A 55943-nucleotide genomic window follows, 5' to 3' on the forward strand; every position below is an offset into this window, starting at 1 on the left:
ACAGCGGCCTCGACGTGACGCCGGTCATCAGCCACCGCTTCCCCCTCGACCAGTACGAGGCGGCCTTCGAGGCACTGGCGTCGGGCGAGGCCAGCAAGGTCATCCTCGACATCCGCCCGTGACGCGGCACTTGCCGGCTCGGCGCGCGGCGGGTGAGCGACGGACCGCAGCGGCGACCGCGAGCCGGGCCGCGCCCGATCAGAGCTCTGCGCGCGGGAGCCGGACTGCGAACTCGCATCCCTCGCCCGGTGCCGTGGTCAGCTCGATGGTGCCGCCGTGCGCCGCGGCGATCGACCGTGCGATCGCCAGTCCGAGGCCCGAGCCGCCGGTCGTCCGGGAGCGGGCCTTGTCGCCCCGGTAGAAGCGCTCGAAGACGTGGGCGGCCTGCTCGTCGGCGAGGCCCGGCCCGTCGTCGGCGACGACGACGACGATCTCGGTCGACGAGCCGGTGGCCCGCAGACGCACGGTCGCGTCCGGCGCGTGCGTGAGCGCGTTGTCGACCAGGCCAGCCAGGAGCTGCTGCGTGCGGTTGCGGTCGAGGGCGGCCACGAGCGCCGCGCCCGACCCCGGCGGTTCGACCTCGATCGCACGATCGGGGTGCGCAGCGTGCGCATCGGCGACGACGTCGGTGAGCAGCGCCGCGACGTCGACCGGCTCGCGAGCGAGCGGCTGCTGCTCGTCGAGCCGGGCCAGGTGCAACAGGCTGTCGACGAGGCCCGTCATCCGGTTCGACTCGGAGCTCATCCGCCGCACCACGTCGTCCAGCTGGTCCTGCTCACGGAACGCGCCCTGCTCGTACAGGTCGAGGTAGCCGCGGATCGACGTCAGCGGGGTACGCAGCTCGTGCGACGCGTCGGACACGAACTGCCGGAGACGATCCTCGGCCTCGTCGCGCTGGTCGAGCATGTCGTTGAAGGCCTCGGCGAGGCGGCCCGCCTCGGTCCGGCGGTCGAGCTCGGGTGCTCGCTGACCGCGATCGCCCGCCGCCAGCGCGCCTGCGATGTCGGTCATCGCCGAGATCGGACGGACGCCCAGCCGGTCGACCCACCACGCGAGCAAGCCCAGTACCGCGGCGATCACTGCTGCGCCCAGGACGAACGTCACGATCAGCCCCTGCACGGTGTCGTCGACGTCGGTGCTCGGGAGCGCGATCACGAGGAGGTCGCCGAGCGCGTTCGGTTCGACCAGGACCCGGAATCGCGTCGAACCGTTGGTCGAGTCGGCGAACTCGAACGTCCGCGCCGACACATCGCCGACCGATGCGAGGTCCGGCGGGCTGTCCAGCAGCTGGCCGACGACAATCGCGTCGACCTCGCCCTCGCCCGAGACGGCGGCGACGAAGAGATCCGAGATGGGTCGCTCGGGGTCGGCCGGTTCGGGCGGGAGGGGCCGCGGCTCGCCGTCGTTCGGGCGCGGCGCGGGGTTCAGCGGGATGATCGCCTCGAGCCGCCGGTCGAGCTGCTCGATCAGCTGATCACGCTGGACGACCACGACGACGGTCCCGGCGGCGATGAACGCGGCCAGCACGAGCGCGAAGCCCGCGACGACACGGGATCGCAGCGTCATCCGTCGGCCCGCAGGCAGAAGCCGACGCCGCGGATCGTGTGGATCAGCTTGGGTGGCGTGTGGTCGAGCTTGCGGCGGAGGTAGCTGATGTACGTGTCGACGACCGACGAGTCACCGTCGAAGTCGTACTCCCAGACGTGGTCGAGGATCTGGGCGCGGCTCAGCACGCGTCCGACGTTGCCGATCAGCAGGTGGAGCAGCTTGTACTCGGTCGGCGACAGATCGATCGTCTCGCCGTAGCGGGTCACACGGTGCGCGACGGGGTCGAGCTGCAGATCCGCGCATCGCAGCACGAGATCGCGGGCGCCACCCCGATCCTCGAGGCGGAGCCGCACGCGTGCGACGAGCTCGGCGATCGCGAACGGCTTGACGACGTAGTCGTCTGCGCCGCTCGTCAACCCGGCAACCCGGTCGTCGGTCGCGTCGCGAGCCGTCAGGAAGATCACCGGAGTCCGGTCGCCGGCGTCTCGCAAGCGACGCAGCACCTCGAAGCCGTCGAGCTCGGGCATCATCACGTCGAGCAGGATCAGATCGGGTCGATGCTCGGCGACCGCTGCGATGGCGGCTCGCCCGTCGGCGACGGCCACGGAGTCGAGTCCGGCCAGCTGCAGACCGGACTCGACGAGAAACCGGATGTTCTCCTCGTCGTCGACGACGAGCACGAGGGGCTGTTGCTCGGACATCACACCGTGGCGGGCATCAGACCGTGGGGAACGATTGCCGGACCGCCTCGGCGTCGGCGGCGATCGTCTCGTCATCGACGATGCTCTGTGTGGACAGGACGTCGACCCACTCGGCGAGGGCGGCCGTCGCCGTCCCGTCGGCGTACAGCGTCTCGGTGAGCTCGACCAGGGCCTCGTCGTACAACTGCTGGAACTCCTCCATGAACCGATCGACGAGCACATTGTTGCCGAACGCGGGTCCGCCGCCGGGGAAGCCGCCGGCGCCGGCCGGTCTCGCGCGGTCGGGCGGGCCACCGGCGACATCGCCGGGCAGCGGGCCGCCGTCGACGTTGGCGGTGCCGAACGCGAGGTTGAGGTCCCAGTTGACGACGGTGAACAGTCCGGTGTCGTAGTCGTACTGCAGGTAGGCGTTGTTGCCCGGGCCGTCGATGTCGTCGAAGTTGTCGACGAGATCCTGGAAGGCCAGGTAGGTCGCGAACGACTCGACGTCGAGCCGGTCGGCGAGCTCGGTGGCGAACGTCTCGTCCTCGGCGTTGTTGATGAAGTCGAGGAAGTCGATCAGCGGATCGAGATCGTCGTCGCCGGCCTCCTGGTCGAACACCTCGTCGTACGCGTCGGGGTCGTCGCCCCGGTAGCTGAAGTCACCGGTCGACTCGGCCTTGTACAGGGCGGACTCGTCGGAGTCGAAGTTCTCGTCCTCCCACACGCCGTCGGGGTGCTGCAGCGCGAGCCGCAGTTCGGTGTCCCCGCCGTTGACGGTGAACGTCGTGGCGATTGCCTGCTGCGTCGCCAGGCCGCTCGCCTCGAGCAGCTCGAGGGCGACCGCTTCGTTGAGCGACGTCTCGGTCGAGTTCGACCGTATGACGATGTCGACATAGCCCTGGTGGTCCTGGTCGTCGTCGTACTTGTCGAGCCGGATCAGCCACGGGAGGTCCCCCGGGTTCCCGGCGGACTCCGAGGTCAGCGAACGCAGCGACGAGTTGCCCTTCAAGCGCAGGCCGACCTCGTCGTAGGTGACCCCGTCGATCGTGACGGTGGCCTCGATCCAGTCCTTCTCGCCGGTCGACTCGTACGTGGCGATCATCTCGGCGTAGTCGTCGTCGTCGAACTCGATGGCGATGTCGTGCACGGTGCTGCTGTCCCAGAGCGCGAGCTCACCGGCCGCTGTGTCGGAGTCGGTGTCGTTCGACGCTGGTTCCGACGCGGCCGAGGCGTCGACGGGGGTCGCTGCGTCGGCGGCGTCGACGACCGCGGCGACGTCGGGGGCGCCCTCCTCGCTCGATGCGCTCTCGGACGTGGCGGTACACGCCGACACGACGAGCACCACCGCGAGTGCGACGGCACCGGCTCGGAGTGCTCGGACACGGAGATGGCGGACGGGACGGGGGATGCGGGTGGCGAACATGGTCGGGTTCCTTTCTGTCGCCATCCAGCCAACGACGCGACACCGTGACGACGCTGCGAGCGCCCTGTGAGTTGTCTGTGAATCGGACGGCATGTCGACGCCGCCCGGGAGGCGGTGCAGTCCCGAGCAGATCCGCAGGGTGCTCACAGGAGACTCCCAGGATCCGTCGGTTGGGTGGATGCCACACCCGAGAAGGAGCCACCCGTGTCGAACCACACCGTCATCGCCCTCAACGTCGTCGCCGTCGCCGCCCTCGCCTTCGGCCTCTACTTCCCCCGCTATCACCGCAAGGACATGGTGGTCGCCATCCTCGGCCTCAACGTCGGGGTGATGGGGGTCGCGACGGCGCTCGCGTCCTCGGAGGTCTCCGCCGGCCTGGGCCTGGGTCTGTTCGGCGTGCTGTCGATCATCCGCCTGCGCAGCAACGAGCTGGCGCAGGAGGAGGTCGCGTACTACTTCTCGGCCCTCGCCCTCGGCCTGCTCGCCGGCTTCGACGTCGACCCGGCGTGGCTGACGCCGACGCTGATGGGCGGGATCCTGATCGCGCTGTTCGTCGGCGATCACCCCCGCCTCTTTCCGCAACACCGCCACCAGAACGTGCAGCTCGACTCGGCGTACACCGACGAGGCCAGACTGGTCGCCCGCCTCGGCGAGCTGCTCGACGCTGACATCGTGAAGATCAAGATCAAGCGGGTCGACCTCGTCAACGACACGACCACCGTCGACGTGCGCTACCGCTTGCGAACCGGCCCGGTCGAGACCTCCATGCGTGACCTCGACCGGGCCGCGAGGACGCCGTGAGCGAAGGTCTCCCGACGGCATCGACACCGCCGATCGAGATGGTGCACGACCTGAGGCCGATCTCGCTGCGCGAGCTCGACGAGGCAGCGTCGCTGCAGGTTCGTGTGGATCGCAAGTACGTCGTCGACGGCGACCAACTCGAGCGGCTCGTCGAGGAGCTGGCGCACCGGCTCGCGGTGCTGGACATCGACGGCTCGCGGTCGTTCGGATACGAGTCGACGTACTTCGACACGCCGTCGCTCGACTCGTACCTCGGCGCCGCCCACCGCCGACGCCGGCGCTTCAAGGTCCGGACGCGTTCGTACGTCGACTCCTCGACCACGATGCTCGAGGTCAAGACGCGGGGTCCCCGCGGCGCCACCGTCAAGCGACGCCGCCGCCACCGCTACGACCTCCGGCACGAGCTCGGTCGCGAGGGCGAAGCGTTCGTCGCCGATGCGATCGGGCGGGCGCACGTCGCCGAGACGCTGCGGCCGACGCTCACCACGTCGTACCGACGGGTCACGCTGATCGACCTCGACGAGGTCGCCCGGGTCACCGTCGATGCCGACCTGTGGTGCGCCGATCGCTCCGGGAACGCGGTGGGCCTGGCGGACCGGTACGTGCTCGAGACCAAGTCGTCGAGCTCACCGAGCCCGACGGACCGGCTCCTGTGGGCGGGAGGCATCCGGCCGGAGCGCATCAGCAAGTACGGGACCGGGTTGGCCGCGCTCCACCCCGAGCTGCCGTCGAACAAGTGGCACCGCACGATCGGGCGACACTTCACCTGAGGGACGGGTCGCCGAGCGGCGAGAGGGGCCATGCGTTACAGAGGGTGTCTGACACCCTCTGTAACGCTGGCAGACTCCGTCCATGCCCGACCTGACCGACCTGTTGGCGGAGTACGACCGGGCGCTCGGACACACCGAGGCGCTCTGGTCGGATCTCACGCCCGAGGAGGTCCGCTGGCGCCCGCACCCCGAATCGAGCGCGATCGGGTGGCACCTCGGTCACCAGGCGGCCGTCGCCCACTTCATGGTTCGCAACCTCACGGCCGCCGAGCCGAGCCCCGACCCGCCGCTCGACGGACTGTTCGACAGCGCCACACCCGAGCCTGAGCGCGGCGAGCTGCCGGAGGTCGAGCGGCTGGGCCGGTATCGCAAGGCGGTCGCCGAGCGGGTCAGGTTCCGGATCGGCGCGATCGAGCGGGGCGACGTCGGCGCACCAGCGCAGCTGAGCGTCGTCGCGGCCTTGCTGGTCACGGCGCTCGTCAACCACGAGTACCAGCACAGCGTCTGGATCGGTGAGGTGCGGCGCGACCAGCTCGGCCACGACCTGCCGGCTCCCCCGGCCTCGCCGCTGCTGACGACGATCGACGGCTACACCGTGCTGCGACCACCCCTCGGGTGACGGCACCCCGGCTGAACGCGTGAGCAAGTTGCGCACATACTGCGCAACTTCATCACGCGTTGCGACGACGACGGGGGGCCGGACCGGCGTGCCGTGCGGGACTCGGTCAGACGAAGAAGGCCGAGGCGCCCGGCACCCGGTCGTCGACGACTGCGGCGACAGCGTCGAATGCGTCCCGTGCCACCCCGACCGGCGTGCCGACGGCAGCGAGCCGGTCCTCGAGCCAGGCGCGATGCTGGACGACGATCGTCGGATCGCCGCAGAGCATGGCGGCGGCGCCGACAGCGACGACGTCGCCGAGCTCGGCGGTGACGTACTCGAACCACGACGCCGAGCGCACGCGGTCTGCGAAGTCAGAGGTTCCCAACCACGACAGGGCATCGCGCACGACCTCCACCCGCTGGTACTCGAGGTGTGCCCAGTCCGCATCCATGTCGACGGCGAGCGGTTCTCCCCAGAGCATCTCGTCGAGCACGAACGGCTCGGTCAGATCACGGGCTTGTCCGTGAGCGCCGATCGCACGCGCCCGGCGACCCGCGGAGTCGAATGCCCGACCCCCACACATGACCGCGTGGCCGGCCTGGCTCGCCGCTCGGACCGTGCGGGCGGCGCCGGTGAGGTTGGACGCCAGCGTGACGCTCACTCCCACGACGTCGGCCTCGATGTCGGCGAGGTAGTCGCGGAGCTGTCCCGCCGGCATCGCTGGGCCGAGATGGATCACACGCCACCCGCCGGCGATCATCAGTTCGGTGGCCATCCTCGCCGGCAACGAGTGCCACTCTCCCTCGGCACACACCATCACCACCGTCCCAGCAGGCTCCCGCGCTTCGAGCCCCACCCCCAGCGACGACAAGACCGACTCGGTGACGAACGTGGCGGAGTGCTCGTCGGCAACCGTGCACTCGCCGCGCAGCCAGCGCTCGCCGACATCGCGCTGCGACGGCGCCAGCAGTTGGGTGACGACGTCGAGGCAGGACTCGTCACGACCGGCGAAGTTCGTGGCCAGCATCGCCGCGCCAGCGCGATCGCCGCGCAGCGCAGCATCGGTGTACTCGTCGAGCAACACGCTCATGGCCCCTCCTCGTCCAGCGACTACGTCTCGCCGTTGCGGCGAGGATGCCACACGTGCCCGCGCAGTCCCAACGCGCAGCTCCCTTGGCGGGCGCCACCGGCGCTGAGTGCTTCATCGTGGGCCTCCGCGGACCTTCGTTGCGCTTCCACCCTCACCGTACGCCCGACCACGAGCATCTCGCTAGAGCCATCCCTCACCGAACACCATCGACACCAGGTTCAGCGCGTCTCACCCACGTGGCGGATGGTCGGCGAGGGCGAGTCACGGCGCGTGGCGGCGACGAACGACGGCATGCTGTCGTGCGTGCCCGATCTGTCCGACATGAGGAAGCAGTACCACTTCTGGCCGAGCGCGGTCGGGGACGGATTCGACGCCTGGGACGTCGACCGTTTGATCGCGCTCGCTGCGGAACTCCCCGTCGAGCAGGTCGACGTCGAGTCGATCGACGAGGTCGACTCGGTCTACTGGTTCGACGACGTGCAGCGGCCGACGGTTCGCGCGGTGATCGAGCATGCGCGACTGATCGACGAGGTCGATGCGAGTCATCCGATCATCCTCGGACCTGACGGCCGCGTCATGGACGGTATGCACCGGATCGCCCGGGCACTTCGCGACGGGAGGTCACACGTCGACGCGAGACGACTACCAACGCTGCCACCACCGGATCACCGCAACGCGCGCGCGGATGAGCTGCCGTACGAGCGGGACTGAGCCGTTCGGGATCGGCGCGACGAACTGATCGACGACGTCCTTGCACCCAGACGAAGCACTGGAGACTGCGGGCGAACGCGGCGGCCACCACTCCGACGAGATCGGTACCTCGGCGCTCGCCGGAGCGCGCGGAAGGCGCGGTCACACGTGCTGCGCCGAGCCGGCGGGTGGAGGTCACGTCGCAGACCGTGCGACGTGAGCTGTCGGGCGATCAGCCGCCCATCATCGCTCGCCAGTCGGGCACGTCGGGTGCGTCGGGCTCCCACGACCGGATGAACGTGACGACCGCCTTGATCTGCTCGGACGTCAGCGGGCCGCCGTAGTCGAGCGAGTAGGCGCTCATCTGGCTGCCGGGGATGCCGACGGCGATCAGGGTGCGGGCCTGGTCGTCGGTCGACGACTGGAGGAACTGCTCGGAGTTGAGTGCAGGGCCGATGCCTCCTTCGCCGTTGAGGCCGTGGCACGACGAGCAGTTGAACTGCCAGACGCCCTCGCCCTTGACCGCCAGCGAGGCCAACTGCTCCTCGCGGGCGTCGCTGCGCGACCCCGGCTCGTACCACCGGTAGAACGGGAACACGGCGGCCATCAACGCCAGCAGCACCACGCCGGCGACCATCCACGTGTTGGTCGACCGCTCGAGCTCCTCGTCGGTCGTGTAGTCGTAGGTGTCGTCCCGGTCCCGAGTCTCGCTCATCCGTGCGACTCCTCCGCGCAGGACGGGCCGGTCGGCGGCTCGTCGATCGTCTCGACGCCGGGCGCCGGGCCTTCCTCGGTGGTGCCGGTGTCGATGTAGATCAAGCCGTCGACGCCGACCTCGACCGGGTGCTGGTCCATGCCCCGCGGTGCCGGCCCGGCCCGGAACTCGCCGGCGCGATTGAACACCGAGCCGTGGCACGGGCACTCGAACTGGCCTGACGACTCGCACCACGGCACACCGCAGCCGAGGTGGGTGCACTTGCGGGAGAGCGCTCGGACCTCACCGTCGATCCTGACGAGGTAGGAGCGCGCGGCCGGCACCTCGATCACGCCGGTGTCGGGAACGGACTCGGGCGGGATCGCCCGCACCTTGCCACCGAACCCGCGGGCCTCACCGGGCCGCAGCAGGTCCCACGAGGTCCACGCGCCGGCGGCGGCGACGAGGCCGAGGCCGGTCTGCCACATACGGGTCAAGAAGTGTCGTCGAGGCAGACTCACAGCTCACCGTGCCATTCTTCCCAGGGCCAGACCCAGCCCCAGTTGGGGCCGCGGAACATGAAGCCGATCAGCGTCAACACGATCCAGATCACGAGGAACGTCGTGAACGTCGTGACCGCCACCTTGCGGTGACGCGGTTTGATGAAGCGGCTGCGGTCGATGTACGGCAGCGCGATCAGCCCGATGACGATGGTGCCGGGCACGAGCACGCCCGCCACGAGCGGGTGCCAGATCGCCAGCAGCTCCTGCAGCGCAGCGAAGTACCACGGCGCCTTCTCGGGGTTCGGGGTGACCTGCGGGTTGGCGACGTCGCGCAGCGGCGCGTCGAACAGCAACGAGATCACCATCACGACGAGCAACGTCGCCATCGCCACGACGGCGTGCCGCACGAGGAGGTGCGGCCACACCATCACGGTGTCGTCACGGTCGATGATCTTGCGCTCGCCGACTGCGGGCTTGCCGGGCACGACGCCGAGCACGCGCTTGCCGCCGACGACCTGCGGCGTGCCGCTCAGCTCGACCGGGGTCGACGTCGCGTCGGCTCCTGCTGCGGCGTCGATCGTGTCGTCACTCATCGGCGTCCTCCGCCTGCTGGTCGAACATCGCGTCCTTGCGCCACCGCCAGAGATGGATCATCAGGACGAAGATCAAGATCGTGGGCAGCACGGCGACGTGGAGCACGTAGAACCGCAGCAGCGTCGACGAGTCGACCGTCGGCCCACCGAGCAGCACTTCCTTCACCTGCTCGCCGATGAACGGCACGTAACCGGCCATCTCGGTGCCGACCGTGACCGCCCAGAACGCCAGCTGGTCCCACGGCAGGAGGTAGCCGGTGAACGACATCAGCAACGTCAGCAGCAACAGCACGACGCCGATCACCCAGTTGAACTCACGCGGCGGCTTGTAGGCGCCGCGGTAGAAGACCCTGGCCATGTGGGCGGCAACGGCGAGCACCATCAGGTGCGCCGACCAGCGGTGCACGTTGCGCACGTATTGACCGAACGGCACCTCGGTCTGGATCGTCTGGATGTTCGTGTACGCGTTGGCCGGCGACGGCACGTAGAAGAACATCAGGTAGACGCCCGACGCCACCAGGCTGCCGAGCAACACGGTCGAGATCACGCCGAGGTACCACGAGTACCGGAACCCGAGCTCCTTGCGGCGGATCTTGACTGGGTAGATGTGCAGCAGGAAGCTCGACCAGTGGGCTGCCGCACGGTCGCGCGGAGTGACCCTGCGCGGCGACCGGAAGATCGACGTGCCGATCGGCGTCTCGCGGACGCGATCGAGCAGTTGGTCGACCCGGTCCTCGTCTCCGTCCTCGCGGGCAGCCGGTTCGACGTCCGGCTTGTCGTCGGTGAGACTCATCGGTCAGCACACCTCCCAGTGCAGGCTCGACATGTCGTGCGCGAGTGAACAGGCGCTCGGACGCGAGCGAGTGAGCGCCAGCGAGCGAGCGGCAGCGAACGGCCTGCGTGGCCGGGGAACGCTGATCACGGCACCCCCACGCCCTTCCACATGCCCATCGACAAGGCGTCGGGCGGGCAGCGTTCGATGCAGAGCGCGCAGCGGATGCAGCGCTCCTCGTCGAGCAGCAACGCCGTCGAACCGGCTTCACCGCCGTCGACCTCGTCGGACGGCACGAGTGAGATCACATCGACCGGGCAGACGTCGGCGCACAGCGCGCACAGCACGCACTTGTCGACATCGAGGATGATGTTGGCGAAGCAGCGCAGGCAGCGCGCCGCCTCGCAGCGGGCCTGCTGCTCGGTGAAGCCGAGCTCGACCTCGGCGAGACCGATCCGCCGACCGGTGTCGAGCGTCGGGACCGACACGCGGGCGATCTGGTCGTAGTCGTCGTCGAGGCGGTGGAACTGCGAGAGCTTCACGAACGTGGCCGGCTGCTCCTGCTCGAGATCGTCGACATCACCGCCGAAGGCTCGGTGGATGTCGGCCGCCGAGCGGCGCCCGTCGGCGATGGCGTCGATCAACGTCCGCGGCCCCTTCGCCGCGTCGCCGCCGGACCAGACGCCGAGCATGGTGGTGCGGCCGGTGTCGTTGTCGATCTGGATGGTCCGCCGCGGGCTGACCTCGGGGCCGCTCGCACCGAGCGCGTCGAGGTCGATCGCCTGGCCGATCGCGAGGATGACGGTGTCGGCGTCGAACACCTGCCGGTCGGTCTCGTCGAAGTCCGGCGCGAAGCGCCCGTCGGCGTCGAAGACCGAGTTGACGCCGATCGTCTCGATCCCCGCCACCCGGCCGTCCTCGACGAGGATGCGGGCGGGGCCGCGGCGAGGTACGAACGCGATGCCCTCGTGCTCGGCCTCTTCGACCTCGAAGTCGTGGGCCGGCATCTCGGCGCGGGACTCGAGCGAGATCACCGTCACCTGACGGGCGCCGGCCCGGGCGGCCGTCCGTGCCACGTCGATGGCCTCGGTCATCGCCGAGCGCTGGTCGGCGTCGATGTCGTCGTCGGACGCCACTGTCGCTTCGCTCGTAACCTCCGACCCGTACTCGGAGGCCCTGAGCGCGGTGCGGGCGGCGTCCATCGCGACGTCGCCGCCGCCGATCACCACCACCCGCTCGCCGACGTCGACCGAGAACCCGCGGTTCATGTTGATGAGGAACTCGATCGCCTTGAACACGCCGTCGGCGTCGCCACCCTCGATGTCGAGTCCGCGCCCGAGCGTCGCGCCGATTCCCAGGAACAGCGCATCGTGGCGCTCCATCAGCTCGTCGAGGGTCACGTCGACGCCGAGCCGGGTGTCGTAGTGCACCTCGACCCCGAGGTCGAGGATCGCCTGGATGTCGGCGCCCAGCACGTCGCGGTCGAGCCGGTACTCGGGGATGCCGAGCCACATCGCGCCGCCGAGCTTGTCGGTGGCCTCGTAGACCGTGACCTGGTAGCCGTGCCGGCGCAGGTCGTGCGCGCACGCCATGCCGGCGGGGCCGCCGCCGACGATGCCGACACGCTCCTGCTTGTCGGAGCGCGGGGGCGCAGCGACCTTGTTCCACACTCGACCGTTGCCCCGCTCGGGGCCGAACTGCTCGGTGACGAACCGCTTGAGCGCACGAATCGCGATCGGTCGATCGATCTCGCCGCGCCGGCAGGCATCCTCGCACGGCGCCGCACAGACCCGTCCGCAGACCGATGCGAACGGGTTCGGCAGGCGGGCGGTCAGGTAGGCGAGCTCGTCGTCGCCGTCGGCGATCGCCGCGACGTACATCCCGGCGTTGGTGTGCACCGGGCACGCCGCGAGACACGGGATGTTCGTGTCGTAGTACTCGAGCTCCATCACACGCGGCGCTCCCGGTGCGCGTACCAGAGCGCCCACATCGCAGCGACGATCGCGCCGGCCCAGATGCCGACGGCGATCAGGTCCTGCGCGGCGCGCGGCAGGTCCTGCACCGTGTCGAGCTCGAGCACCTGTGCCGGCAGCACCGTCGTGGCGACGATGAGCCCGACCACGATCACGCCGGTCTTCATCCAGGCGTCGAGCCAGGTGATCTCACGCCGGTCGTGCGCGGCGATCACGCGTGGCCCGAGCACCAACGCGCCGAGCCCCAGCGCGATGGCGAACGCGACGAACATCGCGTAGTTCGACAGCAACGGCAGCTCGGTGCCCGCGGCCGGACCGGTGGAGACCTCGGGGGCGGGACCGGCGGGGGCCGCGAACCCGGACTGGATGTAGGCGACGACCGACGAGATGTCGGCATCGCTGAGCGTCGACTGCGCCGGCATCACACCGTCGTAGACCTCGTCGCCGACCGTGATCTCGCCGGTCCGCCCGTTGCGGATGACGTCTTCGAGATAGGCCGCGTCGTCGACGTTCGGGTTGTCGATCAGCGGTGGGAAGCTCCCCGAGAGTCCGACGCCACCCGGCTGATGGCACGACGAGCAGACCGCCGTGTAGACCTCGGCGCCCTCGCGGAGCGTCTCGTCGCTCGGGCCGGCCTCGATGTCGCCGGCCGGCGTCGCGAACGGGGCAGCCACGACGGCGAACGCGACCACGGCGATCGGCAGCCACCGCGCCCAGCCGGCGCCGACGCGCGCCGGCGGCGAGCAGGCGTCATCATCAGCGAGTTGTGTGGCGTCGGGCATCGATCTCCCCGGTCGGTGCGGCGGTCGGATCACTGCATTCTCCACGGGCGCCCACCGCACAGACAGGGACGTTGGTCCCTAGCTCACCGGATTTTCGACGAGCACAAGCTCGCAAGCTCGGAGAAAGGGACGTTGGTCCCTAGCTGGTCAGACGCGGCGCCAACTCGAATGGTCAGGAACTGCCGGGGGCCGGCACCGATCGACGGGAGGACTGGGATGGACGAATCGAACACGGGCGACGCCGCCCCACTCGAGACGGCGCTCGACGGCGAGCTTCCCGAGGAGCACTTCAAGCCGACCGGCACGCTCTTCGTGCTCGTGCTCTTCGTGGCGACGATCGTGCTGCTCTGGGCGTCGGTCTACGTGATCCTCCTCAGCAGGGGCGTCACGCTGTGAGCGGACCGGCAGCGGTGCCGAGGGAAGGTGCGACGCGATGACCGACGTGCTCGAGCGGGAGACCGGCGATCCAGGGGGACCCGACGATGCCGATCTGACGATGGGCATCGACCCGTGGGAGCGCAACTGGATGCTCTTCTCGGTCGTGCTGCTCGTGGTCTTCGCCGCCGCCGTCACGATCGCCGGCTTCGCGGCCGGGTTCCAGCTCCCCGGCGCCGAGTCGGAAGTCGACCCGCGCACGATCGCCAGCGAGGGCCGGTGGGCCGAGCCGGGTCTGCGAGAGGTCGGCGACGGCCAGTTCGAGGCGTATGTGATGTCGCAGCTGTGGAGCTTCTCGCCCCGCGAGCTCGTCGTGCCGATCGACGCCGAGGTCGACATCTACGTGACGTCGCAAGACCTCCAGCACGGCTTCAAGATCACCGACACGAACGTCAACATGCAGGTCGTCCCGGGCCAGGTGTCGAAGCTGACGTACACGTTCGACGAGGTCGGCGAGTTCCCCTACATCTGCACCGAGTACTGCGGTCAGGGGCATGCAGCCATGTTCGGAACGGTCAGGGTCGTGTCCGAAGCCGAGTTCGAAGCGCTCCAGTCCGGAGACGGCGTCACGACGGGTGACGACGCAGACGCGGGAGGCGAAGCCGCCGCAGCCACGGAGGACGACGGATGACCATCGCCGAACGACCACAGACCGGCACCGCCCGGCCTCGGTACGAGCTCACCCGCTGGGAGCGACGGTTCATCGGCGGCCACATCTGGATCGCCATCGTCGCGCTCGGCATCGGCAGCGTGATCGGCCCGCTGCAGGCGCTGGAGTACTCGAACGTCGACCTCTACCAGTACCTCGAGCCGATCCTGCAGAGCTACTACCAGGGCCTCACGCTGCACGGCGTGCTCAACGCGCTCGTGTGGACGACGTTCTTCATCGTCGGGTTCACCACCTTGACGACGATCGTCGGGCTCCGGCGACCGCTCAGCCACCCGAACATCAACCTCGCCGGGTTCGTCACGATGGTCGTCGGCCTGCTGCTCGCCGCCGTGCCGCTGCTGCTCGACCAGGCGACCGTGCTCTACACCTTCTACCCGCCGCTCGAGGCGAGCTGGGCGTTCTACGTCGGCCTCACGCTCGTCGTCGTCGGCAGCTGGATCGAAGGCGTCGGCTTCTACCTGACGCTGGCGGCGTGGCGGAAGGAGAACCGCGGCGTTCGCTCGCCGTTCGTCGCGCTCGGCGGCGTCATCAACGCCGCGATGTGGCAGATCGCCACCCTGGGCATCGCGGTCGAGATGCTGACGATGCTCATCCCGTGGTCGCTGGGCATCACCGACGCCACCGACCCCGAGCTCGCGCGCACCTACTTCTGGTTCACGGGCCACCCGCTCGTGTACTTCTGGCTGCTCCCCGCCTACGTCTCGTGGTACGGCATGCTCCCGAAGCAGGCCGGCGGCAAGCTGTTCTCCGACTCGCTCGCCAGGCTGGCGTTCTGGATGTTCCTGATCGTGTCGGTGCCCGTCGGGTTCCACCACCAGTTCGTCGACCCCGGCGTACCGCAGGTGTGGAAGTGGATCCATGCGCTGCTCACCTACTCGGTGTTCTTCCCGTCGATGCTCACGGCGTTCACCGTGATCGCGTCGCTCGAGTACGCGGCGCGCAAGCGCGGCGGCACGGGGCTGATCGGATGGGTGCGGGCGCTGCCGTGGGACGACCCCTCGGTCGCCGCCCAGCTCCTCGCCGGCATCCTCTTCATGTTCGGCGGCATCGGCGGCCTGACCAACGCGTCGTACAACATCAACCTCGTCATCCACAACACCGCGTGGGTGCCCGGACACTTCCACCTGACGGTGGCCACCGCGGTCACGCTGTCGTTCATCGGCATCACGTACTGGATGGTGCCGATGCTCACCGGCAAGCAGCTGTGGGGCCGCCGGATCGCCGTGGCGCAGGCCTGGACGTGGTTCGTCGGGATGGTGGTCTTCTCCAATGCGATGCACATGCTCGGCCTGCTCGGCGCGCCGCGCCGCACGCCGCTGGGTGACGCGCCCTACGTGCCCGAGGAGTGGGACGGCCACCTGCTGCGGGTCTCGATCGGCGGCACGATCCTGCTGGCCGCCGTGCTGATGTACCTGCTGGTGATGTACAAGACCGTGCGCGGGCCGAAGGCCGCCGATCCGGCCGACGTGCCCGACATGCCGATCGCCGAGTCGCTGCGCCACCCGCAGCTCACGCCGGTCTGGCTCGACCGCTTCAAGCCGTGGCTGATCGCCGCCGGCATCTTGCTGGTGCTCGCCTACGGCCCGCAGCTCGTCGACCAGATCCTCAACATGAACCTCAACGCGCCGGGCGTCGACTTCGAGGTCTGGTGACCCGACCGTCGGGTCGGCCGCGCGTCCACTGTCGGATGAGCACATCGTGAGCCGCCTCGACCCGAAACTGGTTCCGGCACTCGAGCGGGCCACCTACGCGGCGGAAGCCCCGCTGCGCAAGGTGGTCCGCTCGCATCGCCTCAACCCGCTCCCTCACGCCGGCACGATCAGCGTGTTCCTGTTCGGCGTGGTGGTCGTGAGCGGTGTCTACATCACGTTGTTCTTCCAGTTCGGCTTCGAGGCGTCGCACCGCTCGGTGCGGGCGATGGACGACCACGTCATCCAGTCCGTGGTTCGCACCGTGCACCGCTACTCGTCGGCCGCGATGGTGCTCACGACGCTCGTCCACGCCTGGCGGACCTTCGTCGCCGGCCGCTTCCGCGGTCCACGTCGGTGGCGGTGGACGACGGGCGTCGCATCGCTGCTAGTGGTCTGGCTCGCCGGCGTGACGGGGTACTGGCTGGTCTGGGATCGCCGGGCGCAGGCCCTCAACGAGGCGACCGACGAGCTGTTCGGCGGGCTCGGCGTGGTCTCGTCGTTCATGGTGCGCAACGTGTACGGGCCCGACGCGGGCAGCGGCTGGGGCGTGCTGTTCGTGATCTGGCTGGCACACCTCGTCCTCACCGTGATCATCGGGTACTTCCTCTGGCGACACCTCCGGCGCTCACGCCTGCGGATCCTGCCGCCTCGCTTCTGGATGGCACTGATGCTCGGCGCACTCGTCCTCGTGTCGGTGCTGTTCCCCGCCGACCTGCTCGAGCGCGCCGATCTCTCCCAGACGGTCGGCGATCTGCCGCTCGATCCGTTCGTGCTGTTCCTCCTGCCGCCGCTGCTCGGCAACTGGGCGTGGCTGGCGGCGATCGTCGGCACGGCAGCGATCATCGCGGCGCTGGTCGCTCCGCACGTGCGGCCGGCCGCGCCGCCGGTGGTCGAGATCGACGAGGACGCCTGCACCGGCTGCGATCTGTGCGTCGTGGACTGCCCGTACGTCGCGCTGTCGCTCGCCGACCGGTCGACCGCCGACCCCGACGGCGGCACGCAGGCCCGCCGGCCGGTGGCCGTCGTCGACGCCGACGCCTGCGTGGGGTGCGGCATCTGCATCGGCTCGTGCTCGTTCGGCGCGATGACCCTGCCGGGCTTCCAGGCGCCCGAGCGCATCGACCCCGAGGGTCGGCAGGTCGCGATCGTGTGCGCCCGGCACCACCCGTCGGACGTCGACGGCGACGGCGGTGAGACCGTGCTCGTCGAGGTGCCCTGCGCCGGCATGGTGCACGCCAATGCGGTCGGTTCGCTGATGCGTTCCGGCGCGGCCGGCGTGCAGGTCGTCGGCTGCCCGCCGGGCGACTGCGCGTTCGGGCTCGGCAACACGCTGCTCGACGAACGGCTCTCGGGTGCACGCTCGCCCCACGTCCCGCTGCGCTTCGAGGGCATCGCCGACGAGGACTGGGTGGCGCCCGGCGAGCTCGTCGACGCGCTCGCGGCGCCGAACGCCCATCCCGCTGCGGACACCGAGCGGCCCGAGGGCAACCGGCGCCTGATCGGGGCCGGTGCCGTCGTCCTCGCGTCGATGGCTGCGGTGGCCGTGGCGACGCAGGCCCCGTACCGCGGCTCGCGCGAGTCGGGCGTGGTGGCCGTCGTCGACCACACGCCGGGCTTCCAGCTCGAGGGCCAGCCGACGGTGACCGGTCGGCGGGGCGACGCGGTCGACGTCGTCGTCCGAGCCGACGGTGTCGAGCAGGCACGTCGGGCGGTCCCGGTCAGCGGCGAGACCGCGATCGGCGTCGTGAACGTCGACCTCGTCCCCGGCGCGAGCCAGGTCGAGGTGGTCCTCGTCGAGGGCGCCGACGAGACCACGCTCTTCGCCGGCGAGGTCGAGTTGGCCGACGGCGAGCGGTTCGTCGTGCAGGCCGTCGACGTCCCACCACCACCCGGGATCGCCGAGGGTCGCGACGTGTTCGCCGACCGTTCCCTCGGCGCCTGCGACGTGTGCCACTCGGTCGACGTCGGCGACGACGGGGTCGGTCCGTCGCTGGCCGGTGTGGCCACGAGGGCCGAGTCGCGGGTCGAGGGGCTCGACGCCGAGGCGTACCTGCGCCAGTCGGTGATCGACCCCGACGCCTACATCGCCGACGGCTACCGAGCCGGGCAGATGCTGCCGATCTACGAAGAGCGCCTGAGCCCCGACCAGCTCGACGCGCTCGTCGAGTACCTCCTCACGCTCGACGAGGCGGTCCTGCCGTGAGCTCAGGGTTCGGGGAAGATCTCCTCGGTGCCGGACTCGGCGACACCGTCGACCGTACGGGTTCCTCGCAGCACGCCGTCGGTGCCGACGGTGTACTCGGCGCTGCCGGACGAGTCGCCGCGGGCGGCGGTCACCGTCTCCCACTCGACCGAGAACCGATCGCCGCGCAGCAGGCCGGTCCCACGCTGGATCGTCCCGGTCACGATCCACTGCACGTCGAAGTCGTCCCCGCCGAGCGGCACGATCGTGACGGTGCCCGAGTACTCGACGCCGCCGGGGTCGACGCCGTTGACGACGTAGATGCCGGCGATCCCCTCGCCGTCGTCGAGGCTGTCGCCGGGCAACCCGCACATCGCGAGTCCGCCGGCGCTCAGCGCGACGAGCAGGACGACGGGCACAGCGAGGCGCCGCCAGATGCTCGAGCTCTCGGGGTTGGTCTCGGGAGTCCCGTCGGCGATCGGGGTGTCGGCCACGGCGTCGACGGTACCGAGGAGTGGCGCATTCCGCGATGGGCGAAGGTGATTGCCGCGGTGATGGTGCTGATCGCCATCGGCGGTATGGCGTTCGCCGTCCTGCAGCCGATCCAGGTGCTTCCCCGGATCCGGCTCGCACCGGGCTACGCCTTCGCCGATGCGACCGGTTCGACGGTCACCAGCGAGGACGGGCGGGGTTCGATCACCGTGTACACGTTCGTGCCCCTCGACTGCGGCAGCGAATGCGACGCCGTCGACGAGACGATGCGCCTGGTCCGCGATCGCGTCCCCCGCGAGGTCGATCTCGGCGACGCCGGCTTCCGGATGGTCACGATCGCGCTCGACCCCGACGCCTCGCCCGCGAGCCTCGCGGCCGCCGCCGAGCGGTCCGCCGGCCGCGGCGAGGCGTGGACGTGGCTGTCGGGTTCGGCATCGCAGATCGAGAACGTCGTCGGCCTGGGGTTCCGCCGCGGCACCGACCCGGACGACTTCGCTCCCAGCTACGCGATCGTCGACGGGTGGGGAATGGTGCGCGGCGAGTACCGCTACCAGACGCTCGCCGACGACGCCGACAAGCTGGTCCGCCACATCGGCATCCTCGGCAGCGAGCTCCGCAACGATCACGGGATCGGCTCGTTCGCCTACGACGCCGCCCACGTCTTCCAGTGCTACCCATGAGGCCCCGATGACGCTCCACGACACCCGCCCCGACGCCCGGAACGCGACGACGCCACCGCTCGAGGCCGACGGCGCGGCCGTCGACGCCCGGGCACGACCGCGCCGACGCCGACGCCGACGCACCGTGGCGCTGCTGCTCGGCGCGCCCGTGCTGGTGGTCGTCCTCGCGTGGGCAGCGCTCGAGCTGTTCCGACCCCACCTCTACTCGGGCACGATCATGCAGGCGCCCGCCGCTGCGCCGTCGATGGACGGCCTCGTCTGGTCGGACGGAACGGCGGTCGACCTCGGCGCATTCGACGGCGACGTCGTCCTCGTCTACTTCGGGTACACCTACTGCCCCGACGTCTGCCCGACCACGTTGTCGCAGGTGGCCCGAGCCATCGACCAGGTCGACGACCCTGAACGGGTGCACGTGATGATGGTCTCGGTCGACCCGGTCCGCGACGAGCGCGCAGCGCTCGGCGACTACGTGCGGGCGTTCGACCCATCGTTCCGTGGCGCCACCGGCGCGATCACAGACATCGAGCGGGTGGCGTCGACGTACGGGGTCTTCTTCGCCCGCGGCGAGGACACAGGCGGCGGCGGATACACCGTCGACCACACCGCCACGCTGATGGGCATCGACACCGAGGGCCACCTCCGGATCGTGTGGCCGGCCGTGCTCGACGTCGACGCGCTCGCGGCGGACCTGGAGGCCCTGCTCTGATGCACCCCGGCCGGCGACGGCCGACGATGCTGCTCGCCGCTGCGCTCGCGAGCGGGGCGTGCGGCTCGAGCTCCGACGCACCGACCGCACGCGACGGCGAGATCGCCGCCGAGGTGGGCGGGTTCGTCGTCCGCGACGTGTGGACGCGACCGACCCCGCCGGGTTCCGACGAAGCGGCCATCTACCTGACGATCGAGAATCGCGACGCCCCCGACGATCGCTTCGTCGGCAGCGTCTCGGATCGCTGCATGGCGATGCACCCGCATCTGACGACGATCGACGACGACGGGGTGGCATCGATGACCGACGCCGGCGAGGACCGGCTCGCGGTGCCGGCCGGCGGCAGCCTGGTGATGGCGCCGACAGCGCTGCACGTGATGTGCCTCGGTCTCACCGGTCCGCTCGAGGCGGGTGACACGTTCGGGATCGAGCTCCGGTTCGCCGAACACGAACCGGTCGTCGTCGAGGTCGACGTCGAGCAGCGTTAGCCCGGCGGACCACCCGAGCAGCGTTCGTCCGGATCGGACACCGAGCCGCGCCGGCGGTACCGTCCGCGGCATGTCGAAGATCTCGTTGATCGCCAAGTTGACCGCCGCCGAGGGGAAGCAGGCCGAGCTGGAGGACGCGATGCGCAGCGTCGTCGAGGCCGCCGACGAGGAGCCCGGGCTGGAGGTGTATGCCGCCAACGCCGTCGACGACGAGCCCGGCGTCTACTACTTCTACGAGATCTATGCGGACGAGGCGGCCCGCGACGCACACGGCACGGGCGACCGGATGCGGGCGGCGATGGGTGCGTTCGCCGGCCTGCTCGGCGGCCGACCCGAGATCATCACGATGACACCGATCGCCGCCAAGGGCGCTGACGTCTGACCGGGCCATCTCATCGGGCAACGCACGGGCTCGGCACGAGTAGCCCTCGCCTGCCGGAGCTGCGGGCGAACCGGTTCTCACGGCGAGCTGGCGCACTCCTCGCCTGCTCGACCTGAACAGCGCGTGGACGCGATACGACGGTCCGGCTGCACCTGACCGAGCTCGCCGCCTCCGCGACCGCTTCGACGCTGCGAGCCCTCCGGCCCGACCCACCTCGGCTACCGCCGATCGACCGGGCTGCTCGCGAATCACCCGAACGGGGGACGAATGCGTCGACCGTGATCTGCACCATCGGGGTGTCCCCCATCCCGAAGGAGAGAACCATGGGAACACCCATCACCCGCTCACTCGTTGCGCTGGCCGCCGCCGTCACGCTCGCCGCCGGCGTCGGCGTCGGCACCGCTGCGGCCGACGACGCGCCGCCCGACATCTCGTCGACGGCCGAGGCCCGCCACGAGGGGTCGGTCACGCTGTACGGCGAGATCGACCTCAACGGCGAGTTCGAGACCGAGGCCCTGTTCGGCTTCCACTACGAGTACCTGCACCACGAGGACCTCGTGTACGCGGAGCTCTGGGCGCAGATCGACGACACCCCGGTACCGCTGTGCGCCGGCGTGGTGGTCGAGGACGACTGGGGCAGCCCGGTGTTCATCGGCCAGGTACCCGATCAACCCGACAGCATCTGCTTCGCACATGAGCTCGTCAACGGCGCGTTCCTGTTCCAGTCCGTCGACGAGATCGGCGAGTACACGATCGCCTGGATGGTCGGCGTCGCATAGATCGGGCTTCGGCTCGCGGCCCAGCCGCTCCCCTGCGCCGCTTCGACGCTCGCCCGCTCCAGCTGCGCGACGCGATCGGTCGCCGATCACCCGAGACGCATGGACGCCGACCGGACCGGCCAAGCAGGGCCGGCCAAGCAGGACCGGCGAGCCGTCATCTCGCATCAGTGGGGCCGGTCACCCGGCCCCACTGGAGCGTGAACCGGGCGACGTGCCCGCGGCGACAGACCTGGTGTGAGCCTCGCCGATCCGACCTACCGCCCCGATCTGCTCACCCGGCGGGAACGTGAAGTGCTCGGCGAGCTGAGCGCGGGCCGGTCGAATGCCGAGATCGGCGAGCGGCTCCACATCGGGCCCGAGACCGTGAAGACCCACGTCTCGCGGATCCTCACCAAGCTCGGCGTCCGCAGCCGGCTGGAGGCCGTGGTCGTCACCCGCGACCCATCGATCCGCGATCGCGAGGCGCAGCGATGAGCGCCGGGCCGCCGGACCGCCGGGTTCCGCCGGTCGCGGAGCCGGATCGTCTAGCCGACGATGCCGTGCTCGCGCAGCACGTCGATCACTCGATCGGCTGCCTCCTCGGCCGACATCGTCGTCGTGTCGACGTGCACCTCGGGCGCCTCGGGTGGTTCGTAGGGCGAGTCGATGCCGGTGAAGTTCGCCAGCTCGCCGGCGCGCGCCTTGGCGTAGAGGCCCTTCGGGTCACGGAACTCGGCGACGTCGAGCGGCGTGTCGACGAACACCTCGACGAACTCGCCGGCCTCGACCCGGTCGCGGGCGAGGCGACGCTCGGCCCGGAACGGCGAGATGAACGACACGAGCACCACCATGCCGGCGTCGACCATCAGACCCGACACCTCGGCGATGCGGCGGATGTTCTCCACCCGGTCGGCGTCGGTGAAGCCGAGGTCGCGGTTGAGACCGTGGCGAACGTTGTCACCGTCGAGCAGGTAGGTCCGCACGCCCGCGGCGTACAGCTTCGACTCGACGATGTTGGCGATCGTCGACTTGCCCGAACCCGACAGCCCGGTGAACCAGACGACGCCGGGCCGGTGCGCGGCCAGCTGCGCCCTGGCGTCCTTGTCGACCTGCACCTCTTGCCAGTGGATGTTGTGCGCACGGCGGAGGGCGAAGTGGAGCAGACCCGCACCGACGGTGTTCTGCGTCAGCCGGTCGACGATGACGAAGCCGCCCATGTCACGGTTGGCGACGTACGGGTCGAACGGGATCGCACGGTCGAGGCTCAGGTTGCACACGCCGATCTCGTTGAGGCCGAGCGTGTTGGCGGCGAGGTGATCGAGGTTGTTGACGTCGATGCGGTGCTTCGGAGGCCCGATCGTCACGCCGACCGTGCGGGTGCCGATCTTCATCGTGTAGGGCCTGCCGGGCAGCATCTCGTCCTCGTGCATCCACACGACGTGGGCCTCGAACTGATCGGCCACCTCGGCAGGTGCCTCGCCGGCGCAGATCACGTCACCCCGGCTGGCGTCGACCTCGTCGGCGAGGGTCAGGGTGACCGACTGGCCGGCCTCAGCGACGTCGAGATCGCCGTCCATCGTGACGATCCGCTCGACGGTGCTGGTGGTGCCGGCCGGCAGGACCCGAACCGGGTCGCCCGGGCGGACCATGCCGCCGACGACGCGACCGGAGAAGCCGCGGAACTCGTGACTCGGACGGTTGACCCACTGGACCGGCATCCGGAACGGACCGGAGGCCGCCTCGTCATCGACGGGCACGGTCTCGAGGAAGCCCATCAACGTCGGCCCGTGGTACCAGTGGGTGCGGCTGCTCGGCTCGACGACGTTGTCGCCCCGCAGCGCCGAGATCGGGATGAACGTCACGTCGCTGAGGCCGATCCGCCGGGCGAAGTCGCGGTACTCGGTCTCGATCGCATCGAAGATCTCGTGGGAGTACTCCATGAGGTCCATCTTGTTGACGGCGACCACGACGCGCTTGATGCCGAGCAGCGAGACGAGGTAGCTGTGCCGGCGGGTCTGGGTCAGGACGCCCTTGCGTGCGTCGACGAGGATCACCGCGACGTCGGCCGTCGACGCCCCCGTCACCATGTTGCGCGTGTACTGCTCGTGGCCCGGTGTGTCGGCCACGATGAACTTGCGTCGCTCGGTCGAGAAGAACCGGTAGGCGACGTCGATCGTGATGCCCTGCTCGCGCTCGGCCGACAGGCCGTCGAGCAGGAGCGCGAAGTCGAGGTCGCCGCCCTGGGTGCCGACCTTCGCCGAATCGGCTTCGAGCGCCGCGAGATGGTCCTCGAACACGAGATGTGACTCGTACAGGAGGCGCCCGATCAGCGTGCTCTTGCCGTCGTCGACGCTGCCACAGGTGATGAAGCGGAGCAGCGACTTGTACTGGTGCGACGTCAGGTAGGCATCGATGTCGTCGGCGATGAGCTCGGATGCGTGCGCCATCAGCGACCTCCCAGCCCCATCGCGAACTGTGTCGCGAGTTGTGTCTGACACCAGTGGTGACACATCAGAAGTAGCCCTCCTGCTTCTTCTTCTCCATCGAGGCTGCGCCGTCGAAGTCGATCACCCGGCCCTGCCGCTCGGAGGTCGTGGCCAGCAGCATCTCCTGGATGATCCCGGTCAGCGTGTCGGCATCGCTCTCGATCGCGCCCGACAGCGGATAGCACCCGAGCGTGCGGAAGCGCACGTTCTTGATCATCGGCTCCTCACCGGGATCGAGTGGCATGCGGTCGTCGTCGACCATGATCAGCACGCCGTCGCGGTCGACCACCGGGCGCGGCGCCGAGAAGTACAGCGGCACGATCGGGATCTGCTCGAGGTGCACGTACTGCCACACGTCGAGCTCGGTCCAGTTCGACAGCGGGAACACGCGCAGCGTCTCACCCGGGCTGCGGCGCACGTTGTACACCTGCCAGAGCTCGGGCCGCTGGCGCTTCGGGTCCCACTGATGTTGCGGCGATCGCACGGAGAACACACGCTCCTTGGCGCGTGACTTCTCCTCGTCGCGTCGGGCACCGCCGAAGCAGAGATCGAACCGTTGCTGATCGATGACCTGCTTGAGGCCCTCGGTCTTCCACATGTCGGTGTGGAGCGCCGAACCGTGATCGAAGGGGTTGATGCCGCGTTCGACGCACTCGGGGTTCTGGTGCACCACCAGGTCGAGGCCCAACCGCTCGGCCGTCTCGTCGCGGAAGCTGTACATCTCGCTGAACTTCCACGTGGTGTCGACGTGGACGAGCGGGAACGGCGGCTTGGACGGGAAGAACGCCTTGCGGGCGAGGTGCAGCATCACCGAGCTGTCCTTGCCGATCGAGTAGAGCATCGCCGGCCGCTCGGACTCGGCGACGGCCTCGCGCATGATGTGCATCGCCTCGGCCTCGAGGCGTTGGAGGTGGGTGAGGCGCCCGGCGCTCAACCTCGTCGCCGTTGCGTCGGCCGTGGTGGCCGCGTCGGCGGTGGTGGATGTGGTGCTCGTCGTGCTGGTCATCTCGCTCCGTCGTCGTGGTCCTGGGAACAATCTGCGTATTCTCCACCGTTATTACGGACAATACAACCTATTTCTGCTGGACTTGCCCCGAAGGGGTCGCCGACGATGACGGCGCAGCCAGGGGCCGGACGGACTACCCGGCGCCGAGGACGGTGCGCACGGCGTCGACGACCTCGTCGTGGAAGCGGCCGTTCGTCGCCACGATGCCGCTGTTGCGCTCGAGGCGCCGGCCGTGCCGGAAGTCGAGCGGCTCGCCGTCGACATCGGTGACGCGGCCACCGGCCTGTTCGACGACGAACTTGCCGGCGGCGTGGTCCCAGATCTTCTCGCGGTAGTCGGCGCGCGTCGGCAGCCGGAGATAGATCGACGCGTCACCACGTGCGACGGCTGCGTACTTGCACTGGCTGTCGATGCGGTATGGCTCGGAGGTGATACCGAGCAGCTCAGCGATGCGAGCCGCTTGACCGTGGTCCGAGTGACCTGACTCGACCGACTCGCAGAACCGTGCCGACGACACGAGGGCGGTCTCGGCAACGTGAACCAGCTCCGCTTCGCGCGAGGCGCCGAAGAAGGCGTCGCAGTGCCCGTCGGCAGCGATGAAGACGGCGCCCCGTGAGCCGTCGGCGTTCGGCAGGTTCGGGCAGCCGAGCAGGCCGAGGATCACCTCGCCGCGTTCGACGAGTGCCAACGCGATCGCGTACTGATCGCCGCGCAGGAACCCCTTCGTCCCGTCGATCGGGTCGAGCGTCCAGTAGCGATCGGACGTGCCGTCTGCATCGGCGGCGGCGATGAACCCGACCACGTCGGCCGGCGCGATCTCGTCGCCCGCCTGCTCACGCACGAGGCCGACGACGCCGTCTCGCAACGTGTTCGAACGATCGCCTTCGAGATCGCCGGCTTGCTCCTCGCCGACGATGTCGACGTCGCCGAGCTCGCGCGTCAACGTCATCGCGACCACCGCTTGCGCGGCGAAGTCGGCGACGGTGACCGGGCTGTCGTCACCCTTCGTCAACGTCTGCCCGTCTGCGAGGCGGCCCTGCGTGCGGTCGCACAGCTCGGAGGCGGCAGCGATCGCCGCCAGTGCTGCTGCGCGTTCGGTGTCACTGACCAAAGCGTTCCTCCGTCGATCGGCGGTACTCGGTGGCGAGCTCGACGACCGGTGCCGGCAGCTGCCCGGCGACCAGGTCGGCCACGGTGACGGTCTCGAGCACCCTGCGCAGGCTGCCCCGGATCGCCATCCAGACCTGCGGGAGCGCCTCGACGGGAGGTGCGTAGTCGAGGCCCCGAAGGCTCTCGTCGTGCACGTCGGCGAGCGGCCCGTCGACGGCGCGGAACACGTCGGCGAGCGAGATCTCGGCCGCCGGTCGCGAGAGGGCGAAACCCCCGTCGGGGCCCCGCTTGGAGCGCACGAGCTCGGCGCGCTTCAGGTCACGCAGGATGTCGAGCAGGTACTTCAGCGAGATGTCCTGCCGGGTGGCGATCGCGTCGGCCTTGACCGACCCGCCGTCGCCGACCGCCAGCTCGCCCATCGCCCGTACGGCGTTGTCGACCCGCTCGGAGATCCGCATCCATGCCGACGCTACCGGCAGCGGACTGCCGGCGCCCTCGGAATCACCAGGCGGCCGGCGACGTTGTACCTGGCGTGATGGTGCACAAGATCCAACAGGCCGCGACCCGGGAAGCGTTCCGGACGCTCAACCGGTTCGTCGTTCCCGCCGTCGAGCGGGGCCTCGCGAACCCGCTGCCGATCGGCACGGGGGCCGTGGTGGTCGAGACCACCGGCCGCGTCTCCGGCCAACCGCGCAGGGTGCCGTTGCTCGCCGCCCGGGTCGGCGACCGCCTGCTGGTCAGCACCGTCCGACCGGACTCCCAGTGGTTCGCCAACCTCGAGGCCGACCCCGACGCATCGGTGCGGTTGTTCGGCGAGGACCGGCCGGCCACCGCGAGGCTGCGCCGCGGTCCCCTCAACGTGGCCGTGCTGACCACCCGTTGATCAGACGACCGACGAGCAGCTCGACATGTCGAGCCGGTACTGCTCACGTTCGTCGCAGGTGAGCTCGCGCACGTAGCGGTTGGCGCGCAGCCACTCCACGAGCTCGTCGAGCGACGTGTCGACGCCCTGCCACTCGATGAGCTCGCCGTCCGAGCCGCCCGAGTACACGGTCTGACCGTCGGGACCGAACGCGACATCGAACACGTACGAGTGATGCGCGGTCAGCCGGTGCAGCTCCTCACCGGTCATCAGATCCCACACGATGACGCCGCCATCGGCAGCGCTGGAGATCAACGAGCGGCCGTCGGGGCTGATGTCGAGTCCCCACACCTGATCGCCGTGCCCCTCGTACCGGCGGAGCACCGCCCCCGTCTCGATGTCCCAGCGCATCAGCGTGCCGTCGTACGAGGCGGTCAGGAGGGATGCGTCACCGGGCCCGAACGCGACGTTGAGCACCGGAGCGACGTGCCCCTCGAAGCGGCGGATCTCCTGGCCGGTCTCCATGTCCCAGAGGATCGCGACCCACTGGCTGGCCGACCCGGTGACCGCCAGGCTGCCGTCGGCGCTGACGTCGATGTTGGTCACGTCGTGGTCGATGTCGAACCGCCGGATCTCCTCGCCGGTCTCGACATCCCAGAGGATGAGGTCCCCCACCTGGTTGAAGTCGCGCAGGCTCTGCGATCCGCTGAGCGCCGCGCGCCCGTCTGGGGTGAACGCGACAGCCCTGACGTACGTCACGTGCCCCTCGAATCGGTGGAGCTCACGGCCCGTCTCGAGATCGAACAGGACCAGGCTGGTCGCGTCGCTCGCGGCGGTCGGGTCCTCGGCACAGGCCAACACCCGCGACCGCGTGGCGTCGGCGGTCGACGGTTCGACGGCCAGGCAGGCGGGTGAGACCGGGATGCCATCGCCGACCAGGCGATCTGCGACACGTCCGTCGCTCGCATCCCAGACGAGGACGTCGCCCGTTCCCATGCCGCTGTAGACGTGGCGGCCGTCATCGCTCACGGCGATGGCCTCCATCGCCATGCCGGTCGTGTCGAACCGGCGAGGCGCTACGTGGCCCGCCAGGTTCCATACGCGAACCGTTCGGTCCGAAGCCGCCGTCACCGCCACCTGGCTCGCCGGGTCGACGGCGATGGCATGGATGTCACCCACCAGGTCGCTCTCGCCACCATGGCCGCTCAACCGTCCCCGCTCCTGCCATCGCGCCAGATCCAACTCGCGAAGGTCGGTCTTCACGGTCACGTAGGCGGTCCGGCCGTCCGGCGTGATCGCGACGCTCTTCGGTGGCGCCCCGAACTCCTGCCGCTCGGTCTCGAGTCCGGTCTCCAGGCTCCACGCCCGAAGCGACAGGTCGAAGGCGACCGACAGCACCATGTCGCCGTCGGGGTGGACCGCCACGTCCTCGACGGCTGCCACGTGACCCTCGAAGGTCCGGATGGGATCGCCCGAGTCCAGGTCCCAGAGGATCAGGGTCGTGTCGTTCGCGGCTGAGACCGCCATCGCACCCGGGTGATCGCCCGGCACGCAGGCCACACTGGTGACACCGGCCGCGTGGCCTCGCAGTCGGTGAATGCGCTCGCCGGTTCCGACATCCCACAGGATCAGGGTCGAGTCGTCCGATCCGCTGAGCGCGGTCGCGCCGCTCGGGCCGAACGCCACTGCGTTGACGCCTCCATCGTGGCCGGAGAAGCGGCGAATCGACGTGCCGGTCTCGATGTCCCACAGGATCAGCGTGCCGTCGCCGGACGCAGAGAGCGCCGTGGTGCCGTCCGGGCCGAACGCCACGTCGTTGACCCATCCGGTGTGGCCGTCGAGGCGTCGCACCTCGAAGGCGCCCTCGACGTCCCACAGGATCAGCTCGCCCGTTGCGCAGTCGCCCTCCGGGTCGAGCTCGCCACAACTCCCCGAGAGCAGCAGGCGGGCATCCGGGCTCACCGCAGCGGCGCGCACCTGGTCGCTGTGGCCGGTCAGGACCGCCTGTGTGCCCGGCGCCTGGGCGACCATCGACAGCGTGCGCTCGATCTCGGCCGGCGGGTCGTCGATCGCGATCGCCTCCAGCGCCAGCGCAACGGCGAGATCGGGTTCGCCGTTGCGCACGGCGGCCGCAGCCTCCGAGGCCAGCACGAGGCTCTGGTTGACCTCGGCCTCCCGCCTCGCCGTGGAGCGAGCCGTGAGCGCGATCACCGCCAGCACGATCGCGATCGCAAGGCCACCGGCGAGCATCAGCATCGTCCACCGCCGACGCCGCTCGACGTCGGCGAGGCGTCCGTCCCGCACCGCAGCGCTCGCAGCGACGAAGTCGCGCTCGTCGCGGCTCAGCTCGCGGCCACGCTCGGCCACCCACGTCTCAGCCTGCGAGAGCGGCGCGCCTCGTAGCAGCGCACCCTCGTCGTGACCACTCGTGTCCCACGCCCGGCGGGCGGCGCGGAGACCCTCCTGCCACGACCGGAACGTTCGATCCTCGTCGAGCCACCTCCGGAGGCGTCCCCAGCGCTGGATCAACGCCTCGTGGACCACCTCTACGGTCTCCCCTCCGAGGGCATCACGCCCGGTGACGACCAGGCGTTCATCGGCGAGGTGTTGCACGAGCTTCGCGTTGTCCTCGCCGAGCTCGGCAAGCGTCGCGACCCGCCGCGTGTCCTCGGTGCCGTCACCGGGTCGCACCAGCTGCTCCAGCATGAAGCGAGCCTGCGCCTGGTCCTGCTCCGCCAGCCGATCGAAGACCTCGTCGGCGTAGATGGCGAGCGCACCCTCCACCCGGCCGATCGCGTCGTACGCATCGTGGGTCAGCATGCCGCCGTCGCGATGCTCCCACAGCAGCGTGAGCGCGAACTCGAGCATCGGCAACGCACCCGGCTCATCCGCCACGTCGTCCAGCAGCCGCTCGACGAGGCCGGCCTCGAACGCTGCGCCCTGACGCTCGGCCGGCAACTCGATCGCGGCACGGAGCTCGTCGCGGTTCATCGGCCCGAGCATCAGGACGCGGTCCTGCAGCACGTCGGCGAAGCGACGCTGTGCCAGCGCGTGACCCATGAAATCCGCCCGGAGGGTCGCGACGAGCGAGCAGTGCGGCCCGGTCGACGAACCGACCGCTTCCAGCAGACACTCCACGAACGGGTGCGCCGCCTCCGGTTCGGTTGCGAGGGTGTAGAGCTCCTCGGCCTGATCGATCACCAGCAGCAGCCGCGACGCATCCCGGTGCCGCGCGAGCGCCTGCGCGACGGCGTCGGAGACGGGGACATCACCGCTCCGGAACGCCCTCGCGAGCGTGCGGGATTCGATCAGCCTCGCGGTCTCGTCCAGGTCGGGTTCGAGCATCGCGACCAGTTCGCCGGCGAGCACGTGGAACGGCTGGGAACCCGGCCGGAGCACCAGCGTCGACCACTCGGGATCCTGGCGCAGCCTCGGCAGCAGTCCGGCGAACACGGCTGATGTCTTGCCGGAACCGGACGAGCCCACCACGACGGTGACCGGCTGCTCGCCGACGGTGCGGGCCAAGCTGTCGACGAAGCGCTCGCGGCCACAGAAGAACGCCGCGTCCGATTCCCGGAACGGCGCCAACCCGCGGTACGGGCAGGGGCCGACCTCCCGCCCCGCCGCCTCGGCCGACATCGGGAGCGCGATCGCTGCAGCGACGAGTTGCTCTCCGTTGCGGATCCGTTCGTGAAGCCGGCGGGTCTCCGGCTCCGGCTCGACGCCGAGGTCGTCCGACAGCATGCGGGTCACCGCCTCGAACTGGGCGAGGGCAGCGCCGCGCTGCCCGTTCAGGGCCAGCAGCCGCATCAGCTGCCGATGGGCACCCTCGTCCCAGCGATCCACCTCCACGCGGTGCCAGGCGTGCACCAGCGCATCGTCGTACTCGGCCGTCGATTCGTACCGGTCGGCGAGACGTCCGAGCATGGAGGAGACCCCGCGGGCGAAGCGCTCGCGTCGGGCGAGCGCCCAGCTCTCGAAGGCTTCGGCGTCGGGGATCGAGAACCCGTCGAGGAAGCCTCCGGCGTAGCAGCTCGCCACGGATTCGAGCCGCTCGACCGTGGTCTCCCCGCCCATCGCGTCGAGGACGTCGCGTGCATCCACTTCGGCATCGGCACCGAGATTGAACCCGATCGTCTGCCGGGTGATCAGGAGGAACGGAGGTTGCGCCACCGTGTCGCCGATCGCGCGGCGGAGATCCGCCAGTGCTCGCCGCAGGTTGGCGCGCGCCGCCCGCTCGGGCTGGTCGGCCCAGAGCAGCCCGGCGAGGGCCTCTCGGCGATGGGGCACGTCGGCCTCGACAGCCAGGTATGCGAGGAGCGCGCGCGCCTTGTCGGTGGCGAACGCGGCGGGTTCGCCGGCCACGTCGACCTGCATCGGTCCGAACAGGCGTATCGAGAGCTGAGCCATGCGCCGCCCTCCGTGCGACCGCACGAACGTCGTACCTCGATTATGCGCAGCTCACCGGAGCGCCGGACGGAGATTTCACGTTGCACGGACGACCTCATCACGGTCGTTCGGTACCGGTGAGCTTGCGGGGCACACCGAGGGCCCGCAGGGAGGCAGAGTCATGAAGAGGACGATGATGCTGTTGAGCGCGCCGGTGTTGCTGCTGGTCGCATGTGGGTCGGAGACCGACGCAGGTGAGTTGGTCGTCGACGCGGCGGAGCCCTGGAACAGCGGCGATCTCGACGCTGCGCTCGACTTCTACGCCGACGGCGCGACGGTGTCGCTCGAAGGATTGGAGGGGGCTTTCCCCGCCGAGCACTACGTCGGCAGGGCGGAACTGGCCGGCTGGTTCGAGGAGCTGCAGGCGGGGAACTTCCAGGTCGACGTGGAGGTGGTCGACGTCGACGGCAACCTCGTCACGACCGAGACCAAGACCTGGCTGGACGAGACCCGTGCAGCCGGACTGGCCCCGCTGATCGCCACCGAGGTGTACACGGTCGAGGACGGCAAGATCCAGAGCAAGACATGGGCGCTGACCGAGGAATCGAAGGCTGCGATCGCCGACCTCGCACCACCGGCGCCCGCAGGGCCGATCCCCGTCAGCGTGCAGTTCGACGGTGAGACCTGCGCGTACGACGGCCCCGACCAGGCTGCCGTCGGGACGCAACTGCGCTTCGAACTCGGGGCCACCGCCGGCGACGAGGATGTGGCGCTCATCGTCGGCCGGGTCACGGCCGGTACGACCTGGGACGAGGTCGTCGAGTATGCGGCGACGCATCCCGCCACCGAGGGACAACCACCTCCATTCGCGGAGCCCGGCTACAAGATCAGGATGGGCGTCGGTCTCTTGCTCGTGCCGCTCGACACCGCGGGCGACTACGTGGTCCAGTGTGCGACCGCGCCCCACAGCACCGATGCGGTGTTCCCGGCGACGTTCATCGAGGCCGCTTGACCGACGGACGACATGATCGTGCCGCCACGGGGGTGACGGGTGACCGTCACCCCCGGCGCCTGCGGGCCGCAGTCGACGCTTGTTGTCCGGGTCCTGGAGGAGTAGGTGTGGAAGTGGGCCCGGCAGCGGGCCGGGCCGGCGTGTGCGGAGGTGCGTGATGCGGACGGTGACGATCCGAGTGCGGTCCTTGCTGTGGTTCGCCACCGGTGTCGTCCTCGCGGTCGTGGCGACCGCGGTGGTGATGAACACCTGGAGGGTCGAGGCCGCGCCCGGCGACGACGACACGACGTTCGTGCCCATGCAACCGTGTCGGCTGATCGACACACGCACACCCCAGGACGACATCTGGGGCCCGAACGTGACGCAGTCGCTGCCGGCCCACGGGACGAACGGTCGCTGCACCATCCCGTTCGACGCGACGGGCCTGTCGATGAACGTGACTGCGTTCGAGGCGACCGAACCGACGCACCTGACGATCTGGCCCGACGACGAGACGAGGCCGGAGGTGTCGAGCCTCAACCCGGTGCCCGGTCAGCCGCCGACACCCAACGCCGTGACCACCGAGCTGTCCCCGGGCGGCCGGTTCAAGGTGTTCAACCTCGCCGGGCACGTTCACGTCATCATCGACGTCAACGGCTACTACACGGCGAGCTCGCTGCAGGAGCTCTCGACGCGGGTCGAGCAGATCGAGCCGTCGATGCGGTTCGCGCAGGTCGACGCCGACCCGGGTACCGCATCGTTGCTCCGGGGCAACGGCGTGCGGTCGGTGCACCACTCGCTCGCTGGCTTGTACCAGGTCGACTTCGACGACCCCGTCGACCGCTGCGCATGGCTCGCCACCCGCAACAGCATCGACCCGACCGGCGTGCCGACCCCGGGCGAGATCACCGTCGAGTTGCGGACCCCGACCGATCGACGGTCGTTGTGGGTCAGGACCTACGACAGCACCGGCAAACAGATCGACATGACGAACCCCGACGGCTTCAGCCTCCACGTGATGTGTTGACCGGCTTCGCTTGACCTCGGCGATCCTGGACGGGATAGACCGGAGGTAGTGACGAGCACACGACACCGGATCACGATCGGCTCGTGGTTCCAGGGCCCGACCGGATCCGGGCAGGGAGGCTGGACCGCCCAGAGATTCGCCGAACGCCTCGACGGCCCGGCGACGTTCGCGATCAAGGCCCCGGTCCCGCTCGACACCGAGCTCACCGTCGTGGCCGATGACGGCGGTCGCCGACTCCTCGCCGACCAGAGCGGTGAGAAGCCGGCGATCGTGATGATCGCCGAGCCGTGGGTGCCCCGCTTCCCGACCACGGCCGCGGTGAGCATCGAAGACGCTGCCGAGGCTCGGGCCCGGTTCGACTCGCTCGTCGACGAACACCCGGTGCCGTTCTGCTTCTCCTGCGGTACTCAGCAGGACTCGATGCGCGTCCACGCGGGCCCGCTCGACGACGATCACCACGGGCGCTTCGCCACCGATTGGCGGGTCCCCGACTGGGCGGCCAGCGACGACGGCCGGTTGGACGAGGGCGCTCTGTGGGCCGCTCTCGACTGCACGGCCGCGTGGTACGTCGGCTACTCCCGCAAGCCGCGCCTCGCGCTGACCGTGCAGTACGCGGTCGAGGTGCTCGAGCCGCTCGAACCGGGCGCCACCTACGCGCTCGTCGGATGGTCGGGCGATCACGATCCCGACTGGGACGGTCGGAAGCGCCATGGTGCGTCGGCTGCGTTCGCGGCCGACGGCACCTGCGTGGCCCGCTCCGTGAGCTTCTGGATCGCCAGCGTGTGATGAACGGTGCCAGACACGGATCGCGCCACGGGAACGCCTGCTCGCGCCGGATCGGCGGTCGCCGACGATCGGCTACCGTTCGGCGATGGCGACGGCATCGGTCAACGGCATCGACATCCGCTTCGAGGACTCGGGCGGTGACGGGCCGGCGGTCCTGTTCAGCCACGGCTTCTTGATGGACCACACGATGTTCGACCCGCAGGTCGAGCACCTGGCGGGCGACTACCGCTGCATCCGATGGGACGAGCGCGGGTTCGGCGGCACCAGGGCGAGCGGCGAGTTCACGTATTGGGACTCGGCCGACGACGCCGTCGGTGTGCTCGACCACCTCGGCGTCGACCAGGCGGTGTTCGTCGGCATGTCCCAGGGTGGCTTCCTCTCGCTGCGCGCCGCGCTGGCGCACCCCGATCGGGTGCGCGCCGTCGTCCTCATCGACTCGGCTGCCGACGTCGACGACGCCGAGACGCTCGCCGGCTACCAGGGCATGCTGCACGTGTTCGGGCACGGCACGGACGACGAACGGAACGAGGTCTTCCAGATGGTCGCCGGGCTGATCCTCGCCGACGAGGCGCTCGACGCCGAGTGGATCCCGAAGTGGCGGCAGATCGAGCCCGAGCAGCTGACGCTGGCGGGTGGCGCGCTGCTCGGCCGCGACGACATCAGCGGCCGCATCGGCGAGATCGGCTGCCCGATCCTCACGATCCACGGCACCGCGGACCAGGCGATCGCGATGGACCGCGCCGAGGCGCTGGCCGCCGCAGCCCAGGATCACCGCGGGATCGTCCAGATCGAGGGCGCCGCCCACGCCCCGAACCTGACGCACCCCGACCAGGTCAACCCACCGCTCGCCGAGTTCCTCGCCTCCCTCTGACCAGAGAACACGCCGGTTCCGGAATGTGCCTGGCACATCTTGTCACCGGGGGGCGCGCGAGACTGCCGCGATGAGCGACACGTGGGAGCACATCCGCTACGAGGAGCCGGCCGAGCGGGTGGCACGGGTCGTCCTGGCGCGATCCGAGATGGCGAACGCACAGGACTACACGATGCTCGCCGAGCTCAACGAGGCCTTCGACCGCGCGGCCCGTGACGACGACGTGCGGGTGATCGTCCTCGCCGCCGACGGCGACCACTTCTCGTCCGGCCACGACCTGCGCGCCGGTACCGACATGTCCGACATCGAGGCGATCGGCACGTGGTGCTGCTTCGGCGCCGAGGGCGCCGAGGGGTACATGGCGACCGAGGCCGAGATGTACGTCGGGCTCTGCTGGCGGTGGCGCAACATCCCGAAGCCGACGATCGCCCAGGTGCAGGGCAAGGTGATCGCCGGCGGGCTGATGCTGGTCTGGCCGATGGATCTGGTCGTCTGCTCGGAGGAGGCGACGTTCTCCGACCCGGTCGTCGCGTTCGGCATGAACGGGCACGAGTACTTCACGCATGCGTTCGAGGCCGGCGCCCGGCTCGCCAAGGAGATGTTGTTCACCGGCCGTGCGATCACCAGTCGTGAAGCGCTCCGACATGGGATGGTGAACGAGGTCGTGCCGCGCAACGAACTCGAGTCGCGAACGTTGGCGCTCGCCGAGCACATCGCCAGGCGCCCGCCGATCGGACTGACGCTCGCCAAGCAGAGCGTCAACAACACGCTCGACGCGATGGGGATGTACACCGCCATCCAGTCGGCGTTCGGCCTCCACCACGTCGGCCACAACCACAACCAGCGCCTGTTCGGCGCGCTCGTCGACCCGAGCGGCCTCCAGGTGGTCCGCGAGGAGGCATAGCGCGTGTCGGACGAGCTGGTCATCCCCGACGGCTGGATCGACGTCCGCCAGGATCCGGACGGACGAACCGGGCTGGAGGCCGAGCTCGCCCGTGAGGTGGCGCGCGACCACCAGCTGTACGGCGTGACGGCCCGTGCGATCGCGTCCTGCGACCACTGCGACGACGTGCTCTTCGAGCTGCCGGGCGGTCGCTACGCGATCGTCTACCTCACGTACCCGAGACGGGCACCCGATCGGCCGCCCTGGCCGGTCGCGACGATGGTCGATCCGGAAGAGATCCACGATCGTCTCGAGACCCACCTCCGAGACGAGCAACCCGACACGTCGGACTCCCACGAACTCGCGCCACGCCTCGTCGTCTCGGCGGGCGACGACGCGCTCGACTTCTACGCGCGGGCCTTCGACACCGAGGCGACCGACCGGATGTACGTCGGCGGCCGGCTCGTGAACGCTCACGTCCTGATCGGCGGGACGCTGGTCGGCGTCACCGAGGCGGACGGGTCGAGCCGCTCGCCGACCGCCATCGGCGGCACACCGGTGCTGCTCAGCCTCACGGTTCCCGACGTCGACGCTGCGGCCCGCAGGTTCGTGGAGGCCGGCGGCGAGGTCGTGATCCCGTTGGACGACCGCGACTACTGCCGCCGCGACGGCCGGTTCCGGGACCCGTTCGGCCATCTCTGGATCCTCGGTCAGCCAGTGGATTGAGTCGCCGGCCGGCCCGTCGATCCCCGGGGCCGACCACATGCCATTCTGCCGGTATGCGAGTCCACGCCGCCTCCGCCAGCCCGCTGGAACCCGAGATCGGGTTCTCACGCGCCGTTCGCGTCGGATCGACGGCGAGCGTCGCCGGCACGGCGCCGATCGGCGACGACGGGACCACGGTCGGCGTCGGCGACGTCGCCGAGCAGACGCGTCGATGCTTCGACGTCGCACTGCAGGCGCTCGCCGACGTCGGCGGTGCTACGACCGACGTGATCAGGACGCGGATCATGCTGACCGACATCACCACCTGGCGTGAGGCCGCTGCCGTGCACGGCGAGCTGTTCGGCGACGTCCGCCCGGCGTGCACGTTCGTCGAGGTGAGCCGCTTCATCGATCCGGACTGGCTGGTCGAGATCGAGGTCGACGCAGTGGTCGACTGAGGAGGCCGACTTCCGGCAATCTCGTGGTCAGGAGCGCGGCTGTAGCGCGAGCTCGCCGCCTGACGCCCGCGGCGGTCAGCTGTCGGCGCGGTCCGAGTGGCGCAGCATGAACACCACGACGAGGGCGAGGCCGACGGTGAGTGCGACGGCGGTCATCGTTCACTCCTCCCGAGTGGCTACCTCCAGCGAACCGCCGGCGCGGCGTGGATGCCAGGGTCGCATGGCCCTGCCAGCAGCACGAACTCACAGACCGGCGAGCACCGCTTCCGCGAGGGCAGCGAGCTCGGGGAGCGGGTCGTCGCTGGGTGCGGCGAGGGCCTCGGCGACCTGCAGGAGTCGCCCGTCGGCGAGCGGGATCCAGAGTGCCGGAGAGTCGGTCTGCCAGACCGCCCCGGGCCGGATGGAGACATCGACGTACTGCGGGCCACCACTGATCTGGTCGAATCCGGTGCGGTCGGCGTGCACGGCGACGATGAGGACCGGGGCACCGTCGACCTCGGCAGCGCACGCCTCGACGTCGAAGCCGTCCCACCCGGGCGGCGGCCCGATGTTGCGCGGATTCGAGGCCGGGTAGTCGGCCAGCGCTGCGGCGGGCACGAGCGCACAGACGTCGTCCGGCACCGGCGCCCCGCTCGAGATCTCGCCGGCATCAGGTGCGTCGCCCGACTCCGCGGCGGCCGGCGGGTCGGTCGCTGTGACGCCCGGGTCGTCGCCACCGCCGCACGCGCCCAAGCACGAAGCGACGGCAACGAGGAACAGGCGCGTCCGCATCCGACCACCCTCGCACGTTCGGACGCACCTCGCAGACGACGTCCGCCGTCGCGAACCGTTTCGACCGTCGGCGACGTACTCACATCCGAGACCGAACGCACGACACGGAGACACCGCCATGCCCCCGCCACCGAGACACTCGGCTACGCCGCCTCGATCATCGTCCTGATCTCGCTGCTGATGGACTCCGCCGTCCGGCTCCGCTGGATCAACCTCGCAGGCGCTCTGACCTTCACGCTCTACGGCGTGCTGATCGGCGTCGCCCCGGTGGCCGCGGTCAACGCCGCGATCGCCGCGATCGACGTCTGGCACCTGCGACGGCTCACGGTGACGCCGGCACGAGCCGGAAGACACCGTCGCGGAGGCTGAGGACGTACAGCTCGCCGTCGGGATCCTCCGCCCAGCCGACCATGGTGTTCACGCGGTCGACGGCGAGCCGGCTGACCCCCTCCGTGCCGATCGCCCACACCGGGCCGGTCAGATCACCGAACAGGTACGCGCCGCGCAGCTCCGGGATCGCATCGCCGCGGTAGACATGGCCGCCCATCACGGCCGTGCCCTCCGAGCGACCGTACGCGTACACCGGCGCGATGACGCCGTCCGGCGCACCCGAGCGGCGCCGGTCGTTGCCCTCGTAGAACGGCCAGCCGAAGTTGCCGCCCCACTGGTCGGGCCGCATCCGGGACACCTCCTCGAACGAGTTGTTGCCGACGTCGCCGATCCAGATGTCGCCGGTGTCGTCGTCGATCGAGAACGTCCACGGGTTGCGGAAACCGCGGGCCAGGACCTCCGGGCGATCGTTCACGCCGTCGGCGTGTGGGTTGTCCGGTGGGATGTCGTACCCGTCCCCGTCGAGGCGGGGCGTGACACGCAGGATGGTGCCGAGCAGCAACGTCGTGTCCTCGACGTCGCGCCCGCTGCTGGCGCCGCCGTCGCCGGAGGCGACGTAGAGGTTGCCGGCGGCGTCGAACAGCAGCCGGCCACCGTTGTGGCCGAGGCCGGGCTGGTCGATGAACAGCACCTCGCGACGCGACTCGGGCACCGCGACACCGTCGACCAGCTCGAACGACACGACTCGGGTGTCGTGGTCGATGTCGGTGTAGTTGACGAACATCCGGCCGTCGCGGGGATCGAACGCCACACCGAGCACGCCGCGCTCCGAGCCGGGCAGCGCCTCGAACGTCTCCGCCGTGAGGTCGAGCACGAGCTCGGTCGCGTCCGGCGTCACCCGCAGGATCGGACCGGCCTGGGTGCTGACGTACATCGCGTCGTCCCCGTCCTTCCACGTGACCCCGGTCGGCTTGTCGACCTCGGCGACGAGCTCGAGCGCGAGCGGCGTACCGGAGAATTGCTCGTTCGGCGGCAGCGGATCGGGCGGCAGCGTGGTCGTGGTCGTGGTCGTGGACGTCGTCGTCGACGTGGAGCTGGGTGCGGTCGACGATGTCGACGCCCCACTCCCCTCGCTGGCCTGCTCGACGGGTTCCGATGTCGTCGGTGCGACCGTCGCGGGTGGCGGTGTCGTCGCCGTGGCCTCGGGCGCCGGTTCGAGATTGACCGGTGCAGGGGTCGTCACCGGAGCGTTCGAGGTGGGGGTGTTGCTCGCGCAGGCGCCGGCGACCATCACCAGGACCGAGACGCAGACGACCGACCTCCTCACGTCCACGAGCATCGCAGGTCGGCAGCTCCCACACCGCCGGCAGACACGATCAGGCTGCGTATCACGGCCGGGGAGCGGGTGGTCGTGGCGTCTCGCGCTGCGACCTCCGACCCGTCGCCAGCTTCACCGACTGGGCGACGAAGCCGATCGCCGTGCCGACCATCGCGATGATCAGCACGGTCCGGACGAGCCACGACCAGTCGACGTCGTACTCGGTGAAGTCGAACGGGTAGACCTGCCAGACACGCACCGCGACGACGAAGCCGATCAGCGCCGTCGCCATCTCACCGAGGTGCTTGACCGGCCACTGGTCGTTCCAGACGTACACGACGTTGGCGACGATGCTGACCACGAACGAGAACGTGAGGATGGGGAGCAGCTCCTCGTAGTCCGACGTCAGGAAGCCCGGCCACTCCCAGTCGAGGAGCTGGTGGGCGATCCAGAGCATGACGCCGTTGATCGCCGCCGCCAGGGCGTACCCGAACCGCTTGGCGTTGCGGGTCACGCCGGCCGCGATGCGATCCTGGATGATGTCCTCGTGGGACCGCGCCGTCGACATGGTGCACCTCCGACTGCCAGGTCCAGCCATGCCACAGCGCCCCGGCGTCCGCCAGGGGCAGAGGTCAGTTCCGGACGCTCATCCGGGCGCTCGGTGGAAGTCGCCGTATTCGTACCGGAGCGCATCGAGCCCGCCGACGACGCGCGCGGTCGCCTCGGCGTCGATCGGCAGGTCGGCGAAGACCTCGCGATTGAGCAGCTCGGTGCACCGCTCGACCAGCTGGCGGCCGCGCTCCGTGATCTGGGCCAGCACGCTGCGACCGTCGTCGGGGTTGGTGCGCCGCTCGACGAGGCCGGCCTCTTCGAGCCGCTGCACCGCGTTCGTCACGCTCGCCGGGTGGACCTGCAGGCGCTCACCGACCTTGCCGACCGGGAGCACACCCTGGCGGGTGAAGGCCAGCAGGCGCAGCACTTCGAACCGTGCGAACGTCAGCCCGTGTGGCCGCAGCAGCGCCTCGACGCGGGCGAGGAACAGCTGCTGCACCCGCATCACCGACGTGACGAGTGCCATCCCGTCGGCGGCGTCGGACCAGCCGGCGTCGATCCAGTTCCGGCGGGCGAGCTCGATCGGGTCGGGTCGCGGGAGCGTCTCCACGCCTTGCAGATTAGTTTGACATCAAAGTATTCTGCCAGTCATGCCGACGACACCCACGAACCGTGAGCTCTGGCAGCAGGCCTACGAGACATCCGTGCTGCGCGACGTCGACCACCAGACCATGTCGGGCGTCCCGCTCGAGGCCGTGTATGGGCCCGACGACGGCGAGTTCCCGGGCCAGTACCCGTACACGCGTGGCCCGTATGCGTCGATGTACAGGTCGAAGTTGTGGACGATGCGGATGTTCGCCGGGTTCGGCACCGCCGACGACACGAATTGGCGCTTCAAGGAGATCATCAACGCCGGCGGCACCGGCCTCTCCACGGCGTTCGACATGCCGACACTGCTCGGCATCGATTCCGACGACCCGATGGCGCTCGGCGAGGTGGGGCGGTGCGGTGTCGCCGTCGACACGCTCGCCGACATGGAGGACCTCTACCGCGGCATCGACCTCGGCGAGATCACGACGTCGATGACGATCAACTCGCCGGCCGCGGTGATCTTCGCGATGTTCGTCGCCCAGGCCGAGCGCGCCGGCATCCCCAGGGCGAAGCTCGGCGGCACGCTCCAGAACGACATCCTGAAGGAGTACCAGGCACAGAAGGAGTTCGTGTTCCCGCCCCGGCAGTCGATGCGGCTCGTCCGTGACACGATCGACTTCACCGCGGCCGAGATGCCGCGCTGGCACTCGATCTCGATCTCGGGCTACCACATCCGCGAGGCCGGCTCGTCGGCGGTCGAGGAGCTCGCGTTCACCCTCGCCAACGGGTTCGCGTACGTCGAGCTCGCGCTGCAGGCCGGCCTGCCGGTCGACGCATTCGCGCCCCGGCTCAGCTTCTTCTTCAACGCTCACATCGACTTCTTCGAGGAGATCGCCAAGTACCGCGCCGCGCGACGGCTCTGGGCGCGCTGGATGAAGGAGCGGTACGGCGCCACCGACGAGAGGTCGATGCAGCTCCGTTTCCACTGCCAGACCGCGGGCGTGTCGCTGACCGCGCAGCAGCCCGAGGTCAACATCGTGCGCACGGCGATCGAGGCGCTCGCGGGCGTGCTCGGCGGCGCACAGTCGCTGCACACCAACTCGATGGACGAGGCGCTGGCGCTGCCGACCGAGAAGGCGGCGCGGATCGCGCTGCGCACCCAGCAGGTGATCGCCCACGAGACCAACGTGGCCCATGTCGCCGACCCGCTCGGCGGCTCGCACTTCGTCGAGGAGCTGACCGACGAGATGGAGCGGCAGGCCGAGGAGCTCTTCGAGCACCTCGACGAGATCGGCGAGGGTTCGATGCTCGAGGGGGTCATCAAGGGGATCGAGGAGAACTGGTTCCAGGGCAAGATCGCCGACTCGGCGTTCGAGCTCGAGCGGCAGCTCAACGCCGGCCGGCGGATCACGGTCGGCGTCAACGACTTCACCGAGGGCAACGACGAGGACCAGATCGAGCTGCTCAAGATCACCACCGAGGACGAGGCGCGCCAGCGCAAGCGCCTCGACCAGGTCCGCCAGGACCGCGACGCCGACGCCGTCGCGGCTGCGCTCGCCCGGATACGCGCCGACGCCGCCGATCCCGAGGTCAACCTGATGCCGGCGCTGATCGACGCCGTCTCGGTCTACGCCACGCTCGGCGAGATCATGCGCACGCTCGAGGCCGAGTTCGGCCGCCACGTCGAAGTCCCGATCATCTGACATGTCGGCCGAGCACGCTGCGAGGATTCTCATCGCGAAGGTGGGGCTGGACGGGCACGACCGCGGGATCAAGGTCGTGGCGCGGATGCTGCGCGATGCCGGGTACGAGGTGATCTACACCGGGCTGTTCCAGACGCCCGAGACCGTGGCGGCCGCAGCGGTCGACGAGGACGTCGACGCGATCGGGCTGTCCATGCTCTCCGGGGCCCACATGACGCTCGCACCGCTGGTCGTCGACGAGGTCCGGAAGCGGGGTAGCGACATCCCCGTGATCCTGGGCGGCATCGTTCCCGACCACGATCTCGACGCCCTGCGCGACGCCGGGATCGCCGCCGTCCTCACGCCCGGCGCCACCGCCGAGCAGATCACGAACGAGGTCGCCGCCGTCCTCGCAGCCTCCGATCGCGCCTGACCGCTGACCTTCGGCGTCGGTGTGCCGACCTTCGACCCTGGTCGGCCGGCTCGGAACATCGTTGGGTGGACCTCGTGACCCGTTCACGCACTCGGGTGCTGATCCTCGGCGCCGGGGGGCGCGACTTCCACGACTTCAACGTCGCGTTCCGCGACGACGCCTCCGTCGAGGTGGTCGCCTTCACCGCTGCGCAGATACCGAACATCGCCCACCGGGTGTACCCGCCCGAACTCGCCGGGCCGAACTACCCGAACGGCATCCCGATCCGGCCCGAGACCGAGCTCGAGCAGCTCATCGACGAGCTCGGCGTCGACGAGGTCGTCGTGAGCTACTCCGACCTGGCGTACGTCGACGTGATGCACCTCGAGTCGCGGATCCTCGCCGCCGGTGCCGACGTGCGGCTGCTCGGACCGGTGAGCACGATGCTCGAGTCGGCCGTGCCGGTCGTCGCGGTCCTCGCCTCGCGCACGGGCTGCGGCAAGAGCCAGACCAGCCGCCACCTCGGCAAGGTGCTCACCGACGCCGGGCATCGCGTCGCACTGGTCCGGCATCCGATGCCGTACGGCGACCTCGCGCCGATGCGGGTGCAACGGTTCGCCACGCTCGAGGACATCGACGCCGCCGACCCGACGATCGAGGAGCGCGAGGAGTACGAGGAGCCGGTCCGTCGCGGCCTGGTGATGTTCGCGGGTGTCGACTACGCAGCGATCCTCGAGGCCGCCCAGGCCGAGGCCGACGTCATCATCTGGGACGGCGGCAACAACGACCTCCCGTTCTTCCGTCCGCACGTCAGCATCTGCCTCGTCGACGCACTCCGGCCCGGGCACGAAGTCGCCTACCACCCGGGCGAGGTCAACCTCCGCATGGCCGACATCGTCGTGATCACCAAGGTCGACGCGGCCAGCCCGGGAGGGATCGCGGCGATCCGGTTCAACATCGCGACCAACAACCCGGACGCGGTCGTGGTCGAAGCGGCCTCGCCGATCACGCTCGATCCGGGCCCGGGCCTCGCCGGAGCCCGTGTGCTCGTCGTGGAGGACGGCCCGACCGTCACGCACGGTGGGATGCGCTACGGCGCAGGCACGGTGGCTGCCCGGACCGCCGGCGCCGCCGAGCTGGTCGACCCCCGGCCGTGGGCGGTCGGCCAGATCGCCAAGACGTTCGAGCAGTACCCCGACATCGGCCCGCTGCTCCCGGCGATGGGCTACGGCGCCCAGCAGCTCGCCGACCTGCAGACGACGATGCAACAGACGCCATGCGACGTCGTCGTGACCGGCACGCCGATCGATCTCGGCCGTCTCGTCGACCCCGGCCATCCGCTCCGCCACGCCCGCTACGAGTACGCCGACGCGGGCACCCCGACGCTGGCAGATGCGCTGGTGAACTTCCTCGGCGCGGCCGCCGCGACCGTCGGCTGACCGCAACGGGACGGACAGACTTTCGTCACTTGCGCAGCGTCGCCGCACGCGGTTTCCTAGAGGCAACAGTCCGCGCGAACGCGCCGTCATGAGGGGGGACGTCGTGCCCCAGACAATCGAAACCCATGCTTGCCCGTACTGCGAGCTGATGTTCACGTATCACGAGGAGATCCGTGATCACATCCTCCACGACCACGCTGAACACAGCGACGTCGCAGCGACGGTCGAGATCCACGAGCTGCCCCACGACTGAGCCGACCGGCCGGGTGCCTGGCTAGGTTCGGCCAGGTGAGGCAGGATCCATCCGACGCGGTCGCGCGCGCGGTGCGGACCGCCCTGTCCGCTAGCACCAACGAGGCCGTCGAGACGGCGCTGCGCTGTGTCGAGCCGAGTGACCTCGCTGCGTTCTTCCACGCCAGCCTGGCTGCCGCTCCCGAGTCGTCGCCCGTGGCCACCGGGCTGCCCGCATCGCCGGGCGCCGCAAGTGGACGCATCGTGCTCACCGCCGACGACGCACTCGCAGCCGCCGACTCCGGCGTCCCGGCGATCCTCGTCCGGCCCGAGACGACGCCGGACGACGTGCTCGGCATGCAGGTCGCCGCCGGCATCTTGACCTCCCGGGGCGGGATGGTGAGCCATGCCGCGGTCGTGGCTCGGGGTTGGGGTGTGCCGGCGGTGGTCGGCGCCGGTGACGTGCACGTCGACGGGGACGAGCTCACGATCGGCGACACCGCACTGCGCGCCGGTGACGAGATCACGATCGACGGCAGCTCCGGCGACGTGCACCTCGGCGCGCTGCCGACGACGGGCGTCGAGGCGCCCGACGAGCTCGAGACGCTGCTCGGGTGGGCCGACACCGTCGCCGCCGGCCGCGTGCAGGTGCGCGCCAACGCCGACACCGCAGGCGACGCGACCGTCGGGCGCCGGCTCGGTGCGCAGGGAATCGGTCTCTGCCGCACCGAGCACATGTTCCTGGCCGGCGACCGCCTGCCGATCATGCGCCGCTTCATCCTGAGCGACGACCCGGCGATCGAGGCTGCTGCGCTGGCCGAGCTCGAGACCGCGCAGGTCGCCGACTTCGAGTCCGTCCTGCTGGCGATGGACGGCCTGCCGGTGACCGTGCGGCTGCTCGACCCACCGCTGCACGAGTTCCTGCCCGACATCGCCGATCTCACCGCACGCGACGCTCGCAATGAGCTCGACGACGGGCAGCGCGCGGAGCTGGCGGCCGCACGCCGCCTGCACGAGGCGAACCCGATGATCGGAACGCGCGGAGTGCGGCTCGGCATCGTTCGCAGCGGGGTCTACGAGATGCAGGTCCGAGCGCTGTGCACGGCAGCTGCGAACCTGTTCGAGCGCGGCCGGCAACCCCATGTCGAGATCATGATCCCGCTCGTGGTCGACGCCGAGGAGCTGCGGATCGCACGCTCGTGGGTCACGGGGCTGCTCGACGAGCTCGGACACCCCGAGCTGGCGGTGGGCGTCGTGACCGTCGGCGCGATGATCGAGACGCCGCGCGCCGCACTCACCGCGGGCGCGCTCGCCGAGCACGCGGACTTCTTCTCGTTCGGCACGAACGACCTGACGCAGATGACCTACGCGTTCAGCCGCGACGACGTCGAGGCCAAGCTCCTGCCTGCCTACCAAGCCTGCGGCATCCTGCCGGCCAACCCGTTCGAGGTGCTCGACCAGGAGGGCGTGGGCGAGCTCGTCCGCATGGCGAGCGAGGCAGCTCGCGGCGCGAAGCCGGCCGTCAAGCTCGGCGCGTGCGGCGAACACGCCGGCCATCCGGCGTCGGCCGACTTCCTCGTCCGGGTCGGCGTCGACTCGGTCAGCTGTTCGCCGCTCCGCGTGCCGCTCGCCCGGTTGGCGGTCGCACAGGCGCTGCTCGACTGCGGCCGCGTCGCCGTCGACGACGTGACGTTCGCCTTCACCGCGAGCGGTGCGGTCTCCGGCGTGGCCGCAGGCGCCAGCACGGAGAGCGCCGGGCACGCCGTGCAGATCGATCGAGCATTGGTGCTCCACACGTTGCGCGTGAGGGGGTTCGTCACGAGCGACGGCTTCGTCGCCAGCCTCGGCGATCACCCGGCGGCGATCCTCGACGAGCTCGTCCACGACGGTCTCGCCCGCTACGTCGAGGCCCGCGACATGTACGCGCTCATGCCGGCGGGCAAGGAGCAGCACACCGCGCTGCTGCCGACGATCGCCGGCGACGCGGTCGCCGCCGTCACCGCCCACTACGACCGGTTCCTCGAGCTGAACGACACCCTCAAGTCGCTGTGCACGAGGTGGCAGGTACGCAGCGACGTGCCGAACGATCACACCGACCACGAGTACGACGCGCAGTGCATTCGAGCGCTCGCGTCGCTGGCGGACGAGGTGCGGCCGGTGGTCGACGCCATGGCGGCGGGTCTCCCCCGGCTGGCTCGCTACGGATCACGGCTGTCGGCAGCATCGGGCCGCGTCAGCGCCGGCGACACGACCGGCTTCACCGGCGTGATGTGCGAGTCGTTCCACGACGTCTGGATGGAGCTCCACGAGGACCTGATCCTCCTCCAGGGCATCGACCGCACGAGCGAGGGCAGCTTCTGACGACGAAGCGAGCCGGGGCGGTGGTTCAGCGCGGCGTGTGCTCGGCGAGGAAGTCCTTGATGGCCGCATCGGTGGTGGCGAGGTGCTCGGGTTCCTTCCACTGCTCGATCAGCGTCGCGTTGGGCGCTGCTGCGACGAGTGCTCTCGACGTCGACCGCGGGTGGTAGAGGTCGTTGCCCATCAGCACGAGCATCGGCGTCTCGACGGCGGCCGCCTCTGCGGGGGTCGCCGTCAGCACGAACTCGCCGTCCCACATGTTGCGGCGGAACGAGGCCCAGTCGTCGTCGCTCACCGACGGGTGAGCGGGCCCGATCTCGGCCACCCAGCCCTCGAACATCTCCTCGAACGCACCGCGGTTGTCGTCGATGCCGACCGGCTGGAGCAGCACGGCCGATTCGAAGCGCTCGGGCGCCGCTCGCAACAGTCCCATGATGTACGGGCCACCGATGCACATCCCGAGCACGTGGCACCGATCGATGCCGAGATGGTCGAGCAACCCGAGCTGGTCGCCGCGGTACGTCGCCCAGCCGTCGCCGGGCGAGATCGGCGCGGTCGACCGACCGGCGTTGCGCTGATCCATGCCGATCAACCGGTACTCGCCGCCCAACGCCGCGCGGGGGTTCCACGGTGTCGTGTTCCACACGTCGTTGGCGCTGCGCATGCCCCCCGGCGCGATCAGCAGCACGGGGAAGCCATCGCCCTCGTCGTCGTAGTGGATGGCGATCTGCTCGTGTTCGTAGACCGGCATGCCCTCTGTCTACTGCGCTCGCGTCGAGTCGTCAGCTGCGGAGGCGGACGGCGAGGTCGGCGGCGACGTCCTCGGCGGAACGACCGTCGGTGTCGATCTGCTCGAACCGCTCGTACGCGTGGGCTCGCTCGGCCAGCAACTCGGTCACCCGCGCCCGCACATCGGTCTCGGCGAGCAGCGGCCGCTCGACGAGCTCGTCGTCGGCGGCGACACGTTCGAGGATCGTGTCGACCGGCGCGGTCAGGCAGTACACCGACGAGGACGCCGCGAGCACCTCGGCGTTGACCGGGTCGACCATGAGCCGACCGCCCGTCGAGATGACGAGTCCGTCCCGCTGGGCGAGCTCGGCGCAGAGCTCTCGCTCGAGCCGCCGGAACTCGCCTTCGCCGTGCTCGGCGAAGATCTCGGGGATCGGGCCGTGCCGGACCTCGATGACGTGGTCGGTGTCGAGGAAGTCGTACAGGAGCAGGTCGGCGAGCAAGCGCCCGACCGTGGTCTTGCCGGTGCCCATGAAGCCGGTGAGCACGACGTTGCGGCGATCCTCGTCCATGACAGCCGTCAGGGTAGACGGGCACGCTCGTCTCCCGGAATCGATCGCGCGCCGGTCGGCGCGGTCGGCCATCATGACGACATGCCCACGTCGGGATCGCTGGTCGCCTTCGCGGCACTGTCGTTCGCCCTCATCGTGGTGCCCGGGCCGAGCGTGATGTTCGTCGTCGGCCGGGCGGTGGCGCTCGGCCGGCGGGCGGCGCTGCTGACGGTCGCCGGCAATGCGGCAGGCGTCTACGTGCAGGTGCTGCTCGTCGCCGTGGGCCTGGGCGCCGTCGTCGAGCGGTCGGTCGCAGCGTTCACGATCGTGAAGCTGTTCGGCGCCGCGTACCTGGTCTGGCTCGGCGTCCAGGCGATCCGCCGGCGCCGTCACCTGGCGGCCGCCTCCGAACCCGCAGGGGCGGGGCGCACCGGCCGGTCCGTGTTCCGCGACGGACTGGTCGTCGGCCTCGCCAACCCGAAGGCCATCGTCTTCTTCGCAGCGATCCTGCCCCAGTACGTCGATCGCGGCGGTGCGCCGGCCCCGCTCCAGATGGCCTTCCTCGGGGTGGTCTTCGTCGCGATCGCGCTGCTCTCCGACGGCGCCTGGGGCCTCGCCGCAGGCACCGCGCGGAACTGGTTCTCCGGTTCGCCCCGTCGACTCGAGCGGCTCGGCCTGGCCGGCGGCTGCACGATGATCGGACTCGGCATCCACCTCGCCGTCTCCGGTCGCAGCGACTGACGCCCGGTCGATCCCGACCAGGGCGGTCGCCCTACGGTGGCGCCATGAGCGACATCGTCCCGTTCACGATCGATGTGCCCGACGCCGTCCTCGAGGACCTGCGCGTCCGGTTGACCGGCACCCGCTGGCCCGACCGTGAACTGGTCGACGACTGGTCGCAAGGGGTACCGCTGGCGTATGTGCGCGAGGTCTGCCGCTACTGGGCCGACAACTACGAGTGGCGCCGACGCGAGGCGGCGCTCAACCGCTTCGACCAGTTCACGACCCCGATCGACGGCCTCGACCTCCACGTCGTGCACCAGCTCTCGCCGCACCCCGAGGCGCTCCCCCTCCTCGTCACGCACGGCTGGCCGGGTTCGATCGTCGAGTTCCACAAGGTGATCGAGCCCTTGACCGACCCGACCCGGTTCGGTGGCAGCGCCGAGGACGCGTTCCACGTGGTGGCGCCGTCGCTGCCGGGGTTCGCGTTCTCGGGCAAGCCGACCGAGACCGGCTGGGGTGTCGAGCGGATCGGTGCGGCCTTCACGCAGCTCATGGCGCGTCTCGGCTACGACCGCTACGTCGCGCAGGGCGGCGACTGGGGTTCGGCGATCACCTCCGTGGTCGGCGCGGTCGACCCGGCGCACTGCGCTGCGATCCATCTCACGCTGGCGATGTCGACCCGGCCGCCCGGCACGCCGACCGAGCCCGACGAACTGCACGCGATGGAGCGCATCCAGCACTACATGGAGTGGGACTCGGGCTACTCGACCCAGCAGAAGTCGCGCCCGCAGACGCTCGGCTACGGCCTCGCCGATTCACCCGCAGGGCAGGCGGCGTGGATCCTCGAGAAGTTCTGGTCCTGGACCGACTGCGACGGGCACCCCGAGAACGCGCTGACCCGCGACGAGATGCTCGACAACATCATGCTCTACTGGGTCACCGAGAGCGCCACGTCGTCGGCACGGATCTACTGGGAGAGCTTCGGCCGCGCCGAGCGGGCCGTCGTCGAGGTGCCGACCGGGTTCACCGTCTACCCGCGAGAGATCGTGCCGCCGGTGCGGTCGTGGGTCGCCGAGCTGTACCCGAACGTCGTCTACTGGAACGAGCAACCCAAGGGCGGCCACTTCGCTGCGCTCGAGGTGCCCGACGCGTTCGTCGCCGACCTCCGCGAGTGCTTCCGGCCGCACCGCTGACGCGAACGGACGCTGCCCGGCACGCGCCGTTCAGCCCAGGTCGATCGCGACGGTGACACCGGCTGGGTCGCCGGCGAATCGGGCCACGGTGACCTCGTGGATGCCGGCCGGCTCGATCCACGCGTGTGCTGCAGGGTCGCGGGTCGCGAGGGCCGCACGGGGCACCGTGAGCTCGACCCGCTCGGTCGCTCCGGCTGCGACGGCGACCCGGCGGAAGCCGACGAGGCGGCGCGGCGCCTCTGCGTCGGGGAGCCGGGCAGAGACCTGCACGACGTCGGCGCCGTCGCGGGCTCCGACGTTCGCCACCCTCACGCCGACGAGCACGTCGCCACCATCGGTCACGGTCACCCCCACCTCACCGAGCTCGTAGTCGCTGTACGAGAGCCCGAAGCCGAAGGGGTACGCAGGTCGGTGGCCGGCTCGCTCGGCGTGCCACCAGCCGTGCCACCGGTCGTACGTGAACGAGTCCGCGTCACGATCGAAGGGCGGCAAGTGGGCCTCGTCGGCGGGCACGGTGAACGGCAGCCGTGCGGACGGGTTGACGTCACCGAACAGCACGTCGGCGAGGCCGGGTCCGGCTTGATCGCCGCCGTAGAACATCTGGAGCACGGCTGCCACCGACGTGTCCCACTCCGACGTGATCACTGCGCTGCCGGCCTGGACGACGACCACGGTGCACCGGTTCGCCGCCGCGACGGCGTCGATCAGGTCGACCTGTTCGGCCGGGAGTCGCAGTGTCGTGCGGTCGCCGCCGCGTGAGAAGCCCACGCCGGGCCGGCCGCGGTAGTGGTCGGGCGGCGTGACGGCGGGCAGCTCGGCGATGCGGGCGCGGAACTCATCGACGACCTCGGCCTCGTCGGCCGCGGGGAAGAGGTGGCGGAGGTCGACACCGAGGTCGCCGATGAACTCGCCCTCGTCGTCGGCCGTGTAGCCGACCACGACGACCGCGACATCGGCCCGAGCTGCGACGCGGGCGGCCTCGGCCTGATCACCGCCGTCCGCGAACGCCACGTCGCCGACCCGTGCGCGCAGGCCGTCGAGCACGGGGACCGCGGCGTGCGTCCAGACGTCGCTCGAACCGCCGTCGCCGAGGTTGACCTCGGCGGCCAGGGGCCCGATCACGGCCAGCGAGGCGCGAGCGTCGAGCGGCAATGCCGGCGCATCGTCGAGCTGCTCGTTGCGCAAGAGCACGACCGAGCGTCCTGCGACCTCGCGGGCCAGGTCGGCGTGCGCGTCGATGCGGGTGGGCACGGCCGGCCCCCCGAGGTCGCCTGCGGACAACGTGCCGGCGAACCGCAGCAGGGTCGCGATCACCCGCGTGACGGCGACGTCGACGTCGGCCCACGCCACGTCACCCGACTCGAGGGCCGACCGCAGGTGGCTCGCCCGCACCATCCGGTACGGCATCTCGATGTCGAGCCCTGCGGCGACCGACCTCGCCGCATCGCGCATGCCGAAGATCCAGTCGCTGATGACGAAGCCCTCGAACCCCCACTCGTCGCGCAGCACGCTGGTCAGCAGTTCCCGATGGTCACCGCAGTACGTGCCGTTGACCTGGTTGTAGGCGCTCATCACACAGGCGACCCCCTCGTCGACGATGCGCCGGAAGTGCGGCAGGTACACCTCGTGCAGGGCGACCTCGTCGACTGCGATGTCGACCTTGAACCGCGCGTTCTCCATCGAGTTCACGGCGAAGTGCTTGACGGTCGCCATCGCGTGACGCTGGATGCCGCGGGTCAGCGCGGCGCCCATCTCGCCGACGTGGTGCGGGTCCTCTCCGTACGTCTCCTGCGCTCTCCCCCACGCGGGATGTCGCAGGAGGTTGACGCACACGCCGCCGAACAGCGTGGCGCCGACCCGTCGCAGCTCGCGCCCGATCGCCTCACCGACACGCTCCTCGAGATCGGGGTCCCAGGTGGCACCCCGGGCGATGCTCACCGGGAAGCACGTCGCGTCGCCGATCACCACGCCGCGGGGTCCGTCCGAGAATTCGATGCCGGGGATGCCGAGGCGCTCGACCCTCGCCGCCCGGAACGTCGCCTGGTGGTAGCCGCCCTCGCCGAGGTGCTCGAGCCCGGCCCAGGTGGGGGCGTCGCCGTCGAGGCACCAGAGCTGCTCCTCCGGCGTCATCTCGGCGACCAGCCGTGCTGCCTCCTCCCGCGCGTCCGCGCCGGCGGCGACCGACGCACATGCCGCCTCGAACGCAGACTCGGCCGCGGTGTCGTCCATGCGGCGACAGTAGGCGGGCGCGTCCCGCCCGTTCGGAGTCCTACGCCGGTGCCGGGACGAAGCGGGCCGGGATCGGGATCCGGTCGGCGCTGCGCGTGATCAGCGGGCCGACCACCGCGACGATCAGCACGTAGCAAGCGGCGAGTGCTTCGAGGTCGGGACCGTCGACGAGCTCGGAGCCGAGCGCGGCGATGACGATCGAGAACTCGCCGCGGGCGACCAGCGCGGTCCCGGCCCGGACCCTGCCCCGGGCGCCGACACCGGCGCGGCGCCCGGCATACCAGCCGGTGGCCAGCTTGCTGATCACGGTGACGGCAGCGAGCGCCACCGCCGGCCCGATCGCGCCGACCAGGTCGGCGGGGTCGATGCGGAACGAGAACACGACGAAGAACGTCGCTGCGAACAGGTCGCGGAGCGGCGTGATGAGCTCCATCGCCCGCTCGCCGACGTGACCCGAGAGTGCCAAGCCGACCAGGAAGGCACCGATCGCGCCCGACACCTCGATGCTCTGGGCCAGGCCGGCGACGAGCAGGGTGAGCCCGAAGACCGCGAGCAGCAGCGACTCGTCGGTGCCGCCACCCAGGAGCCGTGTCAGCAGCCCGCCGAACCGCAGTGCGAGCAGCAGGATGACCATGACCGCGCCGACGGCCAGCACGACGCTGGTCGTGGTCTCGAGCGCCGACCCGCCGACCACCAGCGCCGCGACCACCGGGAGGTAGACCGCCATGGCCAGGTCCTCGATGACCAGCACGTTCAGGACCGACGGCGTCTCGCGGTAGCCGAGCCGGTCGAGGTCGAACAGCACCTTCGAGACGATGCCCGACGACGACACCCAGGTGACCCCACCCAGCAACACCGCGGCGAGCGGCGACCACCCCAGCAGCAGGCCGAGCCCGACGCCGGGCAACCCGTTGGCCAGCATGTCGACCGCCCCGGTCGGCAGACCGGTCCGGAGGCCGTCGCGCAGCTCGTCCTGGTCGTACTCGAGCCCGAGTGCGAGCAGCAGGAGCAGCACGCCGATCTCGGCGGCCAGCGAGATGAAGTCCTCGCTGACGTCGAGCGTGACGATGCCACCCTCACCGACCGCGAGCCCGCCGAGCAGGTAGAGCGGCACGGCCGTCATGCCGAGCCGGCCGGCGAACCGGGCGAGGACGGCCAGCGCGAGCGCGACCGCACCGATCTCGATGAAGGCGAGTGCCGCCTCCGACGAGCCGGCTGCGATCACGGCGCGAGCAGAGCGCGGAGCGCCGCCAGCCCGTCCGAGGTCCCCACGGCGACCACCGTGTCGCCGACGGCGAAGGCGAACTCCGGATCTGGTGCCGGCACCGACGAGTACTCGCGTATCACTGCGACGACCGAGGCACCTGTCTTCGTGCGGTACATGCCGTCACCGATCGTGGTGCCCGCCGCAGGCGAATCGCCCGGGATGATGATCCACTCGATCGCCAGGCCCTCGATCTGCTGCTGCACGGCGCCGAGCCCTTCGGTCAGGTGCGCGGCGCCGAGCAACTCCGCCATCGTGCGGGTGTCCTCCTCGTCGAGGTGCAGCATCGACGTGCACGAGTCGGGGTCGGCGCGGTCGTAGACGAGCACGTCGTGGCGGCCGTCGTGGTACTGCAGCACGCCGACCACGTCGCCGGAAGCGGTGGTGAACTCGTGCCTGACGCCGACGCCAGGCAGCTTGATCTCGCGGACGATCGCCATGCGTGCAGTCTGGCAAGGATCGGGGCGTCGCGGTCACCCGTGCCCGCGGCGCCGCCGGCCGCGACGTCAGCGGGCGCGGACTCGGTCCCAGGCGGCCAGGGTCTCGTCGGCCATCACCCGGTGTTCGCGGGCGATGGCCCGGAACGTGCGGTCCTCGGTGCGGCCCGCGATCGCGACCGCACCGAACCGGTTGCCCTTGAAGTACGGGACGAGGTGGTCGGGCCGGAAGAACCCGCGCAGGTCGCCGGGCACCTCTCCGAACGGGCCACCCGGCGGTGGCTCGATCGGGTCCAGGTCGAGGCCGTCGAGCGCCGCGTAGACCTCGGCGTCGGTGGTGCGATCGGCGAAGTCACGGCCGTCGTACCGGTACACCTCGGCACCGTCCGGCGCGAGCACGATCATCCCCGGCCGGCCGATGCCGCCGCGTTCCTCGGGGTCGAACAGGCCGAGCGGTAGCAGGTACCGCTCACCGCCGGGGTCGGACACGTACAGCACGTTGGGCGTCGGCCAGCGCTCGAACATGCCGGCCTGACGCTGCTCGTCGTCGACGCTGATCGCGATCACTTCGGCGCCGGCGGCGTGGATGCGATCCGATTCGGCGCCCAGCCGCACGAGCTGGGCACAGCAGTACGGTCACCAATCGCCCCGATACGTCATGAGGATGACCGCCCGGCCGCCCCGACGGAGTCCCATGATCGGTTCGTACGCATCGGCGGCCTGCATGGCGCGGCACCGTATCGGGTGCCATCGGCCGGCGTCGGGTCCGGGCCGGGGCTCAGCGTTCCTCGGTGTCGTCGACGGGAACCGAACGTTGCTGCTCGATCGCGTCGGCTTCGGGCACCTCGATCGGCAGGTCGAGCTCCTCGGGGAGCTCGTCGACGTCCTCGTCCGACGGATCGGCCTGACGTTCGTCGTCGATCACCGGCTCGTCCTCGCGGATGTCGCCGTCGGGTTCGAGATCGCGGGGCATCGAGTCGGTCTCCATGCCCCGATCATCCCCCCTCGGGCGACGGAACGCCAGGGAATCAAGGCCCTGGTCCGCTCCGAGCCTCCAGCAGAGGGCCGGCAGGGAGCCGGCGGACGGCCGCTGGAGGCCGAGGGAGGTCGTAGACGACGGTGGACGGCTAGCGTCGCTGCGTGGCATTGATCTCGGTCAACGATCTCGCGACCCAACTCGACGACGCACAGCTCGTCGTCTGCGACGTGCGGTTCTCGCTCGCCGACCACGCGCAGGGCCGGCGCGACTACGACGAGGCACACCTGCCGGGTGCGGTCTTCGTCGACCTCCACACCGAGCTCGCCGGAACACCCGGACCGAACGGCGAGGGCGGCCGCCATCCCCTTCCGACCGTCGAGGAGTTCGCCGCGCTGCTCGGTCGCCTCGGCATCGGGCCGAGCAACTTCGTCGTCGCGTACGACGCAGCGGGCGGGGCGACGGCCTCCCGGCTGTGGTGGATGCTGCGGTCGATCGGGCACGGCCGCGTGTCGGTGCTCGACGGCGGGCTCCCGGCATGGGTCGCCGCCGGTCATCCGGTGACCGCCGATCGAACCGACCGACCCCCGGCGACCTACCCGGTGCCGCCCGGCTGGACCGGCGTGGTCGACGCCGAAGCGGTGGCGGAGGGCGTCGCACTGGGCGCCACCGTCGTCGACTCACGGGCGGCCGAACGCTTCCGCGGCGAGGTCGAGCCGCTCGACCCGCGGGCCGGGCACATCCCGGGCGCAATCCATCGGTTCCACGGCGACAACGTCGGGGCCGACGGCACCCACCTGCCGCTCGATCAGCTGGCGGCCCGCTTCGCCGGTATCGGCGAGAGCCCGGTCGTCTACTGCGGGAGCGGTGTCACCGCCTGTCACAACCTCCTCGCGATGTCGCTCGTCGGTGTCAGCCGGGCACGCCTCTACGCCGGCTCGTGGAGCGACTGGTCGGCCGACCCGGATCGACCGGTCGCCACGGGCGACGCATGACCCGACGCGGCTGACGGTCGGTTAGCCTGCCGCGGCCCGCTGCTTGGCGGCCTTCCCGGGCTCGGCGGCTTTCCCGGCCTTGGCCTTGCCCGCCTTGCCGGCGGTCACGCTCGCCCGCTTGTTCTTCGCGCCCTGCGACTTCTTTGCCCCCTGCGACTTCTTCGTGGCCCGCTTCTCCTTG

Annotated in this window: 56 protein-coding genes and 2 pseudogenes (1 of these 58 running past the window's edge); 30 read left to right on the forward strand and 28 right to left on the reverse strand. The window is 70.2% G+C overall.

The annotated features are described in order from the left end of the window. Positions 1 to 122 (forward strand): annotated as a pseudogene (gene tdh, locus QNJ12_RS23665) (L-threonine 3-dehydrogenase); the annotation flags it as partial. A 76-nt stretch (positions 123 to 198) separates the two neighbouring features. Here the strand turns inward: tdh and QNJ12_RS02135 are convergent. From QNJ12_RS02135 to QNJ12_RS02145, 3 genes are read right to left on the reverse strand one after another with little or no spacing between them, the layout of a single operon-like run. After that, entirely contained in the window at positions 199 to 1566 is a 1368-nt protein-coding gene (locus QNJ12_RS02135; RefSeq protein ID WP_300618263.1) for a cell wall metabolism sensor histidine kinase WalK, read from the reverse strand. Continuing rightward, complete coding sequence (locus QNJ12_RS02140; protein ID WP_300618265.1) at positions 1563 to 2249, reverse strand: response regulator transcription factor; 687 nt, start codon at positions 2247 to 2249, stop codon at positions 1563 to 1565. Before QNJ12_RS02140 ends, QNJ12_RS02135 begins: the two co-directional genes overlap by 4 nt. A 16-nt stretch (positions 2250 to 2265) precedes the next feature. Beyond that, the gene (locus QNJ12_RS02145) at positions 2266 to 3654 is read right to left on the reverse strand and encodes a CotH kinase family protein (RefSeq protein WP_300618267.1); all 1389 of its coding nucleotides are present in this window, start codon (positions 3652 to 3654) and stop codon (positions 2266 to 2268) included. 204 nt (positions 3655 to 3858) lie between these two features. On the opposite strand from QNJ12_RS02145, the gene QNJ12_RS02150 reads away from it, so the two are divergent. The 3 genes from QNJ12_RS02150 (at position 3859) to QNJ12_RS02160 (ending at position 5844) form a co-directional block, all read left to right on the forward strand. Further along, entirely contained in the window at positions 3859 to 4455 is a 597-nt protein-coding gene (locus QNJ12_RS02150; protein WP_300618269.1) for a DUF4956 domain-containing protein, read from the forward strand. Beyond that, positions 4452 to 5225, forward strand: coding sequence for a polyphosphate polymerase domain-containing protein (locus QNJ12_RS02155; RefSeq protein WP_300618271.1), 774 nt, complete (start codon positions 4452 to 4454; stop codon positions 5223 to 5225). The genes QNJ12_RS02150 and QNJ12_RS02155 overlap by 4 nt, the downstream gene beginning before the upstream one ends. A gap of 82 nt (positions 5226 to 5307) precedes the next feature. Next, positions 5308 to 5844: a DinB family protein gene (locus QNJ12_RS02160; RefSeq protein WP_300618273.1), complete on the forward strand. Its 537-nt coding sequence runs from the start codon at positions 5308 to 5310 to the stop codon at positions 5842 to 5844. A 106-nt stretch (positions 5845 to 5950) separates the two neighbouring features. Here the strand turns inward: QNJ12_RS02160 and QNJ12_RS02165 are convergent, their stop codons facing one another. Further along, entirely contained in the window at positions 5951 to 6916 is a 966-nt protein-coding gene (locus QNJ12_RS02165) for a cobalamin-dependent protein (protein WP_300618275.1), read from the reverse strand. Positions 6917 to 7159: 243 nt separating this feature from the next. Between QNJ12_RS02165 and QNJ12_RS02170 the strand changes: the two genes are divergently transcribed. After that, the gene (locus QNJ12_RS02170; protein ID WP_300618277.1) at positions 7160 to 7627 is read left to right on the forward strand and encodes a hypothetical protein; all 468 of its coding nucleotides are present in this window, start codon (positions 7160 to 7162) and stop codon (positions 7625 to 7627) included. 211 nt (positions 7628 to 7838) lie between these two features. On the opposite strand, the gene QNJ12_RS02175 is transcribed toward QNJ12_RS02170, so the two are convergent. The 6 genes from QNJ12_RS02175 to QNJ12_RS02200 form a co-directional block, all read right to left on the reverse strand. Continuing rightward, on the reverse strand, positions 7839 to 8321 hold the full coding sequence (locus QNJ12_RS02175) for a cytochrome c (protein WP_300618279.1): 483 nt from the start codon (positions 8319 to 8321) through the stop codon (positions 7839 to 7841). Further along, positions 8318 to 8788, reverse strand: a complete 471-nt coding sequence (locus QNJ12_RS02180; protein ID WP_300618411.1) for a ubiquinol-cytochrome c reductase iron-sulfur subunit — start codon at positions 8786 to 8788, stop codon at positions 8318 to 8320. Before QNJ12_RS02180 ends, QNJ12_RS02175 begins: the two co-directional genes overlap by 4 nt. A 29-nt stretch (positions 8789 to 8817) precedes the next feature. Next, the gene (locus QNJ12_RS02185; RefSeq protein WP_300618281.1) at positions 8818 to 9396 is read right to left on the reverse strand and encodes a hypothetical protein; all 579 of its coding nucleotides are present in this window, start codon (positions 9394 to 9396) and stop codon (positions 8818 to 8820) included. Then, positions 9389 to 10189 (reverse strand): cytochrome b N-terminal domain-containing protein, encoded by an 801-nt coding sequence (locus QNJ12_RS02190; RefSeq protein WP_300618283.1) that lies wholly within the window; start codon positions 10187 to 10189, stop codon positions 9389 to 9391. The genes QNJ12_RS02185 and QNJ12_RS02190 overlap by 8 nt, the downstream gene beginning before the upstream one ends. Positions 10190 to 10314: 125 nt before the next feature. Then, complete coding sequence (locus QNJ12_RS02195; protein WP_300618285.1) at positions 10315 to 12117, reverse strand: FAD-dependent oxidoreductase; 1803 nt, start codon at positions 12115 to 12117, stop codon at positions 10315 to 10317. Then, positions 12117 to 12923, reverse strand: a complete 807-nt coding sequence (locus tag QNJ12_RS02200) for a cytochrome c (protein ID WP_300618287.1) — start codon at positions 12921 to 12923, stop codon at positions 12117 to 12119. Before QNJ12_RS02200 ends, QNJ12_RS02195 begins: the two co-directional genes overlap by 1 nt. Before the next feature lie 216 nt (positions 12924 to 13139). Here QNJ12_RS02200 and QNJ12_RS02205 point away from each other — a divergent pair, with 216 nt between their 5' ends. Genes QNJ12_RS02205 through QNJ12_RS02220 form a run of 4 tightly spaced genes read left to right on the forward strand, consistent with a single transcriptional unit; the run spans position 13140 to position 17922 of the window. After that, positions 13140 to 13319, forward strand: coding sequence for a cytochrome c oxidase subunit 2A (locus QNJ12_RS02205; RefSeq protein ID WP_300618289.1), 180 nt, complete (start codon positions 13140 to 13142; stop codon positions 13317 to 13319). A 37-nt stretch (positions 13320 to 13356) separates the two neighbouring features. Then, positions 13357 to 13989: a cytochrome c oxidase subunit II gene (locus QNJ12_RS02210; protein WP_300618291.1), complete on the forward strand. Its 633-nt coding sequence runs from the start codon at positions 13357 to 13359 to the stop codon at positions 13987 to 13989. Next, positions 13986 to 15680 carry a cbb3-type cytochrome c oxidase subunit I gene (locus tag QNJ12_RS02215; protein ID WP_300618293.1) on the forward strand — a complete coding sequence of 565 codons (1695 nt, stop codon included), beginning with the start codon at positions 13986 to 13988 and terminating at the stop codon, positions 15678 to 15680. Before QNJ12_RS02210 ends, QNJ12_RS02215 begins: the two co-directional genes overlap by 4 nt. Positions 15681 to 15726: 46 nt before the next feature. Next, positions 15727 to 17922 carry a cytochrome b N-terminal domain-containing protein gene (locus QNJ12_RS02220; protein ID WP_300618295.1) on the forward strand — a complete coding sequence of 732 codons (2196 nt, stop codon included), beginning with the start codon at positions 15727 to 15729 and terminating at the stop codon, positions 17920 to 17922. Between the two features lie 2 nt (positions 17923 to 17924). Here the strand turns inward: QNJ12_RS02220 and QNJ12_RS02225 are convergent, their stop codons facing one another. Then, a complete protein-coding gene (locus tag QNJ12_RS02225; RefSeq protein ID WP_300618297.1) occupies positions 17925 to 18395 on the reverse strand; it encodes a hypothetical protein in 471 nt (156 codons plus the stop codon). Positions 18396 to 18452: 57 nt separating this feature from the next. Between QNJ12_RS02225 and QNJ12_RS02230 the strand changes: the two genes are divergently transcribed. From QNJ12_RS02230 to QNJ12_RS02255, 6 genes and pseudogenes are all read left to right on the forward strand, one after another. Next, the gene (locus QNJ12_RS02230) at positions 18453 to 19073 is read left to right on the forward strand and encodes an SCO family protein (RefSeq protein WP_300618300.1); all 621 of its coding nucleotides are present in this window, start codon (positions 18453 to 18455) and stop codon (positions 19071 to 19073) included. 7 nt (positions 19074 to 19080) lie between these two features. After that, entirely contained in the window at positions 19081 to 19779 is a 699-nt protein-coding gene (locus tag QNJ12_RS02235; RefSeq protein WP_300618302.1) for an SCO family protein, read from the forward strand. Then, positions 19779 to 20267, forward strand: coding sequence for a copper chaperone PCu(A)C (locus tag QNJ12_RS02240; RefSeq protein WP_300618304.1), 489 nt, complete (start codon positions 19779 to 19781; stop codon positions 20265 to 20267). The genes QNJ12_RS02235 and QNJ12_RS02240 overlap by 1 nt, the downstream gene beginning before the upstream one ends. A gap of 70 nt (positions 20268 to 20337) precedes the next feature. Then, positions 20338 to 20649: a putative quinol monooxygenase gene (locus QNJ12_RS02245; protein WP_300618306.1), complete on the forward strand. Its 312-nt coding sequence runs from the start codon at positions 20338 to 20340 to the stop codon at positions 20647 to 20649. Positions 20650 to 20972: 323 nt separating this feature from the next. Further along, positions 20973 to 21428 (forward strand): hypothetical protein, encoded by a 456-nt coding sequence (locus tag QNJ12_RS02250; protein ID WP_300618308.1) that lies wholly within the window; start codon positions 20973 to 20975, stop codon positions 21426 to 21428. Positions 21429 to 21698: 270 nt separating this feature from the next. Next, positions 21699 to 21902, forward strand: a pseudogene (locus QNJ12_RS02255) (response regulator transcription factor); the annotation flags it as partial. A 50-nt stretch (positions 21903 to 21952) separates the two neighbouring features. Here QNJ12_RS02255 and cysN read toward each other — a convergent pair. The 4 genes from cysN to QNJ12_RS02275 form a co-directional block, all read right to left on the reverse strand. Further along, the gene (gene cysN / locus QNJ12_RS02260) at positions 21953 to 23854 is read right to left on the reverse strand and encodes a sulfate adenylyltransferase subunit CysN (RefSeq protein ID WP_300618312.1); all 1902 of its coding nucleotides are present in this window, start codon (positions 23852 to 23854) and stop codon (positions 21953 to 21955) included. A 64-nt stretch (positions 23855 to 23918) separates the two neighbouring features. Further along, on the reverse strand, positions 23919 to 24899 hold the full coding sequence (gene cysD / locus QNJ12_RS02265; RefSeq protein ID WP_300618314.1) for a sulfate adenylyltransferase subunit CysD: 981 nt from the start codon (positions 24897 to 24899) through the stop codon (positions 23919 to 23921). A gap of 133 nt (positions 24900 to 25032) precedes the next feature. Beyond that, positions 25033 to 26010: a 3'(2'),5'-bisphosphate nucleotidase gene (locus QNJ12_RS02270; protein WP_300618316.1), complete on the reverse strand. Its 978-nt coding sequence runs from the start codon at positions 26008 to 26010 to the stop codon at positions 25033 to 25035. Continuing rightward, a complete protein-coding gene (locus QNJ12_RS02275; RefSeq protein ID WP_300618318.1) occupies positions 26000 to 26467 on the reverse strand; it encodes an Rrf2 family transcriptional regulator in 468 nt (155 codons plus the stop codon). Before QNJ12_RS02275 ends, QNJ12_RS02270 begins: the two co-directional genes overlap by 11 nt. A 77-nt stretch (positions 26468 to 26544) precedes the next feature. On the opposite strand from QNJ12_RS02275, the gene QNJ12_RS02280 reads away from it, so the two are divergent. Further along, the gene (locus tag QNJ12_RS02280) at positions 26545 to 26892 is read left to right on the forward strand and encodes a nitroreductase/quinone reductase family protein (RefSeq protein ID WP_300618413.1); all 348 of its coding nucleotides are present in this window, start codon (positions 26545 to 26547) and stop codon (positions 26890 to 26892) included. On the opposite strand, the gene QNJ12_RS02285 is transcribed toward QNJ12_RS02280, so the two are convergent. Further along, positions 26893 to 31281: a BTAD domain-containing putative transcriptional regulator gene (locus tag QNJ12_RS02285; RefSeq protein ID WP_300618320.1), complete on the reverse strand. Its 4389-nt coding sequence runs from the start codon at positions 31279 to 31281 to the stop codon at positions 26893 to 26895. A gap of 160 nt (positions 31282 to 31441) precedes the next feature. Between QNJ12_RS02285 and QNJ12_RS02290 the strand changes: the two genes are divergently transcribed. The 7 genes from QNJ12_RS02290 (at position 31442) to QNJ12_RS02320 (ending at position 36981) form a co-directional block, all read left to right on the forward strand. Next, positions 31442 to 32272: a nuclear transport factor 2 family protein gene (locus QNJ12_RS02290; protein ID WP_300618322.1), complete on the forward strand. Its 831-nt coding sequence runs from the start codon at positions 31442 to 31444 to the stop codon at positions 32270 to 32272. Positions 32273 to 32438: 166 nt separating this feature from the next. Beyond that, positions 32439 to 33278, forward strand: coding sequence for a hypothetical protein (locus QNJ12_RS02295; RefSeq protein WP_300618324.1), 840 nt, complete (start codon positions 32439 to 32441; stop codon positions 33276 to 33278). A gap of 48 nt (positions 33279 to 33326) precedes the next feature. Then, positions 33327 to 34064, forward strand: coding sequence for a hypothetical protein (locus QNJ12_RS02300; RefSeq protein WP_300618326.1), 738 nt, complete (start codon positions 33327 to 33329; stop codon positions 34062 to 34064). An 85-nt stretch (positions 34065 to 34149) separates the two neighbouring features. Next, positions 34150 to 34935, forward strand: coding sequence for an alpha/beta hydrolase (locus tag QNJ12_RS02305; protein ID WP_300618328.1), 786 nt, complete (start codon positions 34150 to 34152; stop codon positions 34933 to 34935). Between the two features lie 70 nt (positions 34936 to 35005). Beyond that, complete coding sequence (locus QNJ12_RS02310; protein WP_300618330.1) at positions 35006 to 35839, forward strand: enoyl-CoA hydratase; 834 nt, start codon at positions 35006 to 35008, stop codon at positions 35837 to 35839. 3 nt (positions 35840 to 35842) lie between these two features. Beyond that, positions 35843 to 36544, forward strand: coding sequence for a VOC family protein (locus QNJ12_RS02315; protein WP_300618332.1), 702 nt, complete (start codon positions 35843 to 35845; stop codon positions 36542 to 36544). A gap of 53 nt (positions 36545 to 36597) precedes the next feature. After that, positions 36598 to 36981, forward strand: coding sequence for a RidA family protein (locus tag QNJ12_RS02320; RefSeq protein ID WP_300618334.1), 384 nt, complete (start codon positions 36598 to 36600; stop codon positions 36979 to 36981). A gap of 243 nt (positions 36982 to 37224) precedes the next feature. On the opposite strand, the gene QNJ12_RS02325 is transcribed toward QNJ12_RS02320, so the two are convergent. From QNJ12_RS02325 to QNJ12_RS02340, 4 genes are all read right to left on the reverse strand, one after another. Beyond that, the gene (locus QNJ12_RS02325; protein WP_300618336.1) at positions 37225 to 37752 is read right to left on the reverse strand and encodes a hypothetical protein; all 528 of its coding nucleotides are present in this window, start codon (positions 37750 to 37752) and stop codon (positions 37225 to 37227) included. 322 nt (positions 37753 to 38074) lie between these two features. Beyond that, positions 38075 to 39409, reverse strand: coding sequence for a PQQ-dependent sugar dehydrogenase (locus QNJ12_RS02330; protein ID WP_300618338.1), 1335 nt, complete (start codon positions 39407 to 39409; stop codon positions 38075 to 38077). 61 nt (positions 39410 to 39470) lie between these two features. Next, the gene (locus QNJ12_RS02335) at positions 39471 to 39968 is read right to left on the reverse strand and encodes a hypothetical protein (protein WP_300618340.1); all 498 of its coding nucleotides are present in this window, start codon (positions 39966 to 39968) and stop codon (positions 39471 to 39473) included. 78 nt (positions 39969 to 40046) lie between these two features. Beyond that, complete coding sequence (locus QNJ12_RS02340; protein WP_300618341.1) at positions 40047 to 40562, reverse strand: MarR family winged helix-turn-helix transcriptional regulator; 516 nt, start codon at positions 40560 to 40562, stop codon at positions 40047 to 40049. 40 nt (positions 40563 to 40602) lie between these two features. Here QNJ12_RS02340 and QNJ12_RS02345 point away from each other — a divergent pair, with 40 nt between their 5' ends. From QNJ12_RS02345 to QNJ12_RS02360, 4 genes are all read left to right on the forward strand, one after another. Then, on the forward strand, positions 40603 to 42246 hold the full coding sequence (locus QNJ12_RS02345; protein WP_300618343.1) for a methylmalonyl-CoA mutase: 1644 nt from the start codon (positions 40603 to 40605) through the stop codon (positions 42244 to 42246). 1 nt (position 42247) lies between these two features. Further along, positions 42248 to 42658 carry a cobalamin B12-binding domain-containing protein gene (locus QNJ12_RS02350; protein WP_300618345.1) on the forward strand — a complete coding sequence of 137 codons (411 nt, stop codon included), beginning with the start codon at positions 42248 to 42250 and terminating at the stop codon, positions 42656 to 42658. Between the two features lie 65 nt (positions 42659 to 42723). After that, complete coding sequence (locus QNJ12_RS02355; protein WP_300618347.1) at positions 42724 to 44076, forward strand: cyclic 2,3-diphosphoglycerate synthase; 1353 nt, start codon at positions 42724 to 42726, stop codon at positions 44074 to 44076. 288 nt (positions 44077 to 44364) lie between these two features. Continuing rightward, on the forward strand, positions 44365 to 46668 hold the full coding sequence (locus tag QNJ12_RS02360) for a putative PEP-binding protein (protein WP_300618349.1): 2304 nt from the start codon (positions 44365 to 44367) through the stop codon (positions 46666 to 46668). 25 nt (positions 46669 to 46693) lie between these two features. Here QNJ12_RS02360 and QNJ12_RS02365 read toward each other — a convergent pair whose 3' ends face one another. Both QNJ12_RS02365 and QNJ12_RS02370 read right to left on the reverse strand, forming a co-directional pair. Then, a complete protein-coding gene (locus tag QNJ12_RS02365; RefSeq protein WP_300618350.1) occupies positions 46694 to 47416 on the reverse strand; it encodes an alpha/beta hydrolase in 723 nt (240 codons plus the stop codon). A 31-nt stretch (positions 47417 to 47447) separates the two neighbouring features. Further along, complete coding sequence (locus QNJ12_RS02370) at positions 47448 to 47966, reverse strand: shikimate kinase (protein WP_300618352.1); 519 nt, start codon at positions 47964 to 47966, stop codon at positions 47448 to 47450. Positions 47967 to 48047: 81 nt separating this feature from the next. Here QNJ12_RS02370 and QNJ12_RS02375 point away from each other — a divergent pair, with 81 nt between their 5' ends. Both QNJ12_RS02375 and QNJ12_RS02380 read left to right on the forward strand, forming a co-directional pair. After that, positions 48048 to 48686: a LysE family translocator gene (locus QNJ12_RS02375; RefSeq protein WP_300618355.1), complete on the forward strand. Its 639-nt coding sequence runs from the start codon at positions 48048 to 48050 to the stop codon at positions 48684 to 48686. Positions 48687 to 48730: 44 nt separating this feature from the next. Continuing rightward, entirely contained in the window at positions 48731 to 49861 is a 1131-nt protein-coding gene (locus tag QNJ12_RS02380) for an epoxide hydrolase family protein (protein ID WP_300618357.1), read from the forward strand. 30 nt (positions 49862 to 49891) lie between these two features. Here QNJ12_RS02380 and QNJ12_RS02385 read toward each other — a convergent pair whose 3' ends face one another. From QNJ12_RS02385 to QNJ12_RS02405, 5 genes are all read right to left on the reverse strand, one after another. Continuing rightward, positions 49892 to 52090 carry a beta-glucosidase gene (locus QNJ12_RS02385; RefSeq protein ID WP_300618359.1) on the reverse strand — a complete coding sequence of 733 codons (2199 nt, stop codon included), beginning with the start codon at positions 52088 to 52090 and terminating at the stop codon, positions 49892 to 49894. A gap of 40 nt (positions 52091 to 52130) precedes the next feature. Further along, entirely contained in the window at positions 52131 to 53315 is a 1185-nt protein-coding gene (locus tag QNJ12_RS02390; RefSeq protein ID WP_300618361.1) for a cation:proton antiporter, read from the reverse strand. Continuing rightward, positions 53312 to 53794: a cation:proton antiporter regulatory subunit gene (locus QNJ12_RS02395; RefSeq protein WP_300618363.1), complete on the reverse strand. Its 483-nt coding sequence runs from the start codon at positions 53792 to 53794 to the stop codon at positions 53312 to 53314. The genes QNJ12_RS02390 and QNJ12_RS02395 overlap by 4 nt, the downstream gene beginning before the upstream one ends. 66 nt (positions 53795 to 53860) lie before the next feature. Beyond that, positions 53861 to 54406: a hypothetical protein gene (locus QNJ12_RS02400; RefSeq protein WP_300618365.1), complete on the reverse strand. Its 546-nt coding sequence runs from the start codon at positions 54404 to 54406 to the stop codon at positions 53861 to 53863. 163 nt (positions 54407 to 54569) lie between these two features. After that, positions 54570 to 54779: a hypothetical protein gene (locus QNJ12_RS02405; protein ID WP_300618367.1), complete on the reverse strand. Its 210-nt coding sequence runs from the start codon at positions 54777 to 54779 to the stop codon at positions 54570 to 54572. A 152-nt stretch (positions 54780 to 54931) separates the two neighbouring features. On the opposite strand from QNJ12_RS02405, the gene QNJ12_RS02410 reads away from it, so the two are divergent. Further along, entirely contained in the window at positions 54932 to 55762 is an 831-nt protein-coding gene (locus tag QNJ12_RS02410; RefSeq protein ID WP_300618369.1) for a sulfurtransferase, read from the forward strand. Positions 55763 to 55783: 21 nt separating this feature from the next. Here QNJ12_RS02410 and QNJ12_RS02415 read toward each other — a convergent pair whose 3' ends face one another. Then, positions 55784 to 55943, reverse strand: partial view of a wax ester/triacylglycerol synthase family O-acyltransferase gene (locus tag QNJ12_RS02415; protein ID WP_300618371.1) — the 3' portion only. The gene runs 1541 nt beyond the window's last position; 160 of the gene's 1701 nt are visible here — the last part of the coding sequence; its start codon lies beyond the right edge, outside the window; its stop codon occupies positions 55784 to 55786.

The sequence above is a fragment of the Ilumatobacter sp. genome (assembly GCF_030065885.1).
In the GTDB taxonomy this organism is placed as follows: Bacteria; Actinomycetota; Acidimicrobiia; order Acidimicrobiales; family Ilumatobacteraceae; genus Ilumatobacter.

Coding starts and splice junctions, on each gene's coding strand:
- QNJ12_RS02140 (WP_300618265.1), bottom strand. CDS start 2,249: ATGTCCGAGCAACAGCCCCTCGTGCTCGTCGTCGACGACGAGGAGAAC.
- QNJ12_RS02305 (WP_300618328.1), top strand. CDS start 34,150: ATGGCGACGGCATCGGTCAACGGCATCGACATCCGCTTCGAGGACTCG.
- QNJ12_RS02195 (WP_300618285.1), bottom strand. CDS start 12,117: ATGGAGCTCGAGTACTACGACACGAACATCCCGTGTCTCGCGGCGTGC.
- QNJ12_RS02370 (WP_300618352.1), bottom strand. CDS start 47,966: ATGGACGAGGATCGCCGCAACGTCGTGCTCACCGGCTTCATGGGCACC.
- QNJ12_RS02235 (WP_300618302.1), top strand. CDS start 19,081: ATGACGCTCCACGACACCCGCCCCGACGCCCGGAACGCGACGACGCCA.
- QNJ12_RS02280 (WP_300618413.1), top strand. CDS start 26,545: ATGGTGCACAAGATCCAACAGGCCGCGACCCGGGAAGCGTTCCGGACG.
- QNJ12_RS02290 (WP_300618322.1), top strand. CDS start 31,442: ATGAAGAGGACGATGATGCTGTTGAGCGCGCCGGTGTTGCTGCTGGTC.
- cysD (WP_300618314.1), bottom strand. CDS start 24,899: ATGACCAGCACGACGAGCACCACATCCACCACCGCCGACGCGGCCACC.
- QNJ12_RS02210 (WP_300618291.1), top strand. CDS start 13,357: ATGACCGACGTGCTCGAGCGGGAGACCGGCGATCCAGGGGGACCCGAC.
- QNJ12_RS02380 (WP_300618357.1), top strand. CDS start 48,731: ATGAGCGACATCGTCCCGTTCACGATCGATGTGCCCGACGCCGTCCTC.
- QNJ12_RS02285 (WP_300618320.1), bottom strand. CDS start 31,281: ATGGCTCAGCTCTCGATACGCCTGTTCGGACCGATGCAGGTCGACGTG.
- QNJ12_RS02250 (WP_300618308.1), top strand. CDS start 20,973: ATGGGAACACCCATCACCCGCTCACTCGTTGCGCTGGCCGCCGCCGTC.
- QNJ12_RS02325 (WP_300618336.1), bottom strand. CDS start 37,752: ATGCGGACGCGCCTGTTCCTCGTTGCCGTCGCTTCGTGCTTGGGCGCG.
- QNJ12_RS02275 (WP_300618318.1), bottom strand. CDS start 26,467: ATGCGGATCTCCGAGCGGGTCGACAACGCCGTACGGGCGATGGGCGAG.
- QNJ12_RS02335 (WP_300618340.1), bottom strand. CDS start 39,968: ATGTCGACGGCGCGGTCCCACGAGGACATCATCCAGGATCGCATCGCG.
- QNJ12_RS02365 (WP_300618350.1), bottom strand. CDS start 47,416: ATGCCGGTCTACGAACACGAGCAGATCGCCATCCACTACGACGACGAG.
- cysN (WP_300618312.1), bottom strand. CDS start 23,854: ATGGCGCACGCATCCGAGCTCATCGCCGACGACATCGATGCCTACCTG.
- QNJ12_RS02245 (WP_300618306.1), top strand. CDS start 20,338: ATGTCGAAGATCTCGTTGATCGCCAAGTTGACCGCCGCCGAGGGGAAG.
- QNJ12_RS02405 (WP_300618367.1), bottom strand. CDS start 54,779: ATGGAGACCGACTCGATGCCCCGCGATCTCGAACCCGACGGCGACATC.
- QNJ12_RS02375 (WP_300618355.1), top strand. CDS start 48,048: ATGCCCACGTCGGGATCGCTGGTCGCCTTCGCGGCACTGTCGTTCGCC.
- QNJ12_RS02170 (WP_300618277.1), top strand. CDS start 7,160: ATGGTCGGCGAGGGCGAGTCACGGCGCGTGGCGGCGACGAACGACGGC.
- QNJ12_RS02200 (WP_300618287.1), bottom strand. CDS start 12,923: ATGCCCGACGCCACACAACTCGCTGATGATGACGCCTGCTCGCCGCCG.
- QNJ12_RS02385 (WP_300618359.1), bottom strand. CDS start 52,090: ATGGACGACACCGCGGCCGAGTCTGCGTTCGAGGCGGCATGTGCGTCG.
- QNJ12_RS02215 (WP_300618293.1), top strand. CDS start 13,986: ATGACCATCGCCGAACGACCACAGACCGGCACCGCCCGGCCTCGGTAC.
- QNJ12_RS02160 (WP_300618273.1), top strand. CDS start 5,308: ATGCCCGACCTGACCGACCTGTTGGCGGAGTACGACCGGGCGCTCGGA.
- QNJ12_RS02135 (WP_300618263.1), bottom strand. CDS start 1,566: ATGACGCTGCGATCCCGTGTCGTCGCGGGCTTCGCGCTCGTGCTGGCC.
- QNJ12_RS02345 (WP_300618343.1), top strand. CDS start 40,603: ATGCCGACGACACCCACGAACCGTGAGCTCTGGCAGCAGGCCTACGAG.
- QNJ12_RS02190 (WP_300618283.1), bottom strand. CDS start 10,189: ATGAGTCTCACCGACGACAAGCCGGACGTCGAACCGGCTGCCCGCGAG.
- QNJ12_RS02165 (WP_300618275.1), bottom strand. CDS start 6,916: ATGAGCGTGTTGCTCGACGAGTACACCGATGCTGCGCTGCGCGGCGAT.
- QNJ12_RS02175 (WP_300618279.1), bottom strand. CDS start 8,321: ATGAGCGAGACTCGGGACCGGGACGACACCTACGACTACACGACCGAC.
- QNJ12_RS02205 (WP_300618289.1), top strand. CDS start 13,140: ATGGACGAATCGAACACGGGCGACGCCGCCCCACTCGAGACGGCGCTC.
- QNJ12_RS02310 (WP_300618330.1), top strand. CDS start 35,006: ATGAGCGACACGTGGGAGCACATCCGCTACGAGGAGCCGGCCGAGCGG.
- QNJ12_RS02145 (WP_300618267.1), bottom strand. CDS start 3,654: ATGTTCGCCACCCGCATCCCCCGTCCCGTCCGCCATCTCCGTGTCCGA.
- QNJ12_RS02185 (WP_300618281.1), bottom strand. CDS start 9,396: ATGAGTGACGACACGATCGACGCCGCAGCAGGAGCCGACGCGACGTCG.
- QNJ12_RS02180 (WP_300618411.1), bottom strand. CDS start 8,788: ATGTGGCAGACCGGCCTCGGCCTCGTCGCCGCCGCCGGCGCGTGGACC.
- QNJ12_RS02240 (WP_300618304.1), top strand. CDS start 19,779: ATGCACCCCGGCCGGCGACGGCCGACGATGCTGCTCGCCGCTGCGCTC.
- QNJ12_RS02350 (WP_300618345.1), top strand. CDS start 42,248: ATGTCGGCCGAGCACGCTGCGAGGATTCTCATCGCGAAGGTGGGGCTG.
- QNJ12_RS02395 (WP_300618363.1), bottom strand. CDS start 53,794: ATGGCGATCGTCCGCGAGATCAAGCTGCCTGGCGTCGGCGTCAGGCAC.
- QNJ12_RS02320 (WP_300618334.1), top strand. CDS start 36,598: ATGCGAGTCCACGCCGCCTCCGCCAGCCCGCTGGAACCCGAGATCGGG.